Raw genomic sequence first — 54047 nt, 5'->3', positions numbered from 1 at the left:
GACGGCGATTGGGAAAGCCCCGACGTGACCAGCTTCCTGGAGCTGTTCGTGGTCAATTCGGTCATCGGCGAGCGTATCGCGGGCGGCACCAGTTGGCTGATCAACACCGTCCAGCGCATCCGCCACTGGTTCAACCAGAACACGCGCACCGGTTCGAAACGCAATATCTCGGCGCATTACGACCTCGGCAACGCCTTCTACAAGGAATGGCTCGATCCGAGCATGACCTATTCTTCGGCGCTCTACACGACCGGTGCCAACGACCTGGAAGGCGCCCAGGCCGCCAAATATCGCGCTCTGGCGAAGGATACAGGGATCGGTCCGAAGGACCATGTGCTGGAAATCGGCTGCGGCTGGGGTGGCTTCGCCGAATTCGCGGCGCGCGAGATCGGCTGCCGCGTGACCGGGCTGACGATCAGCCGCGAGCAGCACGATTTTGCCACGGCTCGCATCGCCAAGGCTGGCCTTGCCGACAAGGTCGACATCAAGCTGCAGGATTATCGCGACGAAACCGGCACCTATGACCGCATCGCCTCGATCGAGATGTTCGAGGCGGTCGGCGAAAAATACTGGCCGGTGTTTTTCGGCAAGATGAAGGCCTGTCTGAGGCCTGGCGGCACTGCCGGCCTGCAGATCATCACCATCAACGAAGCCGCCTACGACACCTATCGCGCAAGGCCGGATTTCATCCAGCGCTACGTCTTCCCGGGCGGCATGCTGCCGACACCGTCGATCCTGAAGGCACTGGGCAAGGATCATGGCCTCGCCCACCTGCGCGAGCGCGTCTTTCCCGACGACTACGCGCGCACGCTCGCCGAATGGCGCCACCGGTTCCGGGCGTCATGGGAGAAGATCGTTCCGCTCGGCTTCGACGACCGCTTCAAAAAGCTCTGGGAGTTCTACCTGCACTATTGCGAAGCCGGCTTCCGCGCCAGCTACATCGACGTGCGCCAGGTGGTCTACAAGGCGTAAATCGACACGCTCTTCGATTTTCATTGCCGCTGACCAAGCGATGTCGAGCACGATCTCGACATGGCCGCGCGGTCGCCGTCACCCTTCAAAGCAGGATGCGGTATTTCGCGAATCCTGCCTCGCCCTCGCCCGCCGGCTCGATCTTCAGCGATTTCACCTGCGCAATAAAATCCTTGGCCTTGGGGCCGGTTTCGAACACGGCGCTGGCTCCAGGCAGCGGTGCGAACGACCAGTTGTCGTCCGCCGACGGATTGATCGTGCCCTCGCTGACGATATAGCGGACGATGACGTCGCGATTGGTGTCCGGTGCTTCGTAGATGATCTTCGAGGCATTGATGTCGGGGAAATTGCCGCCGCCACCAGCCCGGTAATTGTTGGTCGCGATGACGAATTTCTGTTTGGGATCAATTGGTTTTCCATCGAAACTCAGGTCGACGATGCGATTGGCGCCAGCGTTGACCAGCCCGCCCTTGGCATCGTATTTCGACGGCTGCGACAGATCGATCTTGTAGGTGACGCCGTCGATGACGTCGAAATTGTAGGACGGAAAATCGGTGTTGATGAGGGCCTGGTCGGCCTTCCCAGGCTCGATCCGGTTGAAGATGCCAGCCGACATTTCAAGCCATTCCTTGACCTGCGCACCGGTGATTTCGACCGCACGCACGGTGTTGGGATAGAGGTAGAGGTCGGCAACATTCTTGATGGCGATGTCGCCTGCCGGCACGTCGGTATAGTAGTCGGCGCCGTTGCGCCCGCCGGCCTTGAAGGGAGCGGCGGCCGACAGCAGCGGCACGTCCTTCCATTGCGTGTTCTTGAGAATTTCCTTGAGGTACCAGGTCTGCGCCTGGCTGACGACCTGCACCGACGGATCGTCGGCGACCAGCGCGAAATAGGAATAGAGCGGCGCGGAGGTCTTGCCGACAGGGCGGCGCACATAGGCCAGTGTCGCCTGGTGGTCCTGTTCGAGGGCCGCGATGATGCGCTTGTCGTCCGGGACAGTCGGCTTGTTCTTGTTGTCGACGCGTTCGAAGATCGGCCGCGCCTCGGAAGTGGCTGAAACGATCTTCCATTTCGATCCGTCGCGTTCCAGCATCAAGTCGATCAACCCCATATGCGAGCCCCAGAAGCCGCCCATGACGGCGGGCTTGCCCTGCAGCGTGCCTTTCTGCGTGTCGACACCATCGAGCGACTGGAAATCCTTCTTGCCGGGGAACACCAGATGCTGGTGACCGGTGAACACCGCATCGATGCCGTCGACACCGGCGACGAAGAACGAGGCGTTCTCCATCATCTCGCCCTGCTTCACGTCGATACCGGAATGCGACAGCGCAATGACGATGTCGGCGCCCTCCTCCTTCATCTGCGGCACCCAGGCCTTGGCCGCCTCGACGATGTCGCGCGTCTTGACGTTGCCCTCGAGGTTCTTGAGATCCCAGACCATGATCTGCGGCGGCACGAAGCCGATGATGCCGATCCTGATCGGCTGCTCGGCGCCCGAACCGTCCTTGATCTTCTTGTCGAGGATGACATAGGGCTTGAGATAGAGCTTGTCGTCGCGCGGGTTAGCGGCAAGCTCGGTGCCGCGGATCAAATTGGCGCAGACGAAGGGAAAATTGGCGCCGGCCAGCACCTTGTCCAGGAACGACAGGCCGTAGTTGAATTCGTGGTTGCCGAGCGTCGAGCACTCGTAGCCGAGCAGGTTCATGCCTTTCATGATCGGATGCAGGTCGCCGTCCTTCAGCCCCTTCTCATAGGCGATGTAGTCGCCCATCGGATTGCCCTGCAGCAGGTCGCCATTGTCGATCAGCATCGAATTCACGGCTTCCTTGCGCACAGCATCGATGAGAGACGCCGTGCGCGACAGGCCCAGCGTGTCGTTCGCTTTGTCGGCGTAGTAGTCGTAAGGCAGCACGTTCACATGGATGTCGGTGGTCTCCATGATCCGGAGATGCGCCTGGTTGGCTTGTGCACGGGCGGAGAACGGATGCAGCATGATCAGTGCCCCTGCGGCGGCGCCCGCAAGGAGATCGCGGCGGGATACGGGATGGAGCAGTTGCGACATGTTTTCTCCTTCGACGACCTGACAAGCCCTGCCCCGAAGCGAACTTCGCTCTGAAACCTGCTTAAGTCCATTCAACAAGTCGCGCGCATGAAGCCGCCACTCGATCAGCAACAGATGACGTGCGGATAAACGATCGGGCGAAGAAATCAGCCCTTGTCGTCGTCGCCCTGGGTGATCAGCCGCGCGCTGCGTTGCCCCGTCGCGTAGATCCATAGCCAGCTCAGCGAAACCGCAAGCCGGTTGCGAAAGCCGATCAGGAAATAGATGTGGGCCACTCCCCACAGCCACCAGGCGAGCCAGCCGGTGAGTTTGATCCAGCCGAAATCGATGGCGGCGGCGCGTTTGCCGATCGTCGCCAGATCGCCGGCATGCCTGTAGCGAAAAGGACGCGCGGTCGTGTCGCCGCCGAGCCTGGCCTTGATGGTGGCCGCAACATGTCGGCCCTCCTGTTTGGCGGAAGGCGCCACGCCGGGAACCGGCCGCCCGTCCGGCCGCAGCACATGAGCGGCGTCGCCGATGACAAATATCTCCGGGCTGCCGGGCACGCTGAGGTCAGGCTCGACCAGCACCCTGCCCGCGCGGTCCGCCGGCGCGCCGAGCCATTCAGCGGCTGGCGAAGCGGCAACGCCGGCTGCCCACAGGATCGTTCGGGCGGCCAGTTGCTTATCGCCAAACACAACACCTTCGGCGTCGCAGCGCGTGACGGCCCGGCCGAGCTCGACCGTCACGCCGAGCCGCTCGAGCGCTTTGCTGGCATAGTCGGAAAGTTTCGGTGCGAAATTGGCCAGAATGCGGTCGCCGGCCTCGATCAGCACCACGCGCGTCTGCCGCGTGTCGATGTTGCGGAATTCGCCGCGCAGCGTGTCATGCGCCAACTCGACGATGGTGCCGGCAAGCTCGACGCCGGTCGGCCCGCCGCCGACGATCGCAATGGTCAGCAACGCCTGGCGTTTGGCGGGATCGGTCTCCCGCTCGGCCTGTTCGAAGGCCAGGAGAATGCGGCGCCGAATGGTGGTGGCGTCCTCCAGCGTCTTCAGGCCGGGCGCGAAAGGCTCCCATTCGTCATGGCCGAAATAGGCGTGGCGGGCACCGGTGGCGAGCACCAGCGTGTCGTAGGCGACCGCGCTGCCGTCATCGAGCAGCACGCGCTTGCCGGCGCGGTCGACACCGGTGACATTGGCGAGCAGCGTCGTCACATCCTTGCGCTTGCGCAGGAGGTGGCGGATCGGCCAGGCAATTTCGGAGGTGGCCAGCGCCGTCGTCGCCACCTGGTAGAGCAGCGGCTGGAAGAGGTGATGGTTGCGCTTGTCGATCATGGTGATACGGACCGGCGCGCCAGCAAGTGCACGGGTGAACTCGAGGCCGCCGAAACCCGCGCCGACAACGACGACATGATGCCTAGCTTCGTTCATTTCGTTCACCCCGATAGCAAGATTGCCTGTCCTGGATGTAGGTATTTTTGTGCAATGCAACAACAGATGGACAGTGCCCGAGACTCGTCGTTGCATGTCGTGAATGCACATGTTGTATCGTATCGCGAGGTATAGCGTCATCGAACACGCGATGAGGTGAGGCATGGCCAACGATCGTGACGACGATGCTCCGGCGCAATATTCTTCGCCGCCCTGTTTCATGCACGAACTCGATCCGCAATTCCGTGCGCCTTCGAGCGACTGGACCGATGTGAGACGCTGGCGCAAAGCCGAGCGCGAACGCCTGATCGCCGCGCGTCTTGCTGTTTCGGCCGACGCCCGAACGGTAATGTCGCAAAGCATTGCGGAAAGCCTCGACGCGATGATCGGCGAGATCGCCGGGCGCATGGTCAGTCTCTATTGGCCGTTTCGTGGCGAGCCGGATTTGCGGCCTTGGATGGCGTCCATAAACGAACGCGGCGGCCGCACCGCCCTGCCCATCGTCATCGAGAAGGGGCAGCCGCTGATCTTCCGCGTCTACAAAGCGGGCGACCGGCTGGAGAAAGGTGTCTGGAACATCCCGATCCCGGCCGAGGGCGATCCGGTGCTGCCGGACATCGTCATCTCGCCGATCGTCGGCATCGATCCCCAGAACTACCGCCTGGGGTATGGCGGCGGTTTCTTCGACCGTACGCTGGCAGCGATGCCGTTCAAGCCGCTGGTCATCGGCGTCGGCTACGAATTGCAGCGCATCGCGACCATCTACCCGCAGCCGCACGATATCCCGATGGATCGGGTGGTAACGGCGGTCAGCTAGCCCAGGCCCCACAGGGTGGTTAGCGGCCTGTCAGCAGCCAGGTTGTCATGGTTCGTCTCGATGGATCGCAGAGGCATTCGGGATTGACCCAAGGCACCCACCTTCGTCATCCACGGGCGAAGCAGGAGCGAAGCTCCGTCGCGGAGACCCGAGGATCCATGCCGTGACCTTGACCAAGGAATGCAGCCGAGCAGAACTCTGCACCGTAGTGACGCTTTGAAGTCGCGGCATGGATCCTCGGGTCTGCGCTGCGTCGCTACACTCCTTGCTCCGCCCGTGGATGACGAAGTGACGCCCGTTTCCGCAAATCGAAGGCAGGTGGTTTGTCTATGCAGCGACCCGTCAGAACTTCTGTGTCGAGGAACTAGGCCATCTCCGGCTTCATGCCCATGGCCGTACGGTCGACGATCTCACGCAAGGCGAACGACGAATTGATCTTGGTCACATGCGGCATCGCCGACAGCCATTCCTTGTGGATTCGCTCATAGTCGACGAGATCCTTGGCCGCGATCCTCAGGATGTAGTCATATTCGCCCGACATCAGATGGCAGGACAGCACGTTCGGGCAGCGTTTGATCGCCGCCTCGAAATCCGACAGAGTCTTCTCGAACTGTCCCGACAGCGATATGTGCACGATCGCCGTCATCTGGTGGCCAAGTGCTGTATTGGAAAGCCGGGCATGATAGCCACGGATGGTTCCGGATTTCTCCAGATTGTCGAGCCGGCGCGAACAGGCCGACTGCGATAGGCCGACCTTTTCGGCAAGTGCCGCGTTGGGTATCCTGCCATCCTTCTGCAATGCCTCAAGAATGGCGATATCAATCCTGTCGAGCGTCATTATTCGTGAATCCTGCGAATATCTTGTTATTTCGCGCAACGATTATCGAAACCGGCCGGTTGGCGCAAGCGCATTCGCAAACACCTGCGCAACGATTCGTGGTTCACTCCATCCATACAGGGAACGAGCCCAAAGGGCCGGATCAGGAGAAGAAAATGCGCGTCGGCTGCCCCAAGGAAATCAAGAACCACGAATACCGCGTCGGCCTCACTCCCGGCTCGGTCCGCGAATATGTCGCCCATGGCCACGAAGTGCTGGTCGAGACCGGCGCCGGGGCCGGCATCGGCGCCGATGACAACGCCTATCGCGCCGCCGGCGCCACGATTGCCAAGACGGCCGCCGAGGTGTTCGCCAGGTCGGACATGATCGTCAAGGTCAAGGAACCGCAGCCCAGCGAATGGGCGCAGCTTCGCGAAGGCCAGATCCTGTACACCTACCTCCACCTGGCGCCGGATCCGGAGCAGACCAAGGGCCTGCTTGCGTCCGGCGTGACGGCAATCGCCTACGAGACTGTGACCGACGACCGTGGCGGCCTGCCGCTGCTGGCGCCGATGTCGGAAGTTGCCGGACGTCTGTCGATCCAGGCCGGTGCCACGGCGCTGCAGAAGGCCAATGGCGGCCGCGGTGTGCTGCTGGGTGGCGTGCCCGGCGTGCTGCCCGGCAAGGTCACCGTGCTCGGCGGTGGCGTCGTCGGCCTGCACGCGGCCAGGATGGCGGCCGGCCTTGGCGCCGACGTCACCATCATCGACCGCTCGATCCCGCGCCTGCGCCAGCTCGACGACCTCTTCGCCGGCCGCGTCCACACCCGTTACTCGACTGTCGAGGCGCTGGAGGAAGAGTGCTTTTCGGCAGACATCGTCGTCGGCGCGGTGCTGATCCCGGGTGCCGCGGCACCAAAACTGGTTTCGCGCGAAATGCTGTCGGGCATGAAGAAAGGCTCGGTGCTGGTCGACGTCGCCATCGACCAGGGCGGCTGCTTCGAGACTTCGCACGCCACCACTCATGCCGAGCCGACCTATGAGGTCGACGGCGTCATCCACTATTGCGTCGCCAACATGCCGGGTGCCGTGCCGGTCACTTCGGCCCACGCGCTCAACAACGCGACGCTGCACTATGGCCTGCAGCTTGCCGACAAGGGCCTGAAGGCGCTGGTCGACGATCATCACCTGCGCAACGGCCTCAATGTCCATAAAGGCAAGATCACCAACCGGGCAGTCGCCGAGGCGCTCGGCTACGAACTGGTCGAGCCGAAAGCCGTTCTTGCCGCCTGATTTTTCGCGAAAACAGCTCCTTTCAATCCAGCCCGCCGGTTCCAAGCCGGCGGTTTTTTTCTTGCGAGCCTGTTTTTCAGGCAAAGCTTGGTGTCGAAACACGTGACGCAACGGCACTTTGCTCATCATTGTTGCATATTTGTCATTCCCGTACCGGCCGACTCCCTGCTAGAGACATTCTGGGTTTATTCATTGGGGTACGGGCATATGTTCATTCGCACATCCGCGAAATCTTTTCTTCTTGGTGCTGTTTCTGCTGTAGCTTTGATGTCTGCTGCTCATGCAGCTGACGTCGTGCAACCGGTAGAAGAAGCTGCCGGCTTTAACTGGAGCGGCCTCTACGTTGGTTTCGGCGTCGGTGCCGGTGCCAACGTACACAAGCTCGGCAGCGATTTTATTCCAATCTCGCTGAACGGCATTGGTGGCGAAGGCGTCTATGGTGAGCTGACGGTTGGCTATGACTATATGGTCTCGCCCCGGTTCCTCATCGGAGGTCTGCTGGACGCTCACGTCGGCAACATCGGGACCACGCTGGACATTACGGGGTTCGACGCTTCGATCAAGGAAACCTACGGTTTCGACGCTGGCCTGCGTCTCGGCTACCTCTTGACGCCGAACACTCTGGGTTACGTGCTGGGTGGCTATTCCTGGCAGAAGTACAAGCTCGATACGAACGCCGGCTTCGACTTTGATTGGGATCAGAGCGGGTATTTTGTCGGAGGTGGCATCGAAACGGCCATCAACAGCAATTGGACGATCAAGACTGAGTATCGCTATACGCGCTTCGGGACCAAGGACGATCTTCTTTCCGACGCTGGCCTTGTCGGAGTTCCGGACGGTCTCCTCAATCTTGACACCTCGCGCCATACCTTCCAGATCGCAGCCAATTACCGTTTCGGTGCGCAGAACGGCGGCGGTGCTGCCTTCGAGACGCCAGCCTACAACTGGACCGGCTTCTACATCGGCGGCGCTGGTGGCGCCGGTGCATCCGTGCATCAGATCAACGTTCCGCCGCTCGGCGACCTGGAATTCAATGGTCTCGGTGGCGAAGGTGCCTTTGGTGAACTGAACGTCGGCTACGATCATGACTTCGGCAGCTGGGTCGCAGGCGTCATGGTCGATGCACGCTACTCCGGCATGACTTCCGAACTGGAGCTCGGCGGCGGATCGATCAACGTCGATACCGACTATGGGTTCGATGTGTTGGGCCGCGTCGGCATGAAGATGAACGAATCGACCCTTGCCTATGCGCTTGCCGGCTATAGCTGGCAGCATTTCGATCTGAACGCTTCCGATCCGATCGGCGACATTCTCGACTGGGGTTCCAGCGGTTTCTCGGTTGGTGGCGGCCTTGAAACGGCTCTGTCCAGCAACGTTACCGTCGGTCTCGAATATCGCTATTCGCAGTTCGCCAAGAAGGACTTTTCTTCGGAATTCGGCGCACCTGACGACACCCTTACCGCGACTTCCTCTTTCCACACCGTGCGTCTCGGCGCGAAGTACAAGTTCAACTAAAAGGCCCTCCAGCCAAACAGTTGCAGCCCGTCGGCCATGCCGGCGGGCTTTTTTGTTGCGCGGAATACCCCCGCGCAACAAAAAAGCGGAGCCAAAGCCCCGCTTCCTCGATGTCGAGATTTGCCGCCGGTTCATCCGCGGTCGGCAAATCGATCGACAATGGCTTTCTATCGCGATTATGCGACGGGAGTACGACAACTGTTCCCAGCGGCTAATCTCAGCCTCAAGCGCGCTCGATACGGCACTGGTAGCAATTGTTGCGCGCCGAACGGACATGGACGTAGGCGATCTCGTCGCGTTCGAACAGCGTCTCGGCCCGTGCAGCAATTGCCGTGGTCGGGATGACGCCGCCGCTGCCATAGACGATACGATCATCCCTGCCATAGCCGCGCACGATGTAGTCAGGGCTATCGAGAACCTCGGGCAGCGCCTCGCTCTCAGCGGCACCATCGCATTCCTCGGCATGCAGGAAGATCGGCCCCGTTTCGGCGTAGGGCTGAAGGCTAGGGAATGGCCTGTATGCCAGAACAAGGTAGGCATCGCCGGCTCCTATATTCTTCAAGCAATGCCGGCAAGGCATGCCGTCACCGTCGGAGATCTTTCGCTCGGGCATTTGGCCATAAGCATCGATCCCGCCGCGCTGCAACGTCCTGACATCTTCGGTCGGCAAAGCTTTGAACTGGATGGTCATCGAAAAATCTCCGGTGTCGTGACTGGAAATTATGTCCTTGAACCCTCGCCGCCCACCCGATTCCTGCCAAATGTCGAAGAGCCGGTCGCCCCTCGGCGATCGGCTCTCATCAAGTCCCGTCGGAGCTGCGGCTCAACGGATGAAATCGTCGAAGCGGCGCAGCGTCACCCGGCGATTCTGCCAGTTTTCGGTCTGCGTCCGCACGAGCAAAAACTCCTCGCCGTAACCAACAGTTTCCAGGGCATGGCCGGGCACGCCGAATTCGCGCACCAATGTGCGCTTCAGCGAAGCGGCGCGCTGTTCGGACAGAGCCTGATTCGACTGGAAGGAGCCGACGGCGTCGGTATGACCCTCGATCAGCACGCGGGCGCCGCGATCGCGGCGCAGGATGCGCCGCAGCGCGTCGGCAATGGTCTCGATCTTGTCGTATTGCGAACTGGAAATGGCCGCCGAACCGAAGGCGAAGTTGATCGACTGGATATCGATCGAGCGGGCCATGCGGCGCAAATCCGGGCGCCGCTTGAATTCGCGGATGGTGACGCGCTCGTTCGGCCGCAATTTCACACGCGGCGCCGCCTCGAGCTTCCGCTCGATCGTCGCGGCCGAAGGCGTTGTCGCCTGGGCTGCGGCCAGGCTTGGCATGGCAATTGCCGCGATCAGCGCGGCGGCAAGTGTACGGCGGGTCAGCATATCTTCGTCTCCTTCGGCCTTGGCCGCATTGATGGTGCCGGCAACATGCCAAAAACAGCCTGAAGGGCCGATGAACGACGGGTTCAGATTCGAGCTGGTATTAGCTTCCGGCTAGGGCCGCATGACGCTGGCCGCGCGCTCGGTGAAAGGCAGCGGATGGACGATTTCCCTCTTTTGCGCCACCGGTGCGAAGCCGAGCTTCTGGTAGAGCGGCAGAGCCGCCGGATGATCGAGCGTGCAGGTCTGCACCGTCACCCGCTTCGGCCCATGCGACCATGCGGCGGCGATCGCGGAGCCCAGGAACCAGCGGCCGATGCCTTGCCCGGTCGCATGTTCCATCATGCCGAAATAGGCAAGCTCGACTTCCTCCGGCAGATGCGGCTTGAGGTCGAAGAAGCCGGCGGGGGCGCCATCGAGGTAGAGCACCCTGATGTCGCGGTCCTCGCGATGGATGCCGGCCGAAAGCTCGTCGTCATCCAGCCTCAGCACATTGACCCAGTGCCATTTGCGCCCCACCCGGTCCATCAGATAGCGGTAGAAATGCAGCGGAATATCCTTGGTCTTCAGCAGCGCGACCTGACGGTTATACGGCACAGGCGGCGAATAGGCCGGCGGCACATGCATCTCGAGGAACGTCACCGTGACGTCAATGTCTTCCAACGTGCCGTTTTCCATCGTCTTCATTCCTTGCCGGTCACCACAGGCGTGTCGGAAAGCCCGCCCCACTCCGTCCAGGAGCCGTCGTAAAGCCTGTTGTTCGTATGGCCAAGCGTTTCCAGCGCCAGCGTCACCACCGCCGCGGTAATACCGGAGCCGCATGAAGTGACGACAGGTTTCGACAGATCGATGCCGGCCTCCTCGATCGCCTTGCGCAGGCGGTCCTTCGACAACAGCTCGCCATTTTCCGACAGCGCCGAATAGGGCAGATTGCGCGCGCCAGGCATATGGCCGGAGCGGATACCCGCGCGCGGCTCAGGTTCAGTGCCGGTGAACCGGCCCGGCCCCCGGGCGTCGGCGATCTGGCTTGCCCTGGTGTCGACGATCCGGCGCATGTCGGCGAGGCTGGCGACGCACCCGGGGTCGAAATCGGCATGAAACACGCTTGGCGCGATCTTGGTCGGCTCAGCCGTCATCGGCCTGCCGGCGGCTTTCCAGCCATCGAAGCCGCCATCCAGAATATAGGTCTGGAAGACGCCCATCACCCGGAACATCCACCACGCCCGGGGCGCCGAGAAGAAACCCGGACCATCATAGACGACGATGGTGTCATCGGCCGAAACACCCATGGCGCCGACATACTGGGCAAAATGCTGCGGCGACGGCAAGGTATGCGGCAGGGGCGAATCCGGGTCCGAAACGGCATCCTGATCGAGAAATCGTGCGCCCGGGATGTGGGCCGACTCATACTCGCCGCGCGCATCGCGCTTCTGCGCCGGGAGATACCAGGATGCGTCGATGATCGTCAGGCCCGGCTCGCCGAGACGTTGCTGCAGCCAGTCTGCGTCGACGGTGAAGGGGCTGTCCTCGGCCATTTTGTTCTCCTGCTCGCTTTTTGGCGATCACTGTCCTGTTCAGTTTGCCGGCATCGGCCCAAAGCGGATGCGGAAGCGCCGGTTCTCGCGGCCCTTCTTCTCGATCTTGCCGATGTGGATTTCGCCGACTTCGCCGGTGCTCTTCACATGGGTGCCGCCGCAGGGCTGGCTGTCCACCGAGGCGTTGTCGCCGATACAGACCAGGCGGATCTTGCCGGTGCCGACCGGCGGCCGGACGTTCTTGGATTTCACCAGGCCGGGATTGGCGGCCAGATCCTCGTCACTGATCAGCCTGACAAAGATCGGATGATCGGCCCGCACCAGGTCCATCAGCCCGGCAGTGACGTCCTCCTTGGTGAAGCCGGCATCCGGAGCGTCGAAATCGACACGGCTGTCGTCCTCGGAAACCGAGGCACCGGTGATCGGGAACGGGCAGACGACGGTAAGCAGGTGGCAAGCCGCATGCATGCGCATCAGGAGATGCCGCCGCTCCCAGTCGATCGCCAGCCTCAGCGCCTCGCCGGGCTGCGGAACCGCCTGCTCCGGCGCTGGCACGTGGATGATCTCGTCCTTGGTCTCACCGGTGAGGGTGGCGGCAATGGCGATGCGGCTACCATCGCCGCGTTCGAGATATCCGGTGTCACCCGGCTGGCCACCCGAAGTGGCGTAGAAGATCGTCCGGTCGAGGATGATACCGCCGCGATCGTTCACAGCAACGACTGTCGCGTCCGCCGTCCGCAGATAGGCATCGTCGCGAAACAGGGCGTCCGTCCTGTTTGCCATCACGCGACCTTTTCGAACGGCACCGGAATTGTGCTCTTCAGCTCCATCCAGCCTGGCACCGGCAGCTGCTTCTCGCGCAGGAATTCCGGGTTGAACAGTTTTGATTGATAGCGCGTGCCGTAATCGCAAAGGATGGTCACGATGGTGTGGCCGGGGCCTAATTCCCTGGCCAGACGGATCGCGCCGGCAATGTTGATGCCGGTCGAGCCGCCGACGCAAAGGCCTTCTTCCTGGATCAGGTCGAAGACGATCGGCAGCGCATCCTCATCGGGGATCTGGAATGAAAAATCCGGCGTGAACCCTTCGAGATTGGCGGTGATTCGCCCCTGCCCGATGCCTTCGGTGATCGAGCTGCCTTCGGACTTCAGCTCGCCGCTGGTGTAGAAAGAATAGAGCGCGGCCCCCAGCGGATCGGCGAGCGCGATCTTCACATCCCGGCTTTTGGCTTTCAGTCCGGAGGCGACGCCGGCCAGCGTGCCGCCCGAACCGACCGCCGAGACAAAGCCGTCGACCTTGCCGCCGGTCTGGTTCCAGATTTCCTCCGCCGTGGTGCGGATATGGCCGTCACGGTTGGCGACATTGTCGAACTGGTTGGCCCAGATGGCGCCGTTCGGTTCTGTCTTTGCCAGTTGCTCGGCCAACCGCCCCGACAGTTTCACGTAATTGTTGGGATTCCTGTAGGGCACGGCCGGCACTTCGATCAGTTCGGCGCCGAGCAGTTTGATCGTGTCCTTCTTCTCCTGGCTCTGTGTGTCCGGGATGACGATGACGGTGCGATAGCCGAGCGCCTTGGCGACCAACGTCAGCCCGATGCCGGTATTGCCCGCCGTTCCCTCGACGATCACACCGCCGGGCTTCAGCAGCCCGCGCTTCTCGGCGTCGCGGATGATGAACAGGCCCGCGCGATCCTTGACCGACTGGCCCGGATTCATGAATTCGGCCTTGCCCAGGATCTCGCAACCGGTTTGTTCCGAAGCTTTGTTGAGGCGGATCAGAGGCGTGTTGCCGATCGCGTCGATCACAGAACGGGGCATTCAGGATTCCTTGTGTAGGTGCGCCGAAACCCTAGAAACCCGAAGCTGCGGTTTCAAGGCAAGAATTTGTCTGGTCCAGTCGCATTTGCAGTGCTGTTGTTGCGTCGGCGCTTCCCGAGGCTGGCCTCTTGCGCCACTGTTCATTTCCGGCTGACGTTGAAAAGCGGCTTTTCATTCGATTTCTTCACCGCTAGAGCAAAGCACCAACAAGTCGACAGGGCGCAGCATGACACTCTACCGGGCTAACCCGAAGCACGGCGTCGCCTGGATCACGGGCGGCTCAAGCGGCATCGGCCGTGCGCTGGCCAGGGATCTTGCTTCCCAGGGCTATGCCGTCGCGGTGACGGCGCTTGACGACGATCCGATCGACACGCTTGTCGTCGAGACCGCGCAGATGCCGGGCAGTGTCACGGCCTTTCCTTGCGATGTCACCGACGAGCCGCGCATGGCAAGAACCGTCGCCGCGATCGAGAAGGAACTCGGTCCCATCGTGCTCGCCATCTTCAATGCAGGGAACTACATTTCGACGCCGGGGGAGAATCTTGTCGTCAACGACTTTCGGCGGTCCTTCGAGGTCAATTATTTCGGCATCATCAACGGCCTCGTGCCCGCGGTCGAACGCATGCGTGTGCGGGCGCGCGGCCATGTCGTGCTGGTCGGCTCGGTGACATCCTATTTCGGCTGGCCGACAACGGCCGCCTATGGCGGCACCAAGGCGGCCATCAACATTCTGGCCGAGTCGCTGAAGTATGATTTCGACAAGATGAACGTGCGTATCCAGGTGTTCAATCCCGGCTTCATCGACACCCCGCTGACCGAGAAGAACATGCTGCCCATGCCGGGACTGATGCCGGTCAGCCGCGCATCGCGCCGCATGGCGCGGGGCATCAAGTCGGGCGGCTTCGAAGTCCATTTCCCGCGCCGGACCAGCTGGCCCCTGAAACTGCTCGGCCTGCTGCCGAGGCCGCTGTGCAGAGGGTTTATCAGCCTGATGACCAGTTGGAAGGCGCGGCCGCTGCATTACGACCGCAAGCCCCCGATCGAATAGGACGCCGGCGAAATTGGCAGGCTCACCGTTTCGGGCCGCCGTCGCCATGGTTGAGGCAAGTGCTGCGTGGAGTCTGCGATGGGGCGACGGATCGTGCTTGCTGTGCTGGGCCTTATCGCCATTCTCGCACTGGCCTTCGTGCTCGGCCCGCGCGTTCGCGTCGACACCACTATCCGTTTCGATCCCTCGCTCATCGCTGACGATCCGCAGGCCTATGTGGCAAAGGCGGAAGCCGTCATCCCCGGAATCCGTGACGGGCTGGAAAAAGAGATCGTCTGGGCCGATCCGTTGGTGCATGCCAGGACCCCGCTGTCGATCGTCTACATCCACGGCTTTTCCGCATCGAAGGGCGAAATCCGCCCGCTGCCCGACGAAGTGGCGGAACAGCTCGACGCCAATCTCTTCTACACACGCCTTACCGGTCACGGGCAGGATGGCGCGGCGATGACGCAAGGCAGCATCAATGCCTGGATCAACGACTATGAGGAGGCGCTCGCCATCGGCCGGGCGATCGGCGACAAGGTGATCGTCATCTCGACGTCGACCGGCGGCTCGCTGGCGGTCTGGGCGGCAACGCAGCCCGGTACGTCGGACGGGGTGGCGGCGATTGCGTTCATCTCCCCGAACTTCGGCGTCAAGGCTTCGGGCGCCGAGATCCTGACCATGCCGTGGGGCAAACAGATCGCCAGGCTGGTCGCCGGCAAGGAGCACAGCTTCGTGCCGCGCAACGCGCTGAATGAAAAATTCTGGACCACCCGCTACCCGATCGAAGCAACCTTGCCGGTGCAGGCGCTGACCGAGCTTGCCTATGGCGCGCCGGTGGAGAAGGCGACCACCCCTGCACTGTTCATCTTTTCTGATTCGGACAAAGTGGTGCGGGCCGATCGCACCCGCGAGATTGCCGGGCGCTGGGGGGCGCCGCATGAACTGGTTCCGGTCGACGACACCGGCGACCCGGACAATCACGTCATTGCCGGCGACGCGCTGTCGCCATCGACCACGGCGTTTCTGGCGCAAAGGATCGCCGTCTGGATCGAAGCGGTGGTGAAGTAGGCAGACGAAAAAGGCGACCGAAGCATCGCTTCAGCCGCCCTTTCCTTGTCTGTCCCGGCAATCAGCCAGCCTGAGCTTGACTGACTACAACGCTGGCTACTTACGCAGCCCGCGCCGCCGGACGCTTGCCGCCGAAGCGGCGCTTGTTGTTGCCCTTGAAGGCCGGCTTGGCGCCATCAGGCTTGCGCTCGCCTGCGAAGGCCGGCTTGTCGCCGAAGCGCTTCTTGCCAAAGCCGTTGCCCTTGTTCTCGCCACCGGGCCGCCTGCCGTCGCGACGGCCATTGCGGTCGTTGCGATCATTGGCCGGCTCGAATCGCTCGTTCTTTTCAGCCGGATTGCGCAGCGGATCGGGGCTGCCGAGATGGTCGGCAACGATCGGCAGCTTGGTGCGGATGATGCGCTCGACCTGGCGCAGCTTGCTGTTCTCGGAAGGATCGCAAAGCGTTATCGCGATGCCGTCCATGCCGTTGCGGCCGGTACGGCCGATGCGGTGGACGTAGCTCTCGGCTTCATCAGGCAGGTCGAAATTCACGACATGGCTGATGCCGGGCACGTCGATGCCGCGCGCCGCGATGTCGGTCGCCACCAGAATGCGCACCGAGCCGTCGCGGAAATCGTTCAGCGCTTTCTGGCGGGCGTTCTGCGACTTGTTGCCGTGGATGACGGCGGCCTTGAAGCCATCGCGCTCGAGGTCCTTGGTCACCCTGTCGGCACCATGCTTGGTGCGCGAAAAGATGATGACGGACTTCATCGCCTCGTCGGCGAGCATCGTCGACAACACCTGGCGCTTCTGCTTGGTGCGGGCAAAGACGACGCCCTGCACGATCTCGGCCGCCGCCGTGCTTTGCGGCGCGACTTCGACACGAATCGGGTTCTTCAGCAGGCCCTTGGCCAGTTCGGCGATTTCATTGGGCATGGTCGCCGAGAACAGCACCGTCTGACGGTCGGGCGCGGTCGCCTTGGCGATGCGCTTGACGTCGTTGATGAAGCCCATGTCGAGCATGCGGTCGCCTTCGTCCAGCACCAGCCATTTGGTGTCGGCAAGCACAAGGTCTCCCTCACGCACCAGGTCGGTCAACCGGCCGGGCGTGGCGATCAGGATGTCGACGCCGGGAGCAACCTTCTTCACCTGGCTGAAGCGGGACACGCCGCCGAGCACGAGCGCGGTCGAGACATGCGCGCCCTTGGCGAGGATCTTGATCGTGTCTTCGATCTGCACGGCGAGTTCGCGCGTCGGCGCCAGGATAAGCGCACGTGCCGTCTTCGGCCGGCGCTTGGTGCCAAGCGCAATGATCTTCGACAGAATCGGCAGCGCGAAGGCCGCAGTCTTGCCGGAGCCGGTCTGGGCGATGCCGAAAATGTCACGGCCTTCCATCTGCGGCGGGATCCCCTGTGCCTGGATCGGCTTCGGCTCGGCGAAGCCGGCGTTGTGGGTGGCCTTGAGCAGCGCGCCCGTAATACCCAGTGCCGCGAAACCGGTGAGTTCCGCAGTGCTACCGGGCAAAGTGTTTTCGTTGGTCAAAATAATCTTCTTTCACGCGGCTTCTGGCCGCAAACATCGATGGCGGCAGGGCGCAACCTGCCGTCGAAAAATCTGTGATGAACGACAAGGCGGGCGGACGTATTCGTCCACTCGGCTGCGCTGTCGTGCCCGCAGGCATCATGCCACGGGGCTTTTTCGCCGCTTTGTGATTTACCGGAAAAAGGGCCGATATACCGGAAAGAGGGAAAACAGACGCAACCAGTCTCATTCGTCGAGAAGGCCGGATTCGTTCCCGGCCCAAGCGCCTATGGGCTGCATATGGCTGAGTTCGCCCTCAATTGCAAGGGGCTTCATGTTGCAGCGCAGCAAAACCGTGCCGGCAAGCGGCGCTTGCGCGCGCTTGCCGGCACGATTACGACGAAATGCCGCTGGCTTGGGAGGTAATCGATGAAAGACGTTCTCAAGGAACTCGAGCGCCGCCGCGAGATCGCCCGCATGGGCGGCGGCCAGGTCCGCATCGATGCCCAGCACAAGAAGGGCAAGCTCACCGCGCGGGAACGCATCGAGGTGTTTCTCGACGAGGGCTCGTTCGAGGAATTCGACATGTACGTCGAGCACCGCTCGACCGACTTCGGCATGGAGAACACCAAGATCGCCGGCGACGGCGTCGTCACCGGCTGGGGCACCGTCAACGGCCGCCCGGTCTACCTCTTCGCCAAGGACTTTACCGTATTCGGCGGCTCGCTGTCGGAAGCGCATGCCGAGAAGGTCATCAAGGTGCAGGAGATGGCGCTCCGCAACCGGGCGCCGATCATCGGCCTCTACGATGCCGGGGGCGCGCGCATCCAGGAAGGCGTGGCAGCACTCGGCGGCTATGCCGAGATTTTTCAGCGCAACGTGCTGGCCTCAGGCGTCATTCCGCAGATTTCCGTCATCATGGGACCGTGCGCCGGCGGCGACGTCTATTCGCCTGCCATGACCGACTTCATCTTCATGGTGCGCGACACTTCCTACATGTTCGTTACTGGGCCGGATGTGGTGAAGACTGTGACCAACGAGACGGTGACCGCCGAGAGCCTCGGCGGCGCCTCCGTCCACACGACGAAATCCTCGATCGCCGACGGCGCCTATGACAATGACGTCGAGGCGCTGTTGCAGATGCGCCGGCTGGTCGACCTGTTGCCGGCCTCCAACACGTCGGAGCTTCCCGAGATCGAATGCTACCAGTCGGTCACCGACCATGATTTGTCGCTCGACCGGCTGATTCCCGACAACGCCAACAAGCCCTACGACATCAAGGAACTGATCCTGAAGGTCGCCGATGAAGGCGACTTCTTCGAAATCCAGCAGAATTTTGCCAAGAACATCGTCACCGGCTTCGGACGCGTCGAGGGCCGCACCGTCGGCTTCGTCGCCAACCAGCCGATGGTGCTGGCCGGCGTGCTCGATTCCGACGCCAGCCGCAAGGCGGCGCGCTTTGTGCGCTTCTGCGACTGTTTTTCGATCCCGATCGTCACCTTCGTCGATGTCCCCGGCTTCCTGCCGGGTACGGCGCAGGAATATGGCGGGCTGATCAAGCATGGCGCGAAGCTCCTGTTCGCCTATGCCGAGGCGACCGTGCCGAAGATCACCGTCATCACCCGCAAAGCCTATGGCGGCGCCTATGACGTGATGGCCTCAAAACATCTGCGCGGCGACATGAACTATGCCTGGCCGACGGCGCAGATCGCGGTCATGGGCGCCAGGGGCGCGGTCGAGATCATCTACCGCAAGGACATCGGTGACGCCGAAAAGATCGCAGCCCATACAAAGGCTTACGAGGATCGCTTCCTGTCGCCCTTCGTCGCCGCCGAACGCGGTTATGTCGACGAGGTGATCATGCCGCACTCGACGCGCCGCCGCATCGCGCGCGCGCTCCGCATGCTGCGCAACAAGGATATGCAGAACCCCTGGAAGAAGCACGACAATATTCCGCTGTGAGGCGTTGGCAACTCACTCCTCTTCCGCCGCACTAAACCCCGCTCCCATCGTGGCGCGGACAGGGCTGCCCCATGGCGTTGCGTGGTTGTCGATGCGCATCTGGAAGATGAAGTAGGTCGGCGAGCAGAAACCGATGCCCTTCACTTTTGAAATGCCCGGCGTATCGGACGGCAGCGACTGGCACATATAGTCCTCGCGGCAGAAATGATCGGCCGAACAGGCCGGCCGATTGCCGCGATTGACGGCGCCGCCAAGGCATTGATCGAAATTGTTGGTGGCCACGCAGATGTCGAACTTCTTGCCGCCGACCAGCCCGCAGATCTCGTTCGGCATGGGCTTGCCGGCTTTGAAGGCGGCAAATGTACGGTCCTTGTCGTCGCAGCCGCGATAGGCAATCCCACCTGGCACGCCGATCTTCGGCGGACGGCAGGTGTAAGCGGTGCGCGAGACGTCAGGCGCGAAGGCCGCGAACTGGCCCGATTTGCTGTAGCGGTCGTTGAAAGGCTGCGCCGCGTTGCTGGCGATCGAGCCGGTCAAACAAGGGTGCCCGGAAAACATCTCCGGGCTGTCCTTGGGCAGCAGGCACTGCGCCAGTTTCGTGCGCACGCCCGAAGCGGTGGCCAGCGCCGTGCAGACGGTGCCGCCGCCGCATTGCCAGGACGTGCCAAAGTGAGCCGCATCTTCCTGCATCAGGCACGGCATGGCCATCTCCGCCGGCGCATAGTCGACCGCGGTCTCCGTCCAGGCTGCCGGCGGCGCAAAGGAGAGCGGACGGAAGCGGTTCGGCTGCTTGCCCGCGGCTGTAGCGGCGAGCCAGCCCTGGCGGCGCGGAATCTCGGCATGAAGATGCGGCGAGATGCCGACCTCGATGCGGTTGAGCGGCGATGTCGTCTTGTCGTCGAGGCCGATGAAATGGAAACCGGCGGTGGAACCGGCCTGGTGGCAACCCTGGCAGGCGCCATTGTCCAGCCGCTCGACCAACGCTTCCGGCGTGCGCAGCAGTTTCAGCTTGGAATAGTCGAGCGATGCGAATTCCTCGGGTCGGTATAATTGCGTAAACGGATGATTGGCCTGCCGCGCGCTGCCGAAGGTCGACCACGAGATGATTTTCCTGGCCAGGAACTCGTCGGGGATTTCATAAACACCTTCATCGACCGCCGGCAGGTTGGCGCCGACATAGGCGGCAAGCCGTGCTTTCAGCGCCGCATCCTGAGAGAGCCGTGCAGTGTCGGGTGTGTTCTCCAACGGCTTCTCGCTGATGTCAGCACCATCGATGCCGAATATCCGCATGAGATAGGCGGCCTGGCCGCCAAACTCGGTTTCCTGGCCGGAGGGAAAGCGCACCACCTGTGCGTTGAGCTCCAGTTGCTTGAAGGTCAGCCCGGCCTTCTCCAGAGGTCCACCGGTCAGCCAGCCGGCATCGACGCTCTCGTCAAGCTGTGGCGTCCAGCGCCCGGCAACGCCGACGCAGCCGCCGTCGGCATCGGGTGCCGCGCTATAGATGGCATTGAAATTGAACGGCAGGCGCGACGCCAGCAGCTTGCCGTTCTTGCGAAAACTGTAGGCCAGGCGGTAGATAAAGCGCACCTCGCCGCAGTTCCTGTCGCCTTGCAGCAGCGTGAAATCGCGACGGTCGAGCCGGTTGACGATGCCGACCAACCGGAGGCGCGCGGCATCGGTCTTCAGCCAGCGCATGTCCATGATGCGGCCGACATTGCCGTCGGTTATCTCGTAGAGCGGCCGCCCACCGGCTTTCATCTCGGCGCGCAATGCCGCAACATCAGAGGCAACGATGTCGACGATGGCGTGATAGGCGGGTGCCTCGTCGTAAAGCGCCTTTAGACCGTCCTCGCCGTCGACGCCGAAAACGTCGACGAAGCCGAAACCCTTGGCATCGAGTGCGGCGAGCACCGCCGGATCGTCGACGATGATCAAAGGGCCCTCGGCGCGCGCCGTCGACGCCACGAAGACGGCTAAGACTGTGGCAAGCAGCAGAGCCAGGGCGCGGTTCATGGAACAGCCATGCGCGCGTCGAAGAGTTCACGCAACACCGGCAGCAGCGCCAGCGGCAGATCCTCGGCGATCAAGCCGGGTCCGAACCGGCTGCCGGCTTCGGCATGCAGCCACACCGCCGCGCAGGTGCCCTCCAAGGGCGGCATGCCTTGTGCGAGCAAACCGGCAATGATGCCCGACAGCACGTCGCCTGACCCGGCTGTGGCCAGCCACGGTGCACCGTTGGAGTTGATCGCCGCTTTGCCATCGGGCGCTGCTATGACCGTGTCGGCGCCCTTGTAGACGATGACGGCATTGGCCCGCGCTGCGGCCGCCCGCGCCTTGTCCAATTTCGACATGGTTTTGTCCCCGGCGATATCTGGGAACAAGCGGCCGAATTCACCCTCATGCGGCGTGATCACCAACGCTGGCGCGTTCAGGTGACGGGCGGCTTCGAACAGCGACTGCGGCTGATGGGCCATAGATGTAATGGCGTCAGCATCAAGCACGATCGCTCCTCCGTGGTTTGCGGTTTGCGATGCGCGTGCACCCTCCGCCAAGGTCTTGATCAGTTGCAGGGCGAAATCGCCGACCTTGGGCTTTGGCCCGAGCCCCGGTCCAAACACCAGCGCCTCGGGATGGCGCGCCGTCAGAAATTCCTGCACCTCCTCGAGTGACCCCGCCTCTCGCAGCATGATCGAGGTCAGGTGTGTCGCGTTCACCTGCATGGCATTGCCAGGCGACAGCACGGTGACCGCCCCTGCCCCGCATCTAGCGGCGGCCATCGCCGACAGCCGCGCCGCGCCGGTAGCACTCGGGCCGCCGGAAAAGACGCCGACATGGCCGCGCTTGTATTTATGCGCGTCCACCGCCGGCACCGGAAATTCCCGCAACCACAGGTCCGGCACATTTTCGAAGGTCGAGACAGCGAGCTGGGCGATGATGCCGTCATCGATGCCGATATCGGCGAGCACGATTTCACCGCATTGCCCGCGCCCCGGCAGCAGCAGGTGGCCGGGCTTTTTCCGGGCGAAGGTAACGGTGAGTTCGGCGCGAAACGCCCTGCTCAATATTTCGCCGCTGGCACCTGAGACGCCCGACGGCAGGTCGATCGCGACCACAGGCAGGCGCAGGGCTGTCACGGTATCGACGGCCTTCGCGGCATCGCCGGAAAGCGGCTTGGACAGCCCTGCCCCATAGAGCGCGTCGATCACGATCGAGCCGAACTCGGCGTCGAAATCAGACAGCGGCCGGGACTTGATCAGTGATTCCGCGGCGGCGAGCGCCGCATCGCTTTCCGGCCTCGGCGCTCCGGATGACCAGATCGTTGTGCCGACGCCGCTGCCGGCCAGGAGGCGTGCGACGACATAGCCATCGCCGCCATTGTTGCCGGGCCCGCACAGCACATGGATGTGCTTTGCCGAGGGATAGCGCTTGAGAACCTCGGCCGCGACCGCTGCGCCCGCGCGCCGCATCAGGCTGATTCCATCGGCCGGACCGGCCGCGATCGTCAGCCGATCGGCCGCGGTCATTTCGGCGGGGACAAGAAGTTCGTTGCTCATGGATTGCCGATCCGCATGCTATCAAGCATTGTCCAATTTCGATCCTAAGCAAACAAGGGGGAGTTGCCGAGATCTGCGGCCATAACGTCGGCACGAAGGCATCGCGGGCAGAAAATTGCCTGCGGGATAGGCGATGTGCCTGATTTTTGTGCGGACGCGGGTGTTGGCGCTGTGTAGGCTCTGGCAGCCCATGCCGCTTCCGGTGCAGTGAATGACGCGAATTTGCATCCCGGTGCGGCGCGGCTTTGAAATCTTATGAGACCGCTTAGAATCCGCTGAATTGGCACAGTTCGTGCTTGATGGAGGCGCAAGCGGGGGGTCACAACCCGTTTTTTTGGCAGTGGAGGCCACTTTTTACATGAAAAAGATCGAAGCGATCATCAAGCCATTCAAGCTGGACGAAGTGAAGGAAGCGCTTCAGGAAGCCGGACTGCAAGGCATCACTGTCACCGAGGCAAAAGGCTTCGGTCGTCAGAAGGGCCACACCGAACTCTATCGCGGCGCCGAATATGTCGTCGATTTCCTGCCCAAGGTGAAGATCGAGGTCGTGCTTGGCGACGACGCGGTCGAAGGCGCCATTGAGGCCATCCGCAAGGCGGCCCAGACGGGCCGCATCGGTGACGGCAAGATCTTCGTTTCCAATATCGAGGAAGTTGTGCGAATCCGCACCGGCGAAACGGGCATGGACGCGGTCTGACCTGACCCGGCCATCCTCCTGAAAACGTCATCAACAAAAAACGTCATCAAACAGGGATACATGACATGACGACAGCCAAAGACATCATGAAGCAGATCAAGGACAACGACGTGAAATTCGTCGACCTGCGCTTCACAGACCCGAAGGGCAAGCTGCAACACGTGACGATGGATGTCATCGAGGTCGAGGAAGACATGTTCGCCGATGGCGTGATGTTCGACGGCTCGTCGATTGCCGGCTGGAAGGCCATCAACGAGTCCGACATGGTGCTGATGCCCGATCCGGACACTGTCCACATGGACCCGTTCTTCGCGCAGTCGACCATGGTCATCCTGTGCGACATCCTCGATCCGGTTTCGGGTGAATCCTACAACCGCGATCCGCGCGGTACGGCCAAGAAGGCCGAGGCCTACATGAAGGCCGAAGGCATCGGCGACACCATCTATGTCGGCCCGGAAGCCGAGTTCTTCGTGTTCGACGACGTGAAGTACAAGGCCGATCCCTACAACACCGGATTCAAGCTCGACTCCACGGAACTGCCGTCGAACGACGACACCGACTACGAGACCGGCAATCTCGGCCACCGTCCGCGCGTCAAGGGCGGCTACTTCCCGGTGCCGCCGATCGACAGCGCGCAGGACATGCGCTCGGAAATGCTGACCGTGCTCGCCGAGATGGGCGTGCGCGTCGAAAAGCATCACCATGAGGTGGCGGCGGCCCAGCACGAACTCGGCATCAAGTTCGACGCACTGGTGCGCAACGCCGACAAGATGCTGATCTACAAATATGTCGTCCACCAGGTCGCCAACGCCTATGGCAAGACGGCCACCTTCATGCCGAAGCCGATCTTCGGCGACAACGGCTCGGGCATGCACGTCCACATGTCGATCTGGAAGAACGGCAAGCCGACCTTCGCCGGCAATGAATATGCAGGTCTGTCGGAAAACTGCCTCTTCTTCATTGGCGGCGTCATCAAGCATGCCAAGGCGATCAACGCCTTTACCAACCCGCTGACCAATTCCTACAAGCGCCTGGTGCCGGGTTACGAAGCGCCGGTTCTGCTCGCCTATTCGGCGCGCAACCGCTCGGCGTCCTGCCGCATCCCGTTCGGCTCGTCGCCGAAGGCCAAGCGCGTTGAGGTCCGCTTTCCCGATCCGGGCGCGAATCCCTACCTCGCCTTCTCCGCCCTGCTGATGGCCGGCCTCGACGGCATCAAGAACAAGATCCATCCCGGCCAGCCGATGGACAAGGATCTCTACGACCTGCCGCCGAAGGAGTTGAAAAAGATCCCGACCGTCTGCGGTTCGCTGCGAGAAGCCCTGCAGAGCCTCGACAAGGACCGTGGCTTCCTGAAGGCTGGCGGCGTCTTCGACGACGACCAGATCGACAGCTACATCGAGCTGAAGATGGCCGAAGTGATGCGCTTCGAAATGACCCCGCATCCGGTCGAATACGACATGTACTACTCCGTCTGAGGCTTCAATCTCAGCCTAAGATTCGCCATAACCAAGCCCTTGAAAGACTTCCCTCTTTCAAGGGCTTTTTGCTGCGCTCCAATAGGAATTGCCAGCCGACCGGCATGTCTCGCCTGCGCGGCAGCCGCATGCGCGCCCGTATCCGCCTTTCGTCTTCGGCGATCGCACGATGCCCGGATTCTTGGACCTACGGTCCATCGGAGCGGCCGGCTTGAGCGTCGGTCCGGTGACTTCAATCACTACTCGGCGATGTCCAGTGAAGATCAAGGCGGCCGCTCGGTCGCCAACGTTGGAGCCAGGAGCGAGCGGAGCACTGTCTCAGGCTACAGTGACCGCTCGTCCGGCGCCCACGCCAATGCCGCCGTTCAGAAAACCCCGCCCGTCCGAACAGCATTGCGTGACGTAACCCCAAGGCCTGCGAATACGCATGCCGTAGCGTGATCTGTCAACGTCGCAAGCCGGGCCGCGAATGGCCGATTCTGCTGTATGAACAGATGCTTATGGAAGGCCCTTTGCCCCGGATAAGGGCTGGAAAAGGCGCTTTTCCGGGCTTTATAGCGAGTGATCGCCGGAGGCTCACATGGCTGCGGCAAGAACTCCCGGGCGATTTGCGGCCGCGTGAATTTCCTGACTTTTTCTGGGTATGTTTTCCCAGGAATGCCGTCAGCCGGGTAACGGCCAAAAAAGAACCCCGGCGCGAAACGCCGGGGGTCTTCTTGTCATGCAGTCCGAAACGCTTACGCGGCGGCCGAAACCTGGGCGCTTGCCGGAACCGAGGCGATCGTCTTCAGGATCTGCGAGGCGATCTGGTAGGGGTCGCCCTGCGAGTTCGGACGGCGGTCTTCCAGATAACCCTTGTAGTCGCTTTTGATGAAGGAATGCGGCACGCGGATCGAGGCGCCACGGTCGGCAATGCCATAGCTGAACCGGTTCCACGGCGCGGTCTCGTGCTTGCCGGTCAAACGCTTGTCGTTGTCCGGGCCGTAGACGGCGATGTGATCCATCAGGTTCTTGTCGAAGGCCGCCATCAGCGCTTCGAAATAGGCCTTGCCGCCGACTTCGCGCATATAGGCGGTCGAGAAGTTGGCGTGCATGCCAGAGCCGTTCCAGTCGGTGTCGCCAAGCGGCTTGCAGTGGTATTCGATGTCGATGCCGTACTTCTCGGTCAGGCGCTGCATGAGGTAGCGGGCCATCCACATCTGGTCGGCGGCTTTCTTGGAGCCCTTGCCGAAAATCTGGAATTCCCACTGGCCCTTGGCAACTTCGGCGTTGATGCCTTCGTGGTTGATGCCGGCGGCGAGGCAGAGGTCGAGATGCTCCTCGACGATCTGGCGCGCAATGGAGCCGACATTGGAATAGCCGACGCCGGTGTAGTACGGGCCCTGGGGTGCGGGATAGCCGCTCTCGGGGAAGCCGAGCGGCCGGCCGTCCTTGTAGAAGAAATATTCCTGCTCGAAGCCGAACCAGGCGCCCTCGTCATCGAGGATGGTGGCGCGCTTGTTGGATGCGTGCGGCGTCACGCCATCGGGCATCATGACTTCGCACATGACCAGCACGCCGTTGGTGCGGGCGGGATCCGGATAGACCGCAACCGGCTTCAGCACGCAATCGGAGCTGTGCCCTTCGGCCTGCTGGGTCGAGGAACCATCGAAGCCCCATAGCGGCAGCTGCTCGAGATCAGGGAATTCGGCGAATTCCTTGATCTGCGTCTTGCCGCGAAGGTTGGGGACCGGGGTATATCCATCGAGCCAGATATACTCGAGCTTGTATTTCGTCATTCTAGCCTCTCGTTGCTTGATCACCGAACACTGAACGGCGTCGACATGCGTCTGCCGTCAGCAGCCGGCCTGCCGCACACCTAAAATGCAATTCGTGTGCCATTCTTGGTCCGGAGGGTGCGGCAAAATTGACCCGGTATCACTCGAAGTCGGTGAGCCGCCTAAGCGATGCGCTCGGATCCATCACAATCGTTCTTTGCACAAATAGTGTGCAAATACTGATCTTTTCATAGGCATATTGCCTAACTTGATTGCAGACCTTATCTTCGGACCAAGTTGAATCGAAAAGGTTCGGCGGAAGAAAGGAACCCGGCAATGGAAATCATTTCCACACGACCGTCGGCCAAAATTCTGATGTTCCCGGCGGCAGCGCGTCTCTCTGCCTCAAATTTGAGCGGAAGGGCTAAGTTTGCGGCAGAGCTTGCCTCGCTGCGTGGTGCCCGCGCAGACTTCGGCGACGGCTGGTACCATGAGGCAGCCATCGAGGATGAGGCCCGGGGCCGCAAGATCTGACACAGAGGGGCAGCAGCCCTCGTCAACGGATAGCATGAAAGCAAAAGCCCGGCGCGATCGCTCGCGCCGGGCTTTATCTTTGTATGCTGGAGCTGTCAGCTACTGCTTGTCGTGCAGGTTGGTTCCCAGCGTATCCCTGACGAAGATCATGCCGATGATCAGCGACATCGCCGCGATCACCACCGGATACCAGAGGCCGTAGTAGATATCGCCCTTGGAGGCGCTGAGCGCGAACACGATCGCCGGCAGCAGGCCGCCGAACCAGCCATTGCCGATGTGATAGGGCAGCGACATGCCGGTATAGCGGATGCGGGTCGGGAACATCTCGACCAGGATCGCCGCGATCGGCCCGTAGACCATGGTCACGTAGAGGACCAGGATGAACAGGATGCCGATGACCTTTGCCCAGTTGACCGCCGCCGGGTCGGCAAACATCGCGAACGCACCGGCCGCCGGAACACTGTAGACGGTCACGTCCGTGGCGCCGGCAGCCTCATCGGCCGTCAGCAGCTTGTCCTTGACCGCCTGGGCGAGCGGGACAGTGGCCTTTTCACCGGCGCGAATGGCTGCCGCGTCGAGCTTCAGTTCGGGATTGGCCGCGACAAAGGCGTCGAGCTTTTGGTCAGCAACCTTGGCGGCAGCACGCTTCAGTGGGTAACCGCCGTCCTGAAGCGCCAGGTTGATCGCCTTCTTGAAAGCCGCATCGCTTGGAGCAGCCTTATCAGCGGCCGCCACGGCGTCGTAAGACGTCACGGTCTCGGCGCCGATCTTGACGCTGGCCGCTGTTCCCGCTGCCGCTGTCGTGACGATATCATAGGGCACCGAGCTTTTGGCCAGGAAGTCCGTCGCAATATCGCACGAGGTGAGAGGCTTGCGTGTTCCGGTTGGATTGAACTGGAACTTGCAGTCCCCCGGAGCAGCGGTCACCGTCGCACGCGTGTTCTGCTGGGCGGTGGCGAGCGCCGGGTTGGCGGCCCATGTCAGCGCCTTGAACAGCGGGAAAGTGGTGACGATCGCCAGCGCGAGACCGGCCATGATGATCGGCTTGCGGCCGATCTTGTCGGATAGCCAGCCGAACACGACGAAGAAGACCGCGCCGAGCGCCAGCGCAATCGCGATCATGATGTTGACCGACTGTGGGTCGACCTTGAGCACATTCGCCAGGAAGAACAGCGCGTAGAACTGGCCGTTGTACCAGACCACAGCCTGGCCGGCGGTGAGGCCGAACAACGCGAGCAACGCGATCTTGGCATTCTTCCACTGGCCGAAGGCTTCCGTCAGCGGCGCCTTGGAGCCCTTGCCCTCGTCCTTCATGCGCTGGAAAGTCGGCGATTCGGCAAGCGACAGGCGGATCCAGACCGATATGCCGAGCAGTATGGCCGAGAGCAGGAACGGAATACGCCAGCCCCAAGCCGCGAAATCCTCCTTGCTCAGCGAATTCTGCACGACCAGGATGACGATCAGCGACAGGAACAGGCCGAGCGTCGCCGTCGTCTGAATCCACGACGTATAGAAGCCGCGGCGATCGTCGGGAGCATGCTCGGCGACATAGGTCGCCGCACCACCATACTCACCGCCGAGCGCCAGGCCCTGCAGCATGCGCAGCCCGACCAGGATGATGGGCGCCGCAATGCCCCAGTTCGCCGAGCCGGGAAGCAGGCCGACCAGGAAGGTCGACAGGCCCATGATCAGGATGGTGACAAGAAATGTGTATTTGCGGCCGACGAGATCGCCAATGCGACCGAACACCAGCGCGCCGAACGGGCGCACCAGGAAGCCGGCGGCGAAAACCAGCAGCGTGAAGATGTTGCGAGTCGCCTCTGGATAGGAGGCGAAGAATGCCGCGCCGATCGCTCCGGCCAATGCGCCGTAGAGATAGAAATCATACCATTCGAAAACGGTGCCGAGCGAGGAAGCGAAGATGACTTTCTTCTCCTCCCGCGTCATGCCGCGGCTTGCTCCGCCGGCGGTCGATGCGATTGCCATTGCGTTATCCTCCCGTGAGACCCGTTCTCGATGCTGCGCGACACCGTCCGCGTTCTCCTCCGAGCACGGACTCAACGACAGCCATTCGGAAAAATGACAGAAAGCGCCTGCCAAAGGCAGCGCGTCTTTGGGATTATGACTTTGGTATTAGGTGCACTGCGGGATGAATCCGGGCGAGCTGGGAAAACTCCTTAGCGCTTGAGCGCTTCCAGCAGGCCGACAGCAGCCATCATGTCGCGCTTGCGAGCCGCGCGGCGGGCAACGGCCTCCGCGTCCTGCCCCCAATGCTCGATCTGCCAGTCCTCGTCGACATGGGCAGCGGCCCAGGCAGAATCGGCATCGAGTTCGCCGAAATCGACAGCCAGCGCCAGCAGAGCCGAACCGGTCAGCGAGGTCATCACATGGATGGCGGCGAGCCGCAGCGGCTCTGTTCGCTGAGCAAGATGGCTGCCCAGCACGGCGATGGTCTCGCGCGGCTGCTCGACATGAATGATGCCCTCGGCGAGATTGAAGCGGACCCCGAGTGTTCCCCTCGCCCAGTCGATCACCGGATCCCAATGCTGGTTCTGCCGCTCCACCAGCCCCTGCGGTACGTCGGCGCGGTAGCAGAGCAGATCGGATGAGGCGAAGCGCAGGATATCCTCCAGCACCGCCTGCGGGTCGCTGGCAACACCGTCGATGGCGGTGTTGACGAGACGCATCACCGGCATGGTCACCGGATTGATGGTCTCGCTTTGGGCGGCGAATTCGTCGGCGGCAAGCACTGCTGCTGCCTCGGTAGGCAGCGCCAGCAGCGCCTTGCCCGGGGTGCGCACCGGCTTGCCGTCGAGATGCACGGCAAAGCCATTGTCGACAGGTGCGACAGAGGCGGCCTTGTAGAAGCGCTTCGGCAGATGCGTCTTCATCTGGATCTGGGCGCGACGCACCGGATCGGGATGGGAAAGATATTTGCCCGCTTCGAGGTCGTTGAGGATATCACGCATGAAGGTCTCTCTTACACCGGCGTCAGCTTGCGCGCCGGCCGGTTGACGATAATCAGGCCGGCGGCAATCAGGCCAAGTGCCAGGAAAATGCGCATGGTCAGCGGCTCATTCAAGAACATGGCGCCGCACAGCACGCCGAAAACCGGCGACAGGAAGGTGAAACTGGACAGGCCCGATGCCGGATAGCGCCGCAGCAGCCAGAACCACAGCACATAGGTGAAGGCGACGATGTAGACAGCCTGGAAAAGCAGCGCCAAAGTCGGCAGCACGGTCGGATCGCGAACGGGCGGGCCGGCGAGAGGCAGCACCAAGACGCCGACGATCGCTGCCCCGGCGAGCTGGTAAAGCAGAAGCTTCTCGGCGCTCGCCTCGACCAGCTTCGAGCGCTTGATGAGGATATTGGTCAAAGCCCAGAAGAATCCGGAGCCGAGGCTCAGAAGATCGCCGAACAGCATGTCTCCGCCGCCGCCGAGCTTGTCGGAAAACACCGCGGCAAGGCCGGCAAAGGCCAGCAGCAGGCCGAGGAATTTTCTCAACGTGATCTGCTCGCCGAGCAGGAAATGGCCGCCGAGCAGCATCCAGAACGGCATCGTGTTGACCAACAGCGTGTTGCGGGCAACGGTCGTATGCTCCAGGCCGACATAAAGGCAAAGGAACTCGATGCCGAAAAGCGCGCCAACCGCGATGCCGGCGAGCAAGGTCCCGTCGCGCGTGAAAAGCGCGATGCCGCGCCACCGGCACCAGGCAAAGACACACAGGCCGCCGATGATCGAGCGCGCGATCGATAGGAAAACCGGATCATAGCCAGCGTAGGAGATCTTGGCGGCGACGTAATTCAGCCCCCAGGAAAAGGTCAGCCCGACCATGATGGCGGCGGCGGCCATGTCGACCGTGTCGCGGCGATCAAGCGTATCGGCGGCGAGCCCGTCGGTGGCGCCGCTCACGATCAGTCCTCCGCGCTGGCGTCGTCGAAGCCGATCAGGTTCCAGCTCTGTCGCATGTGCGGCGGCATTGGCGCGGTGACATCGATGACGCCCTTGTCGGGATGCGGAATGATGATGCGGCGCGCATGCAGATGCAGGCGGTTTTGAATGCCGCCGGGAAAGTCCCAGTTGGTGTCGGCCTCGAAATATTTCGGATCGCCCAGGATCGGACAGCCGATGTGGGCGGCATGAACGCGAAGCTGGTGGGTGCGGCCGGTATAAGGCTCCATCTCCAGCCAGGTCATCGTCTGCGCCGCCTGCTCGATGATCCGGTAGTAGGACACGGCGTGATCGGCGCCCTTTTCGCCGTGCGCGGCGACACGCACGCGGTCACCGTCCGGCGTCGGCTCCTTGATCAGCCAGGTCGAGATCTTGTCCTCGCGCTTGGGCGGCACGCCCTTGACCAGCGCCCAATAGGTCTTCTTGGTCTCGCGGGCGCGAAACGCTTCCGAGAGCTTCATGGCGGCCAGCCGGCTGCGGGCGACGACCAGCACGCCCGAGGTGTCGCGGTCGAGCCTGTGAACCAGCCTGGGCTTCTCGCCCTTCTGGTTGCGCCAGGCCTCCAGCATGTCGTCGACATTGCGGGTGACGCCCGAGCCACCCTGCACCGCAAGGCCCGCCGGCTTGTTGAAGACGAAAACCTTGGGATCCTCGTGGATCAGCATCTTGGCGAGAACATCGGCATCGCCCTGGTTGCGGATCGAGTGGCCGGTCAGCGCACTCTCGCCCTTCTTGTCGACCTCGAGCGGTGGGACGCGAACCATCTGGCCGGGCTCGACACGGGTGTCCGCCTTGACCCGACCGCCGTCGACACGGATCTGGCCGGAGCGCAGAAGCTTCTGCAAATGGCCGAAACCAAGGCCCGGGAAATGGGTCTTGAACCAGCGGTCGAGCCGCATGCCCGCCTCGCCGGCCTCCACCGTGATCTGTTCAACGCCTGCCATATTTTTTGTCGCTTATCCGTTTCCCGAGCGAAGCCCGGCCTGTTCTTGGCGCGGCAATAGCACTAAGGCAGGCTTCTTGCGAGCCAAAGTCCCAGAAACAGGGCGATAATGGCGCCAATGACGCTGGCAAGGGCATAAGCCAGCGCAGGCAGCGTGGCTCCCCGCTCCCACAGCGTCGCGAAATCGAGCGAAAAGGCGGAGAAGGTGGTGAAGCCGCCAAGAATGCCGGTAGCAACGAACAGCCTGACCTCGTTCGATCCGCCACGGCGCATCATGGAGGCGATGAACAGCCCCATGGCGAAGGAGCCGATGACGTTGATGGCCATCGTGCCCCAGGGATAGCTGGGGCCGACAAGGCGCAGCGCGCCGATGTTGGTAAGGTGACGAATTCCGGCACCGATGCCGCCACCGACGACGACGAGAAACAGATTGAACATGACCGTTTACTGCCCCCGCACGGCTGCCCGGTCAATCCCTCGTTGCGGGCGCAACCGCACGGATTGGCCGAGTTCGTCACCACTCAGGCGTTGCCCATCCCGGATATTTTTTCCTGAACTCGTTGTAGAGGTCATCGATCTCCGTTTTGCCGACAGGGCGCACCTGTTCGTAGAGGTAGCCCTTGACGTCGCCGGACAGCTGGTACGCCGCGATGCGCCTGTATGCTGCGCCGATGCCTTTGCCCTCGACAATGTATTGGTCCGGTATCGAGACACAGAGCTGCGCACCCGGCTGCAGATGGGTAACGGGCGGATCGGTCACGACAACGTATTTGGACTTCAACGCCGCCGGTCTGAATCGATCGCGACTATCGACCTGACAAGCCCACTCGATGCGAGGGTAAAGGTCCTTGTCCATTTCATACAGCAATGAATCGCTCATCATCCCGCTGGATGCAAATACCGACAACCGGTCCTCAGGTCCCATCTTTCCAAGAAGGTCATCGATAAGGCGCCTGTATTCTGGAAGATTGTCGAGGTGCAGCGGGAGCGTGGCTTCGCTGGCAAAGACGTAGCTGATCGGTGACAGCACCTGGCGGCCAGTCGGGAAAAAAGTACCGAAAAACGCCAGCCCGGCGGCAACGGCTATCGCGGCGTTCGACCATAGCGATCTCAGTGCCGGCATCGAACCGATCGCAACGATTGCCTGGGCGTAGGCAGGAAAGAGCCAAAGAAATACTGGCACCGAATGATGGCGATCCGGGTCCTGCATGCGGGTGAAGAGGACGAAGGTGAGTGCCGAAGCAACGGCACAGAACAGGGAAAATCTGTTTCGGCGTATGATGGAGATGTAAAGGCCAAATACGATCAACAGCCAGTTCACATAGCTGAGCCGCGATCCTACCTGGCCAAGCTGTGAACCGAAGTTTGTCTTGTATCCGCTGTAAAGGTCGCCATAGCTGGTTCCCAGTATCTTGAGGATCAGGGGTTGCTGGAAGGTCAGCGCGGCTCCGATAACCACGAGGATCGCACACAGGCCCCCGACGGCGGCATTGCGGAGTGCCGGAAAGTCCCGGTCTTTCGCCTGCAGAAAACAGAAGAAGGCTGCGGAAAATTCCGACCCCGATGACGGGATAGGCGTACCAGCGGCGCAGCACGAATGCCAACCACAGGCATACGCCGACACGTATTCCGCTGATCACCGGTTCATGGGTCAGGAACCTCGATTTCCAGAGAAAATAGGTTGCCGCGCAAAGCGCGAAACAGCCGGCAATGTCAGGCAACCCGCGAAGCGTCGCCGCCCAGAAGGGCGTGTAGAGAAAGGCCGCAATCCATACGGTGAGCCAGCTTCGGTATGAAGACGTCCCGGTCGCCGCCTCCAGATAGCTTATTCTGCCGATGAGAAGAGCGGTCGGGACCAGATAAACAGCGACTGTTCCGGCGATGTAGGAAAACCTCGAATCGCCAAAAATGATGTGAAACGGCATCAGCGGCACCAGGATCGCCGCACTGTAGTCATCCGTGGCTATCGAGGTTCTCAGGTGGCTGAGCCATTCGAGAGGGCTCTGAACCAAGAGCGTGCCTTGCCGGCTGAACGTGTCGAAATAGGCAGCGAAGTCCCAGTAATAGACAGGCTGTTCAAGCCCTACATAGGTGAGAGCAAGAGCAACTCCCAGCAGAGCGGTGCACACATAGGTCGTTGCCCAAAATCCGAGAGATCTGTTCTTCGTCACTTGAAGCCGCCAGGAGGGGAGAGGCAGAACTGTCAAAGTCAGCCCGGGCCGCCGTTCATGCAGCCAGGAGCCGTTCCGGCGCATGAGCGGCCACAAGGATGGGCCAAATCTCACATGCGGAGCACCCAAATGCCGCCGGCAGCGCCGGTTCTCTAAAGCTCAGGTCGTCCCGGCATTTTTCGGCTTGGTCGAGCCGATCATCTTCCAGTTCTTGTAGAACATGGAATTGATGCGCTCGACGCTGACCGAGACGATGGCGAGCATGCCCGCGATGAGACGGGGAACCGGAGACGGCCTGATAATGTCCATGAACACGCAGTAGCGGCGGCCGTCATACTCGTTGACCGAGCGATGCAGCAGCGTGTCGTCGAAGATGAACAGCGGATTGTCGTACCAGTAATTCTTGACGTTGCCGCACTCGACGAAAATCTCCGACTTCACCGGGATCAGATTGTAGAGGATGCGCAGGCTGAGCCGCAGCGGGCCGAAATGCCAGGACGTCGATTCGCGCTTGCTGAAGACGGAAACGGCTATGGTCTTGATGTATTTGAAATCCTTGTTGAACTCGGCGACATTATCGATCCTGTGCTTGCCGTACCACTGGTAGACATACATGCCGCGCCGGCCGGCGCCGAAATTGGCGTCGATGTCGGCAATGATCTCATCCTTGCGCGCTTTGAAGATGTCCAGGACCTCGTTGACCTCGCGCTGGTAGTCGGCGGGAAACTGCTCCAGCTTCCAGACGCCCGGATTTCTGTAGCACAAGAGGTCGACCAGCAGATTGAACGGCGAAAGCAGCCAGGTGAACAGGCCGTTGCCGAGAAAATAGCCTGAGAACAGCGACAGATCCTTGCGGTCGTTGCGCAGCACGTCGATCAGGCCGCAGATGATGAAGATCGTCGTCAGGATGGGAATGAAATAGAAGCCAAGGGCGAGAAGCGGGATGGCAATGGCGAACTTGCGAAGGGATTTGCGAAGGGTTTTTGTCATTTTTCCACGCGCGAAGCGCGATCCTGTTGCGAATGAGGTGCCCAAATCAAGGCAACGGCCACCGCCCGGCCGTGCGCCTTGATAAGGTTTTTTGGGTTACCACACAACGGCCCTGCTATCGTGGCCGGCTGGCTGCCTGGCGGATCTGGTCAACGGCCTCACGCAAACCCGCTATTCCCGCTCCTTGCGCAGCTTCGCCCAATAGTCGAGCCGCTTCCTGATATCGCGCTCGAAGCCGCGCTCGGGCGGATCATAGAAGGTCTGGCGGCCCATCTTCTCCGGAAAATAATCCTGCCCCGAAAAGGCGTCCGGCTCGTCATGGTCGTAACGATAGCCGGCGCCGTAATCCTCCGCTTTCATCAGCTTTGTCGGCGCGTTGAGGATGTGCTTGGGCGGCAGCAGCGAACCATGTTCCTTGGCGGCCCGCGTGGCAGCCTTGAAAGCGTTATAGACGGCGTTGGATTTGGGCGCGGTGGCGAGATAGACGGTGGCCTCGGCAAAGGCGAGTTCGCCTTCGGGCGAGCCGAGATAGTCGTAGGCATCCTTGGCGGCATTGGCGACGACAAGCGCCTGCGGGTCGGCAAGGCCGATGTCTTCCATGGCCATGCGGACCAGCCGGCGGCCTAGATAGAGCGGATCCTCGCCGGCATCGAACATGCGTGCGAGATAGTAGAGAGCCGCGTCAGGGTCTGAACCGCGCACCGACTTGTGCAGCGCCGAGATCAGATTGTAATGGCCGTCCTGGCCCTTGTCGTAGATCGGCGCGCGGCGCTGGACGATGCGCTGCAGTCCCTCGGGATCGAAGACCTCGCCGGGTTTGGCTGCCCGCCAGACTTCCTCCGCGAGCGTCAGCGAGGCCCGGCCGTCGCCATCGCTCATGCGGATGAGCATGGCCCGCGCCTCGTCGTCGAGCGGCAGCGCCCTGCCCTCGGTCTCCTCCGCCCGCGTCATCAGCTTGGAGATGCTCTCCTCGCCAAGCGAATGGAAGACCAGAACGCGCGCGCGTGACAACAAAGCGGCATTCAGTTCGAAGGACGGGTTTTCGGTCGTGGCGCCAACCAGCACGACTGTCCCGTCCTCCATGACCGGGAGAAAGCTGTCTTGCTGGGCACGGTTGAAGCGATGGATCTCGTCGACGAACAGCAAGGTCTGGCGGCCATTGGTGCGGCGCAATTTGGCCGCTTCGAACACCTTTTTCAGGTCGGCGACGCCGGAAAAGACAGCCGATATCTGCTCGAAGGCCAGGCTGGTTTCGCCGGCAAGCAGGCGCGCCACGGTGGTCTTGCCGGTGCCGGGCGGCCCCCAGAAGATCATCGAGCCGAGCGAGCCGGAACCGATCAACCGGGTCAGCGCGCCGTCAGGGCCGGTCAGATGCTCCTGGCCGACGACCTCGCCAAGGTTTCTCGGCCGCAGCCTGTCGGCCAGCGGCCGCCCAGGCGAGGTCTTTTCCGGTTCATCGACGCTGAACAGATCGGCCATGCACTTCTTTTTCGTTGGAGCATGAGCCCGAATGCACGGAACCAGCCCTAATAACGCAACACCTGACGCATTATCTGCCCGCCACGCTCGACGGTAAAGCGCCACCAGCGCGTATCCGTCTTGGCCGCCAGCTCCAGGGTCGCCGCGGTATCGATGGTGGTGCCGTTCACCTCACGCACGATGTCGCCCGGCTGGAAGCCGAAATCGGCGGCCGGAGAATCGCGGTTGATGTCGACCACGGTGACGCCCTTGATGTCCGTGCGCAGGCCAAGCCGCTGCGCGAGCCGGGGCGACAGCTCCGCGACCTTGGCGCCCGAAAACGGGCTGCGGCCATGCAGCGTCACCTCGGCAGCCTTCATGCCTTCCGGAGCACGCTCCAGCGCTATATCCATCGCCGCTTGCTGGCCCTTGGTCAAAACCGCGAAATTGGCGGTGGTGCCGATCGACAGCGTCGCCATCCGGTAGTCCAGCGCTTCGATGCTCTCGACCGGCTTGCCGTTGAGCTGCAGCACCACGTCGCCGGGCTTGAGCCCTGCCTTGGCGGCCGGACCGGTCGCTTCGACCGACGAGACCAGCGCACCGGTCGGCTTCTCCATGCCAAGCGATTCGGCGATCTGCGGCGTCACCGATTCGAACTCGGCGCCGACATAGGGCCGCTCGAAGAAGTCGAGCCCGGCCTTGGCCGCGTCGGCAAAAGCGCGAACCATATTCGAGGGAATGGCAAAGCCAATGCCGATCGAACCACCGCTGCGGCTGTAGATGGCGGTGTTGATGCCGACCAGCTGGCCGCCCATGTTGATCAGCGCACCGCCGGAATTGCCCGGATTGATGGCGGCGTCGGTCTGGATGAAGAAGCTGGAATCGGAGACGCCGATATGGCTGCGGGCCAATGCCGAGACGATGCCGCTGGTGGTGGTTTGGCCGACGCCGAAGGGGTTGCCGATGGCCAGCAGCAGGTCGCCGACCTCAAGCGCGTCGGAATCGCCGATGGCGATAACCGGAAACGGCTTGTCCGAGGTGATCTTGAGCACGGCGAGGTCGAGTGTCTCGTCCTTGAGCAGCACCTTGCTGTCGAACTCGCGTCCGTCCGCCGTCGCCACCTTGACCCGGTCGGCATCCTTGATGACGTGGTAATTGGTGACCACGACGCCGGTCGGATCGACCAGCACGCCGGAGCCGAGCGAAGACTGCGCACGCGGCTGCGAGCGGCCGAAGAATTCCTCGAAGAACGGATCGCCGTCGAAAGGCGACGTCACCTTGGCGGTCTGCGAGGCATAGACGTTGACCACCGCCGGGGCTGTCTGCTTGACCAGCGGCGCAAAGGACAATTGCACCTCCTCGCGGCCGAACGGCACACGCTTGTCGGGACCAGCCGTGGCGTTTTCGCCTTCGACGCCATGCAGCAGGTCGGTCAGCACATCGGACAGGCCGGGATCGGTCTTGGTCTCCTCGGCCAATGCCTGCCTGACCACCGGTGCGGCCGCAAACGCCATGACGGCGAAAAGCAGAACAAAGGGCAGTCTTCTGGCGCGCATTCGCGAATCCTCCAAGGCAAGTTCGGGGGCATTGTCCCGACGATTGTGCAAAATGAAAGGCTAAGCCGCTGAAATCCGATTATTTTGGGCAGCAAAACAGCTACAGCTGACCTTGAAACCGAAAACCTCGTGGCCCTGATGAAAAAACAACTCCTGTCTTTCCGTGACTTTTTGAAGACCGGCAGCTTGGGGCCGATCTCCCCCGACATGACAATGGCCGAGATTGTCGAAGTGCTCGGCACGCCTGAGCATGTCGATCCAGATTACTGGACGTTCGGAAAGCTCGAAATTTCCTTTGATATCACGCCGCCTCGCCAGATGAACTGGTTTCAAATTGAGCAGGCCAGTTGCCTCAAAGGCGATTTGGAGGCTCTCACCACTCGCTTTGCAGTCTCCCTGGACGGGTTCAGCGGAAAGACAAAGCCATCAGAGTTCCTGGGTGCCGGCCTTTGGACTCCAGATCAGGCCAAGGTTTTCTACGCGACGTCCGGCCATGACATCGGAATGAACATCTGCGCCGGACCGATTCAGATACATTTTCATGTGGCTGCCGACTTCATCGGCAACCAAGACGCCGAAACCTATTTGAACGTCTCCTCCCCATCGCAATCGATGGCGAAAATCGATTCTCAAGCCGTCCTCGACAGTATCTATTCATACCCCTACCCGAAGACTGAAGAGGTACCGGGTGCATTCAATTGGAAGCTGTTGAGCGGAAGCCAGTACCTGGCGCTGGCCGATGGACAGCAAACATCGGCAAACAAAAAAGGGGCCCGCAGGCCCCTTTGAACTCATTGGGAAAACCGAGCCTTATGCGGCTGCGGCATCCGCGTCGGCACCTTCGGCTTCGATGCGAGCGCGGTCGCCGGCGCCCTTGGCCGAGACGTCACGATCGACGAACTCGATGACAGCCATGGCGGCGTTGTCACCGTGACGGAAGCCCGCCTTCATGATACGCAGATAGCCGCCATTGCGGTTGGCGTAACGCGGCGCGATGGTGTCGAACAGACGCTTGACGACGCCTTCATTGCCGATCTGGGCAATGACCTGGCGGCGGGCGTGCAGGTCGCCGCGCTTGCCGAGCGTCACCAGCTTCTCGACGATCGGACGCAGGTCCTTCGCCTTCGGCAAGGTCGTGACGATCTGCTCGTGCTCGAGCAGCGACACGGCGAGGTTGGCGAACATCGACTTGCGATGGCTAATGCTTCGGGCGAAGCGACGGCCTTTGAAACCGTGGCGCATGGCTCTTTTCCTTCTTCAGTTGTTCAAGAGGCCGTGGCCTCTGATGGTTTTCCGCATGACCGTCGGATCGAGCGGCCCACGCCGCCGATCCTTGGAATTCATGCTCAATATTGGTCTTCGTAACGCTTAGCGAGGTCTTCGATATTTTCCGGCGGCCAGTCCGGCACTTCCATGCCGAGGTGCAGGCCCATCGCCGCCAGGACTTCCTTGATCTCGTTCAGCGACTTGCGGCCGAAGTTCGGGGTGCGGAGCATCTCGGCTTCGGTCTTCTGGATCAGGTCGCCGATATAGACGATGTTGTCGTTCTTCAGGCAGTTGGCCGAACGCACCGAAAGCTCGAGTTCGTCGACCTTCTTGAGCAGCGCCGGGTTGAAGGCGAGCTCGGTGACGGCCTCGGCGGCGACTTCCTTCTGCGGCTCGTCGAAGTTGACGAACAGGCCGAGCTGGTCCTGCAGGATGCGGGCGGCGAAAGCCACCGCGTCCTCGCCGGTGATCGAACCGTCGGTGTCGATCGTCATGGTCAGCTTGTCATAGTCGAGAACCTGACCCTCGCGGGTGTTCTCGACCTTGTAGGAGACCTTCTTGACCGGCGAATAAAGGCTGTCGACCGGGATCAAGCCGATCGGCGCGTCTTCGGCGCGGTTGCGGTCGGCCGGCACGTAACCCTTGCCGGTGTCGACGGTGAATTCCATGCGGATTTCAGCGCCTTCGTCCAGCGTGCAGATGACGTGGTCGGGGTTGAGGATCTCGACGTCGCCAACCGTCTGGATGTCACCGGCAAGAACAGCACCCGGTCCCTGCTTGCGAACGACCATGCGCTTGGGACCATCGCCTTCCATGCGGATGGCGATTTCCTTGATATTCAAGACGATGTCGGTCACGTCCTCGCGCACACCGGCGATGGACGAGAATTCATGCAGAACGCCGTCGATCTGCACGGCGGTAACAGCCGCACCGCGCAGCGAAGACAGAAGCACGCGGCGCAGCGCGTTGCCCAGCGTCAGGCCAAAGCCACGCTCGAGAGGCTCGGCGACCAGCGTGGTCAGCGTCTTCTTCTTCGACGAGAACTCGATCTTGTTCGGCTTGATCAGTTCCTGCCAATTTTTCTGGATCATGATGCTTTCCTTCCGTTGACCCGCCACCATCCAATCGTGGCGGGCGACCTGGAATGCCGCGGAGGAGCGCCCAAGGGCGCTCGCGCGGCGTTCGATAAATGCTTAGACGCGACGCTTCTTGCGCGGGCGGCAGCCATTGTGCGGGATCGGCGTCACATCACGGATCGACGTGATGGTGAAGCCGGCGGCCTGCAGGGCGCGCAATGCCGATTCACGACCGGAGCCGGGCCCGCAGACCTCGACTTCGAGCATGCGCATGCCGTGTTCCTGGGCCTTCTTGGCAACATCCTCGGCAGCCATCTGGGCAGCGAACGGGGTCGACTTGCGCGAACCCTTGAAGCCCTGGGCACCGGCCGACGACCAGGCAATCGAATTGCCCTGCGCGTCGGTGATGGTGATCATCGTGTTGTTGAAGGTCGAATTGACGTGGGCAACGCCCGACGAGATATTCTTGCGTTCGCGACGGCGAACACGAGCGGCTTCCTTGGCCATGATAGTCCTTTCAGTTGATCTCTACACCGCCGTAATGCCAGCGGCTCCACCTTCGTAAGGGAGTAGGGGAATAGGGCAGTAAGGGAGTAGGGAAAAGTGCGGCCCGATTGATGGGCATTCCCTACTGCCTTACTCCCCTACTCCCTTATTCCCCTAACAAATTACTTCTTCTTGCCGGCGATCGACTTGGCCGGGCCCTTGCGGGTGCGCGCATTGGTATGCGTGCGCTGGCCGCGGACCGGCAGCGAGCGGCGGTGACGCAGGCCGCGGTAGCAGCCGAGGTCCATGAGCCGCTTGATGTTCATAGAGACTTCGCGGCGCAGGTCGCCTTCAACCTGGTAATCGCGGTCGATGGTTTCGCGGATCTGCAGCACTTCCGCGTCGGTCAGCTGGTTGACGCGGCGCTCGGCCGGGATGCCGACCTTGTCGACGATCTCCTGGGCGAACCGCTTGCCAATGCCGTGAATGTACTGAAGCGCAATGACAACGCGCTTGTTGGTCGGAATGTTGACGCCGGCTATACGAGCCATGTTCTTCCCTTCTCCATGTGGGCCGGCCAATCCTCAAAAACGAGGCGGGCACGGCGCTGTCTTAAGTTGCCCCGCGTCCGGTGGAGGCCGGCCCATGCGGAAGTTTCCAGTTCAATGCGGCTGCCTTGCCCTTGCGGACAAGCAAAGCTCATGCCTGATAGGAAGACGGGCCGCCATACCGCAGCGAACCGCTTCCGTCAAGTGCAATCGTTAATTTCCCCGCACTGCGTCCTTGAGCACCGCTTCGATCTGTTCCGTCACGGCGTCGATATCGGCCATGCCGTCGACACTGCGGAGCTTGCCCTTGGCATAGTAGTAGCCAATCAGCGGCGACGTCTTCTTGTAGTATTCCCTCAGGCGCTCTTCGAACACCGTCGGGTTGTCGTCCTTGCGAACGGGAAGGCCGGCTGCCTGCGCCTCGTCGGCGCGCTTGACGATCCGGCCGACCAGGGCCTTGTCGTCGACCACGAGCTCAATGACGGCGTCGAGGGCCTGGGAGCGATCCAACAGCATCTGCTCGACCGCATCCGCCTGCACCAGGGTCCGCGGATAGCCGTCGAGGATGAACCCCTTGGCGCAGTCGGGCTGATCGATACGCTCGGCGACGATCGCGTTGACGATCGCATCGGACACCAGTTCACCGGCATCCATCACCGCCTTGGCGCGCTTGCCGACTTCGGTGCCTGCCTGGACGGCAGCACGCAGCATGTCGCCCGTCGAGAGCTGGGGTATGCCGTGTTTTTCTACCAGTCTTTGTGCTTGCGTCCCCTTGCCCGCTCCTGGCGGCCCAAGCAATATCAACCTCATCTGGCTTTCTTCCCCCCGCGCAGCTTCGACTTCTTGATCAGGCCTTCATACTGGTGCGCGATCAGGTGGCCCTGAATCTGCGCAACCGTATCGAGCGTGACACTGACCACGATCAGAAGCGATGTGCCACCAAGGTAGAATGGTACGCCAGTCGCCGAGATCAGGAACTCCGGCAGCAGGCACACCAGCACCAGATAGATGGCGCCGACGACGGTGATGCGGGTGAGAACGTAATCGATGTAATCGGCGGTGCGCTCGCCCGGACGATAACCCGGGATGAAGCCTGAATGCTTCTTGAGCTGGTCGGCGGTGTCCTTCGGGTTGAAGACAATCGCAGTGTAGAAGAAAGCGAAGAACGCGATCATCGCCGCATAGAATGCCATGTAGAGCGGCTGGCCATGTCCGAGTGCAGCCAGAATGGTGCTTGCCCAGGCCGGCATGTTGGTCGTCTGCGAGAAACCCGCGACGGTGGCCGGCAGCAACAGCAGCGACGAGGCGAAGATCGGCGGAATGACACCCGACGTGTTGAGCTTCAGCGGCAGATGCGAGGTATCGCCCTGGAACATGCGGTTGCCGACCTGGCGCTTCGGATACTGGATCAGCAAGCGGCGCTGGGCGCGCTCGAAGAACACGATGAGTGCGATGACGACGACGGCCAGCACGATGATCGCCAGGATCAGGCCGGTCGACAGCGCGCCGGTGCGGCCAAGCTCCAGCGTGCCGGAGATGGCGTGCGGCAGGCCGGCGACGATGCCGGAGAAGATGATCAGCGAAATGCCGTTGCCGATGCCGCGCGCGGTTATCTGCTCGCCCAGCCACATCAGGAACATGGTGCCGCCGACCAGCGTGACAACGGTCGAGATGCGGAAGAACATGCCGGGATCGCTGACGATGCCGTTGCCGCCTTCCAGACCGACAGAAATGCCATAGGCCTGAACCAGCGCAAGCAGCACGGTGCCGTAGCGCGTGTATTGGTTGATGACCTTGCGGCCCTGTTCGCCTTCCTTCTTCAGCGCTTCCAGTGACGGGATGACCGAGGTCATCAGCTGCATGATGATGGACGCGGAGATGTAAGGCATGATGCCGAGCGCAAAGATCGCCATGCGCTGCACGGCGCCGCCGGCGAACATGTTGAACATGCCAAGCACGCCCTTGCTCTGCGAAGAGAATGCCTGGGCGAAGGCGTCGGGATTGATACCAGGAAGCGGGATGTAGGTGCCGAGGCGATAGACGAGCAGCGCGCCGATCGTGAACCAGATGCGCTTCTTCAAATCCTCCGCCTTGGCGAAGGCCGAGAAATTCAGATTCGAGGCTAATTGTTCAGCAGCCGAAGCCATGCCTGATTCTCCGCTTGGTAACGCTTGATGGCCCTGAGGTCAGGCGGCGCGTTTCACCGAAGCTCACGAGATAAGCTCCGGGCTCTAAACATGCAAGCGGCCGCGTTTCCGCGGCCGCCTCGTTGAGCAGATCAAAGCGCAATCGTGAGCAAAAACGGATCCAACTCTTGCCGATCGCGCTTCAAATTGCCGTTACTCGGCGGCTGCCTTTTCCTGCGGCAGCTTGACCGAACCGCCGGCCTTTTCGATCTTTTCGATCGCGGCCTTGGAGGCGCCGGCGACGTCAAAGGCGAGCTTCGCCTTGATCTCGCCGTCCGAGAGGATGCGCACGCCGTCCTTGACGCGGCGGATGACGCCGGCGGCAACCAGCGATTCAGCCGTCACGGTCGCCTTGGCATCGAGCTTCTTGGCGTCGATGGCCACCTGAATGCGGGCCAGCGACACGACGGTGAAGCTCTTGGCGAAGATGTTGTTGAAGCCACGCTTCGGCAGGCGCCGGTAGAGCGGCATCTGGCCGCCTTCGAAGCCGTTGATGGCGACGCCGGAGCGCGCCTTTTGGCCCTTGACGCCGCGACCGCCGGTCTTGCCGGAGCCGGAGCCGATACCACGGCCGAGACGCTTCTTGGAGTGCGTCGCGCCGTCCTTGTCACGCAGATCGTTGAGTTTCATCTGAGTTCTCCTGCGCTCTGGCTCAGCCCTCGTCCACGACGCGGACGAGATGCTGGACGGCAGCGATCATGCCGCGCACGGAGGGCGTATCTTCCAGCGTGCGCTGCTTGTGCATCTTGTTGAGGCCGAGGCCGACCAGCGTTGCGCGCTGTTCCTTCGGGCGGCGGATCGGCGAACCGATCTGCTCAACGGTGATGGTCTTGGTTGCTTTCTTGGCCATGGTCAAAATCCCTGGTCAGATCGACTATTCTTCAGCCGCAACGGCGGTGCCGCGGCGGGCCTGAAGGGTCGAATACTTGATGCCGCGAGCAGCAGCCACATCCTTGGGATGCATCTGGCTCTTCAGCGCGTCGAATGTGGCGCGAACCATGTTGTAGGGGTTCGACGAACCCATCGACTTGGCGACCACGTCATGCATGCCGAGCGTCTCGAAGACAGCGCGCATCGGGCCACCGGCGATGATGCCGGTACCTTGCTTGGCAGCGCGCAGCAGCACGCGTCCGGCGCCCCAGCGTCCTTCGACGTCATGGTGCAGCGTACGGCCCGAGCGCAGCGGCACGAAGATCATGTCGCGCTTGGCCGATTCAGTTGCCTTGCGGATAGCTTCCGGCACTTCGCGCGCCTTGCCGTGACCAAAGCCGACGCGGCCCTTCTGGTCGCCGACGACGACGAGTGCTGCAAAACCGAAGCGACGGCCGCCCTTGACGACCTTGGCGACGCGGTTGATGTGGACGAGCTTGTCCACCATGCCGTCATCGCGTTCTTCACGATCGCGGCCGCGGCCGCCATCCCTACGTTCCTGTGCCATATCCTGTTCCTTGTTTTTTTCCGGAAGCACGGTTGCTGATAAGATCCGGTGCCTCGCCCCGAATAAATCGGGAACGGTCACCGGGGGCGAAATCAATTCCTTCGCATAATCCCTATCCGAAAAGTCTGCAACTTTTCGGGACTATGCTTAGAAGCTCAAGCCACCTTCGCGGGCAGCCTCGGCGAGCGCCTTGACGCGGCCGTGATAGATGTAGGCGCCGCGGTCGAAGACGACTTCCTTGACGCCGGCCTTGGTGGCGCGCTCGGCGATCAGCTTGCCGATCGCGGTCGCGGCGGCGGTGTCGGCGCCGGTCTTGAGCGAACCCTTGAGGTCCTTCTCGAGCGTCGAAGCGGCAGCGATGGTGTGGCCCTTGGCGTCGTCGATGACCTGCACGTAGATGTTCTTCGACGTGCGGTGGACCGACAGACGCGGGCGCTCGCCGGCGACCTTCTTGATCTGACGACGGACGCGCTGCGCGCGGCGCTGCGTGGATTCCTTGGTACCCATGATGGTCTTCCTTGCCTTCAAAAAACGGGGGCCGCCATATGCGGTAGGCGAAAGCGCCTCCCGCGACCGCTCCCCGCGGCGTTACACTTCCTGGCTTGGCCTTTTCCGAAAAGTCTTCAACCTCTCGAGGCCAGGCCCACTACTTCTTCTTGCCTTCCTTGCGGACGATCTTCTCGCCAGCATAGCGGACGCCCTTGCCCTTGTAGGGCTCCGGACCACGATACTCGCGGATCTCGGCCGCAACCTGGCCGACCTGCTGCTTGTCGATGCCGGCCACGGTGATTTCAGTCGGCTTCGGCACCGTGATGGTGATGCCCTGCGGCGTCTCATAGACGACGTCATGGCTGAAGCCAAGCGCCAGCTGCAGGTTCTTGCCCTGAAGTGCCGCGCGATAGCCGACGCCGGTGATCTCGAGCTTCTTCTCGAAACCGTCCTTGACGCCCTGCAGGATGTTGACGATCTGCGTGCGCGACATGCCCCACTTGGAGCGGGCGGTCTTGGTCTGGTCGCGCGGCTGGACAGCGATCTCGCTGCCTTCCATCTTGACCAGCACTTCGTCGTTTACCACGAACTTCAGCTCACCCTTGGGGCCCTTCGCCGTCACGGTCTGGCCGTTGACGGTCGCGGTCACGCCCTGCGGCAGCGAAACGGGTTTCTTTCCAATACGAGACATTTTGTTGTCCTCGTCACTTCTCTTGTTTCAGGTCTCTGTCTTCGGGAACGATCCGAAGACCGGATTCCACTTTGCGGTCAACTGCCAGATCAGAAGATCTGGCAGAGGATCTCACCGCCGACGTTCTGTTCACGTGCTTCATGGTCGGCCATCACGCCCTTCGGTGTCGAAAGGATGGCGATGCCGAGGCCGTTGGCGACCTGCGGGATCGACTTGGCCGAAACATAGACGCGGCGGCCTGGCTTCGAGACGCGGGCGATTTCGCGCACGACCGGCGCGCCGTCGAAATACTTCAGCTCGATCTCGATTTCGGACTTGCCGTTGTCGAAGTCGGTCTGGCTGTAATCGCGGATATAGCCTTCAGCCTTCAGCACGTCGAGGACGCGGGTGCGCAGACGCGAAGCCGGCGTCGAAACGCTCGACTTCTTGCGGCCATACGCGTTGCGGATGCGGGTCAGCATATCGCCGAGAGGATCGCTCAATGACATGTTATGTCCTCCTTACCAGCTCGACTTGACCAGGCCCGGGATCTGGCCGTTATTGCCGAGATCACGAAGCGCGATGCGCGATACTTTGAGCTTGCGATAGTAGGCGCGCGGACGGCCGGTGACTTCGCAGCGGTTGCGGATGCGGATCTTGGCCGAGTTGCGCGGCATGGCGGCAAGCTTGAGCTGAGCGCGGAAGCGCTCTTCCATCGGCTTGGACTGATCCATGATGATCGCCTTGAGCGCAGCCCGCTTGGGACCGTACTGGTCAGCAAGCTTGCGGCGCCTGTTGTTCTTCTCGACTGAGCTGGTCTTTGCCATTTCAGATTTTTCCTTTTCTCGCTGCCGTTACTGGCGGAAGGGGAAGTTGAAGGCCTTGAGCAACGCCCTGGCTTCGTCGTCCGTCTTCGCAGTCGTACAAACGATGACGTCCATGCCCCAGATCTGATCAACCTTGTCGTAGTTGATCTCCGGGAACACGATGTGTTCCTTGATGCCCATGGCGTAGTTGCCACGGCCATCGAAGCTCTTCGGATTCAGTCCGCGAAAGTCGCGGACGCGCGGCAGTGCGATGTTCACGAGGCGGTCGAGGAACTCGTACATGCGTTCCTTGCGCAACGTGACCTTGGCACCGATCGGCATCTTCTCGCGGACCTTGAAGCCGGCGATCGAATTGCGGGCGCGGGTGACGACGGCCTTCTGGCCGGCGATCATCGCCAGGTCTTCGGCCGCGATCGAAGGCTTCTTCGAATCGGCGGTCGCTTCGCCAACGCCCATGTTCAGCACGATCTTGTCGATGCGCGGAACCTGCATCTCGTTGTCGTAGCCGAACTGTTCCTGCAGCGCCTTGCGGATGGTCTCGTTGTAGACCTGCTTGAGGCGCGGCGTGTTCTGAGCCTTGGACTGTTTGCTTTCAGCCTTGGGCTTCGTGGTTTGAGCCTTAGCCATTGATGACTTCTCCCGAGCGCTTGGCGACGCGCACCTTCTTGCCGTCCTTCTGGAAGATGAAGCCGACGCGGGTCGGCTTGCCATCCTTGGGGTCGGCCAGCGCGATGTTCGACAGCTGGATCGGCGCTTCCTTGGTGATGATCCCGCCCTCTTGGGACTGGGACTGCTTCTGGTGACGGCGGATCATGTTGACGCCGCGCACCAGCGCGGTGTCTTCCTTCGGCTGCACCGAGAGGACTTCGCCCGAACGGCCCTTGTCCTTGCCGGCCAGCACGACGACCTTGTCGCCTTTTCTAATCTTTTGCATTGGTCCGGCTCCTTACAGCACTTCAGGCGCGAGCGAGATGATCTTCATGTGGTTCTTGGCGCGGAGTTCGCGCGGAACCGGTCCGAAGATACGCGTGCCGATCGGCTCTTTCTTGTTGTCGACGAGAACGGCCGCGTTCTTGTCGAAACGGATCACGCTGCCGTCCGGGCGGCGGATGTCCTTGGCCGTGCGAACCACGACCGCCTTCATCACATCGCCCTTCTTCACGCGGCCGCGCGGAATGGCTTCCTTGATCGACACCACGATGATGTCGCCCACGGAAGCGTATTTCCGCTTCGAGCCGCCCAGCACCTTGATGCACATGACACGACGGGCGCCGGAATTATCCGCGACGTCGAGGTTTGTTTGCATCTGAATCATGACTGGCCGCCTTCTTCTCTTCTAACGGGATGGGCTCAAAGCCCCTCCCCGGTCTGTCCAAAATTCGTTGTTTACGCCCGAGGTCAGGCTTGGTCCGAAGACACGACGATCCAGCGCTTGTCCTTGGAAATCGGCTTCGATTCCTGGATGAACACCTGATCGCCTACCTTGTGGGCGTTGTTCTCGTCGTGCGCCTTGTACTTCTTGGTCATGCGCACGGTCTTCTTCATCACGGGATGCGTGAAGCGCCGTTCGACCTTGACGACAACCGTCTTCTCGTTCTTGTCGCTGACGACGGTGCCCTGCAGAATGCGCTTTGGCATGGTTTTCGTCCTTAAGCCTTCTTAGCCGCGGACTTTTCCGCAGCGATGGTCTTGATACGCGCAATATCCTTACGGACCTGTCTCACGCGCGCGGTCTTCTCGAGCTGGCCGGTGGCCTTCTGGAAGCGCAGGTTGAACTGCTCCTTCTTCAGGCTGGCCAGGTCGTCGGTCAGCTGGTCCTGGGTCTTGGTCCGGATGTCTTCGGCTTTCATGATCAGCCCGTCCTTATTCTGCGATGCGCTGCACAAAGCGCGTCTTGACCGAGAGCTTGGCCGCGCCGAGACGCAGTGCCTCACGGGCGGTTTCTTCATTGACGCCGTCGATCTCGAACATGATACGGCCCGGCTTGACGCGCGCCGCCCAGTAGTCGACCGCACCCTTGCCCTTACCCATGCGGACTTCGGTCGGCTTCGAAGTGACCGGCACGTCCGGGAAAATACGGATCCAGACGCGACCAGCGCGCTTCATTTCACGCGTGATCGCGCGGCGGGCCGCCTCGATCTCACGTGCGGTGACGCGGTTCGGCTCAAGCGCCTTCAGCCCGAAACCACCGAAATCCAGGTTGGTGCCGCCCTTTGCGGTACCATGGATACGGCCCTTGAACTGCTTGCGGAACTTTGTGCGCTTTGGCTGCAGCATCGTTCTAACTCCAAATTCCTAAATGTCTCAGGCGTTTTCGCGACGACGACCGCGTTCGCGATCACCACCACCGCCATGCGCTGCATCGCTTTCGCTGGCCCGACGCTCCGAAGCCATCGGGTCATGCTCAAGGATTTCGCCCTTGAACACCCAGACCTTGACGCCGCAGATGCCATAAGCCGTGTGCGCTTCGGCCGTACCGTAGTCGACGTCCGCACGCAGCGTATGCAGCGGCACGCGGCCTTCGCGATACCATTCCATGCGCGCGATCTCGGCGCCGCCGAGGCGGCCGGCGCAGTTGATGCGGATGCCTTCGGCACCGAGGCGCATCGCCGACTGAACGGCGCGCTTCATGGCGCGGCGGAACGCGATACGACGCTCGAGCTGCTGGGCGATCGACTGGGCGACCAGGGTCGCGTCGATCTCCGGCTTGCGCACTTCAACGATGTTAAGGTGCGTCTCGGACTTCGTCATCTCCATCAGCTTCTTGCGAAGCTTCTCGATGTCGGCGCCCTTCTTGCCGATGATCAGGCCCGGGCGCGCAGCGTGGATGGTGACACGGCACTTCTTGTGCGGACGCTCGATCACGACCTTCGAGATGGCAGCCTGCTTGAGCTCCTTCTCGAGATACTTGCGGATCTTGATGTCCTCATGCAGCAGCTTGCCGTACTCGCCGGTGTTCGCGAACCAGCGCGAATCCCAGGTGCGGTTGATGCCGAGGCGAAGACCGATCGGATTGACTTTCTGGCCCATTATGCGGCCTCCCCTTTTTCTTCGACTTCACGAACGACGATCGTGAGGTGCGAGAACGGCTTCTCGATACGGCTGGCGCGACCGCGGCCACGGGCATGGAACCGCTTCATGACGATCGACTTGCCGACATAGGCTTCCGCCACGATCAGTGCATCGACATCCAGGTCGTGGTTGTTTTCCGCGTTGGCGATTGCCGATTCCAGCGTCTTCTTGACCGTGCCGGAAATCCGCTTGGCCGAGAATTCGAGATCGGAAAGCGCTGTCGCGACCTTCTTGCCGCGGATCAGCGCGGCAACGAGGTTGAGCTTCTGCGGGCTGATACGGATCGTGCGCAATACGGCGCGCGCTTCGTTATCAGCAAGCCTGCGCGGAGCTTTGGCCTTGCCCATGATTATTTCCTCTTCGCCTTCTTATCCGCGCCGTGACCGTAATAGGTCCGGGTCGGAGCGAATTCACCGAACTTGTGACCGACCATGTCCTCGTTCACCGAGACGGGAACATGCTTCTGGCCGTTGTAGACACCGAAGGTGAAGCCGACGAACTGCGGCAGGATGGTGGAGCGACGGCTCCACATCTTGATCACCTCATTGCGACCACCTTCACGAACCTTGTCCACCTTCTTGAGAAGGTAGCCGTCAATGAAGGGGCCTTTCCAAATCGAACGAGTCACTTGGCGTTACCTCTTCTTAGCTCTTGCGCTGATGGCGCGAGCGCAGGATGAACTTGTCGGTCGCCTTGTTGGACCGCGTCTTCTTGCCCTTGGTCGGCTTGCCCCAGGGCGAAACCGGATGGCGGCCACCCGAGGTGCGGCCTTCGCCGCCGCCGTGCGGATGGTCGACCGGGTTCATGGTCACGCCGCGATTGTGCGGGCGCTTGCCACGCCAAACCGTGCGACCGGCCTTGCCGTCATTGATGTTGCCGTGGTCCGGATTGGACACGGCGCCAACAGTGGCCATGCAGGAGCCGTGAACGACACGCTGCTCGCCCGAATTGAGGCGCAGGATCGCCATGCCCTGGTCACGACCGACCAGCTGACCGTAACCACCTGCCGAACGGGCGACCTGAGCGCCCTTGCCCGGCTTCAGCTCGATGTTGTGGACGATGGTGCCGACCGGCATCGAAGCCAGCGGCATCGCATTGCCCGGCTTCACGTCGACCGATTCACCGGACACGATCTTGTCGCCGGGAGCCAGACGCTGCGGAGCGATGATGTAGGACAGCTCGCCATCATCATACTTGATCAGCGCGATGAAAGCGGTGCGGTTCGGATCGTATTCAATGCGCTCGACCGTGCCGACGACGTCGAACTTGCGGCGCTTGAAGTCGATGATGCGGTACGAACGCTTGTGACCACCGCCGATGAAGCGGGCGGTGATGCGACCATGATTGTTGCGGCCGCCCGACTTGGTCAGGCCTTCGGTCAGACCCTTGACGGGCTTGCCCTTGTAGAGGCCCGAGCGGTCGACGATGACCAGCTGACGGGTGCTGGGCGTTACCGGGTTGAATTTTTTCAGTGCCATTGTTCTGTCCTCGCGGCCTTGCTCAGAGACCCGTCGCGACGTCGATCGACTGGCCATCGGCCAGCGTCACAACCGCCTTCTTGACGTCGCTCTGGCGGCCAACCGTGCCACGGAAGCGCTTGATCTTGCCCTTGCGGACAAGCGTGTTCACGGCCATCACCTTGACGCCGAACAGCGCTTCGACGGCGGCCTTGATTTCCGGCTTCGACGCCTTCTTGGCGACGTTGAAGACGACCTTGTTCTGCTCGGAGGCCATGGTCGACTTTTCGGTGATCGCCGGCGAGACGATCACGTCGTAATGACGAAGGTCGGTCATTTAAAACGCTCCTCGAGAGCCTCGACGGCGGCCTTCGAAAGGACCAGCGTGCCGCGGCGCAGAATGTCGTAGACGTTGATGCCCTGGATGGGCAGCACGTCGATGTTGGGGATGTTCGTCGCCGCCAGCTTGAAGTTCTTGTCAAGCTCGGCGCCGCCGATCAGCAAAGCGTTGGTCAGGCCCAGCGTCGCGAAATTCGCGATCAGCGCCTTCGTCTTGGCCTCGGTCAGCTTCAGCTCGTCGATGATGATGATCGACGCGCTCTTGGCCTTGGCCGAGAGAGCATGCTTGAGGCCGAGAGCACGAACCTTCTTCGGCAGTTCGTGCTCGTGGCTGCGAACGACCGGGCCGTGGGCCTTGCCGCCGCCGCGGAACTGCGGAGCGCGTGCCGAATGGTGACGGGCGCGGCCCGTACCCTTCTGCTTGTACATCTTGGCGCCGGTGCGCGCGATCTCGGCGCGACCCTTGGTCTTGTGCGTGCCCTGCTGCTTCTTGGCAAGCTGCCAGCGCACGACGCGCTGCAGGATGTCTTCGCGCGGATCAAGGCCGAAAATCTCGTCGGAGAGTTCCACCTTGCCGGCGTCCTTGCCGCCCAGCGTTGTGATCTTGAGATCCATTATTCCGCTCCCTCTGTGGCCGGAGCCTCGTTCTTGGCGCCACTTTCGGCAGCAACGGCGCGGATCGCGGCAGGCTTCGGCGCATTGGCCGGCAGTGCCACCTTGGCCGCATCGCGGACCAGGATCCAGGCGCCCTTCGATCCGGGAACCGCACCGCGGATCAGGATCAGGCCGCGGTCGGCGTCGGTCGATACGATCTCGACATTCTGCGTGGTGACGCGGGTGTCGCCCATGTGGCCAGCCATATGCTTGCCCTTGAACACCTTGCCCGGGTCCTGGCGCTGGCCGGTCGAACCGTGCGTACGGTGCGAAACCGAGTTACCGTGCGTCGCACGGCCACCGCCCATGTGGTGGCGCTTAATGACGCCCTGAAAACCCTTGCCGATCGTCGTGCCCGTCACATCGACCTTCTGGCCGGCGACGAAGTGCTCGACGGTGATCTCCGCGCCGACATCGATCATGTTGTCGGCGGAGACGCGGAACTCGGCGACCTTCGCCTTCGGCTCGACGGAAGCGGTCGCGAAATGGCCGCGCATCGCCTTCGACGTGTTCTTCACCTTGGCAAGGCCAACGCCGAGCTGAACGGCGGTGTAGCCATTCTTCTCTTGCGTGCGCTGGGCCACGACCTGGCAGTTCTCCATCAGGAGAACGGTGACGGGAACATGTTCCCCGGCATCGTTATAGATGCGGGTCATTCCCACCTTTTTTGCAATCACACCTGAACGCATCGGTTCAATTCCTTTAGAGTTCCGGGCCAGGGGCACCGCCCCTTACCGCGCTCTCATTCCCTTAGAGCTTGATCTCGACGTCGACGCCGGCGGCCAGATCGAGCTTCATCAAAGCATCGACCGTCTGCGGGGTCGGATCGACGATGTCGAGCAGACGCTTGTGCGTGCGCATCTCGAACTGCTCGCGGCTCTTCTTGTCGACGTGAGGCGACCGGTTGACCGTGAACTTTTCGATCCGCGTCGGCAGCGGAATGGGGCCGCGGACGTTTGCACCGGTACGCTTGGCCGTCGACACGATTTCCTTCGTCGAGGCGTCGAGCACGCGGTGGTCAAACGCCTTAAGGCGGATGCGGATATTCTGTCCGTTCATGCGTCACTTCCTTGTTCTGGCGCGGCGCGGGCAACTCCCGCGCCCGCGACAGATCGGTTTAAGTCCAAATTACTCTTTGATGGTGACGACGATGCCGGCACCGACGGTGCGGCCGCCTTCACGGATGGCGAAGCGCAGCTTCTCTTCCATGGCGATCGGCACGATCAGCTCGACATCGACCGTGATGTTGTCGCCCGGCATCACCATCTCGG

Annotated in this window: 61 protein-coding genes (1 of these 61 running past the window's edge); 11 read left to right on the top strand and 50 right to left on the bottom strand. The window is 61.8% G+C overall.

Annotated elements, in window-relative coordinates:
- Positions 1-972, top strand: the 3' portion of a protein-coding gene (locus tag NKI99_RS19675; RefSeq protein ID WP_128304513.1) for an SAM-dependent methyltransferase. It extends 285 nt beyond the left edge of the window; the window shows 972 of its 1257 coding nt (coding positions 286-1257); the start codon falls outside the window, past its left edge; the stop codon is at positions 970-972.
- 85 nt (positions 973-1057) lie between these two features.
- Here NKI99_RS19675 and NKI99_RS19670 read toward each other — a convergent pair whose 3' ends face one another.
- Together NKI99_RS19670 and NKI99_RS19665 are read right to left on the bottom strand one after the other, a co-directional pair.
- On the bottom strand, positions 1058-3034 hold the full coding sequence (locus NKI99_RS19670; RefSeq protein WP_352611732.1) for a bifunctional 2',3'-cyclic-nucleotide 2'-phosphodiesterase/3'-nucleotidase: 1977 nt from the start codon (positions 3032-3034) through the stop codon (positions 1058-1060).
- Between the two features lie 146 nt (positions 3035-3180).
- Entirely contained in the window at positions 3181-4446 is a 1266-nt protein-coding gene (locus tag NKI99_RS19665; RefSeq protein WP_352611731.1) for an NAD(P)/FAD-dependent oxidoreductase, read from the bottom strand.
- A gap of 163 nt (positions 4447-4609) precedes the next feature.
- Between NKI99_RS19665 and NKI99_RS19660 the strand changes: the two genes are divergently transcribed.
- The gene (locus tag NKI99_RS19660; RefSeq protein ID WP_128304443.1) at positions 4610-5263 is read left to right on the top strand and encodes a 5-formyltetrahydrofolate cyclo-ligase; all 654 of its coding nucleotides are present in this window, start codon (positions 4610-4612) and stop codon (positions 5261-5263) included.
- Between the two features lie 364 nt (positions 5264-5627).
- Here the strand turns inward: NKI99_RS19660 and NKI99_RS19655 are convergent, their stop codons facing one another.
- Complete coding sequence (locus NKI99_RS19655) at positions 5628-6101, bottom strand: Lrp/AsnC family transcriptional regulator (RefSeq protein ID WP_023812056.1); 474 nt, start codon at positions 6099-6101, stop codon at positions 5628-5630.
- A gap of 155 nt (positions 6102-6256) precedes the next feature.
- Between NKI99_RS19655 and ald the strand changes: the two genes are divergently transcribed.
- Positions 6257-7372 carry an alanine dehydrogenase gene (gene ald, locus NKI99_RS19650; protein WP_023812057.1) on the top strand — a complete coding sequence of 372 codons (1116 nt, stop codon included), beginning with the start codon at positions 6257-6259 and terminating at the stop codon, positions 7370-7372.
- A 207-nt stretch (positions 7373-7579) separates the two neighbouring features.
- On the top strand, positions 7580-8887 hold the full coding sequence (locus NKI99_RS19645) for an outer membrane protein (protein WP_127295827.1): 1308 nt from the start codon (positions 7580-7582) through the stop codon (positions 8885-8887).
- A gap of 223 nt (positions 8888-9110) precedes the next feature.
- On the opposite strand, the gene NKI99_RS19640 is transcribed toward NKI99_RS19645, so the two are convergent.
- The 6 genes from NKI99_RS19640 to NKI99_RS19615 form a co-directional block, all read right to left on the bottom strand.
- Positions 9111-9578, bottom strand: coding sequence for a DUF1203 domain-containing protein (locus NKI99_RS19640; protein WP_128305997.1), 468 nt, complete (start codon positions 9576-9578; stop codon positions 9111-9113).
- 132 nt (positions 9579-9710) lie between these two features.
- Entirely contained in the window at positions 9711-10268 is a 558-nt protein-coding gene (locus NKI99_RS19635) for an OmpA family protein (RefSeq protein ID WP_128305998.1), read from the bottom strand.
- A 111-nt stretch (positions 10269-10379) separates the two neighbouring features.
- Positions 10380-10943: a GNAT family N-acetyltransferase gene (locus NKI99_RS19630; protein ID WP_023812061.1), complete on the bottom strand. Its 564-nt coding sequence runs from the start codon at positions 10941-10943 to the stop codon at positions 10380-10382.
- A gap of 5 nt (positions 10944-10948) precedes the next feature.
- On the bottom strand, positions 10949-11800 hold the full coding sequence (gene sseA / locus NKI99_RS19625) for a 3-mercaptopyruvate sulfurtransferase (RefSeq protein WP_352611730.1): 852 nt from the start codon (positions 11798-11800) through the stop codon (positions 10949-10951).
- A gap of 39 nt (positions 11801-11839) precedes the next feature.
- A complete protein-coding gene (locus tag NKI99_RS19620) occupies positions 11840-12583 on the bottom strand; it encodes an alanyl-tRNA editing protein (protein ID WP_352611729.1) in 744 nt (247 codons plus the stop codon).
- On the bottom strand, positions 12583-13617 hold the full coding sequence (locus NKI99_RS19615; protein ID WP_023812064.1) for a cysteine synthase A: 1035 nt from the start codon (positions 13615-13617) through the stop codon (positions 12583-12585). The genes NKI99_RS19620 and NKI99_RS19615 overlap by 1 nt, the downstream gene beginning before the upstream one ends.
- A 226-nt stretch (positions 13618-13843) precedes the next feature.
- Here NKI99_RS19615 and NKI99_RS19610 point away from each other — a divergent pair, with 226 nt between their 5' ends.
- Together NKI99_RS19610 and NKI99_RS19605 are read left to right on the top strand one after the other, a co-directional pair.
- Positions 13844-14665: an SDR family oxidoreductase gene (locus tag NKI99_RS19610; protein WP_023812065.1), complete on the top strand. Its 822-nt coding sequence runs from the start codon at positions 13844-13846 to the stop codon at positions 14663-14665.
- A 78-nt stretch (positions 14666-14743) separates the two neighbouring features.
- Complete coding sequence (locus NKI99_RS19605) at positions 14744-15718, top strand: alpha/beta hydrolase (protein WP_352611728.1); 975 nt, start codon at positions 14744-14746, stop codon at positions 15716-15718.
- Between the two features lie 100 nt (positions 15719-15818).
- Here the strand turns inward: NKI99_RS19605 and NKI99_RS19600 are convergent, their stop codons facing one another.
- Positions 15819-17240, bottom strand: a complete 1422-nt coding sequence (locus tag NKI99_RS19600) for a DEAD/DEAH box helicase (RefSeq protein WP_352611727.1) — start codon at positions 17238-17240, stop codon at positions 15819-15821.
- Between the two features lie 408 nt (positions 17241-17648).
- On the opposite strand from NKI99_RS19600, the gene NKI99_RS19595 reads away from it, so the two are divergent.
- On the top strand, positions 17649-19181 hold the full coding sequence (locus NKI99_RS19595; RefSeq protein ID WP_023812067.1) for an acyl-CoA carboxylase subunit beta: 1533 nt from the start codon (positions 17649-17651) through the stop codon (positions 19179-19181).
- 12 nt (positions 19182-19193) lie between these two features.
- On the opposite strand, the gene NKI99_RS19590 is transcribed toward NKI99_RS19595, so the two are convergent.
- Together NKI99_RS19590 and NKI99_RS19585 are read right to left on the bottom strand one after the other, a co-directional pair.
- Positions 19194-21194: a hypothetical protein gene (locus NKI99_RS19590; RefSeq protein ID WP_352611726.1), complete on the bottom strand. Its 2001-nt coding sequence runs from the start codon at positions 21192-21194 to the stop codon at positions 19194-19196.
- Positions 21191-22735 (bottom strand): NAD(P)H-hydrate dehydratase, encoded by a 1545-nt coding sequence (locus NKI99_RS19585; protein WP_352611725.1) that lies wholly within the window; start codon positions 22733-22735, stop codon positions 21191-21193. Before NKI99_RS19585 ends, NKI99_RS19590 begins: the two co-directional genes overlap by 4 nt.
- Positions 22736-23093: 358 nt before the next feature.
- On the opposite strand from NKI99_RS19585, the gene NKI99_RS19580 reads away from it, so the two are divergent.
- Together NKI99_RS19580 and glnA are read left to right on the top strand one after the other, a co-directional pair.
- Positions 23094-23432 carry a P-II family nitrogen regulator gene (locus NKI99_RS19580; RefSeq protein ID WP_006205430.1) on the top strand — a complete coding sequence of 113 codons (339 nt, stop codon included), beginning with the start codon at positions 23094-23096 and terminating at the stop codon, positions 23430-23432.
- Positions 23433-23497: 65 nt separating this feature from the next.
- The gene (glnA, locus tag NKI99_RS19575; protein ID WP_128306005.1) at positions 23498-24907 is read left to right on the top strand and encodes a type I glutamate--ammonia ligase; all 1410 of its coding nucleotides are present in this window, start codon (positions 23498-23500) and stop codon (positions 24905-24907) included.
- A 737-nt stretch (positions 24908-25644) separates the two neighbouring features.
- Here glnA and NKI99_RS19570 read toward each other — a convergent pair.
- Positions 25645-26685, bottom strand: a complete 1041-nt coding sequence (locus NKI99_RS19570; RefSeq protein ID WP_023812071.1) for a glutamine synthetase beta-grasp domain-containing protein — start codon at positions 26683-26685, stop codon at positions 25645-25647.
- 315 nt (positions 26686-27000) lie between these two features.
- Here NKI99_RS19570 and NKI99_RS19565 point away from each other — a divergent pair, with 315 nt between their 5' ends.
- The gene (locus tag NKI99_RS19565) at positions 27001-27198 is read left to right on the top strand and encodes a DUF2735 domain-containing protein (protein WP_352611724.1); all 198 of its coding nucleotides are present in this window, start codon (positions 27001-27003) and stop codon (positions 27196-27198) included.
- Positions 27199-27297: 99 nt separating this feature from the next.
- On the opposite strand, the gene NKI99_RS19560 is transcribed toward NKI99_RS19565, so the two are convergent.
- The 9 genes from NKI99_RS19560 to NKI99_RS19520 all read right to left on the bottom strand — a co-directional run bounded on the left by NKI99_RS19560 (position 27298) and on the right by NKI99_RS19520 (position 38268).
- A complete protein-coding gene (locus tag NKI99_RS19560; protein ID WP_023812073.1) occupies positions 27298-29184 on the bottom strand; it encodes an MFS transporter in 1887 nt (628 codons plus the stop codon).
- 191 nt (positions 29185-29375) lie between these two features.
- Positions 29376-30167, bottom strand: coding sequence for an ATP12 family chaperone protein (locus NKI99_RS19555; RefSeq protein WP_352551992.1), 792 nt, complete (start codon positions 30165-30167; stop codon positions 29376-29378).
- A gap of 11 nt (positions 30168-30178) precedes the next feature.
- Complete coding sequence (locus NKI99_RS19550) at positions 30179-31051, bottom strand: DMT family transporter (RefSeq protein WP_050592714.1); 873 nt, start codon at positions 31049-31051, stop codon at positions 30179-30181.
- A gap of 62 nt (positions 31052-31113) precedes the next feature.
- Complete coding sequence (locus tag NKI99_RS19545; protein ID WP_023812076.1) at positions 31114-32094, bottom strand: RluA family pseudouridine synthase; 981 nt, start codon at positions 32092-32094, stop codon at positions 31114-31116.
- Between the two features lie 62 nt (positions 32095-32156).
- Positions 32157-32531, bottom strand: a complete 375-nt coding sequence (gene crcB / locus NKI99_RS19540) for a fluoride efflux transporter CrcB (RefSeq protein WP_352611723.1) — start codon at positions 32529-32531, stop codon at positions 32157-32159.
- A gap of 76 nt (positions 32532-32607) precedes the next feature.
- Positions 32608-33717, bottom strand: coding sequence for a hypothetical protein (locus NKI99_RS19535; protein ID WP_352611722.1), 1110 nt, complete (start codon positions 33715-33717; stop codon positions 32608-32610).
- 706 nt (positions 33718-34423) lie between these two features.
- Positions 34424-35254 carry an aspartyl/asparaginyl beta-hydroxylase domain-containing protein gene (locus NKI99_RS19530; protein WP_127295791.1) on the bottom strand — a complete coding sequence of 277 codons (831 nt, stop codon included), beginning with the start codon at positions 35252-35254 and terminating at the stop codon, positions 34424-34426.
- 171 nt (positions 35255-35425) lie between these two features.
- A complete protein-coding gene (locus NKI99_RS19525) occupies positions 35426-36733 on the bottom strand; it encodes a replication-associated recombination protein A (RefSeq protein ID WP_352611721.1) in 1308 nt (435 codons plus the stop codon).
- A 47-nt stretch (positions 36734-36780) separates the two neighbouring features.
- A complete protein-coding gene (locus tag NKI99_RS19520; RefSeq protein WP_352611720.1) occupies positions 36781-38268 on the bottom strand; it encodes a DegQ family serine endoprotease in 1488 nt (495 codons plus the stop codon).
- Positions 38269-38352: 84 nt separating this feature from the next.
- Here NKI99_RS19520 and NKI99_RS19515 point away from each other — a divergent pair, with 84 nt between their 5' ends.
- On the top strand, positions 38353-39057 hold the full coding sequence (locus NKI99_RS19515) for a hypothetical protein (RefSeq protein ID WP_352611719.1): 705 nt from the start codon (positions 38353-38355) through the stop codon (positions 39055-39057).
- Between the two features lie 21 nt (positions 39058-39078).
- Here the strand turns inward: NKI99_RS19515 and rplQ are convergent, their stop codons facing one another.
- The 28 genes from rplQ to NKI99_RS19375 all read right to left on the bottom strand — a co-directional run.
- On the bottom strand, positions 39079-39510 hold the full coding sequence (gene rplQ / locus NKI99_RS19510) for a 50S ribosomal protein L17 (RefSeq protein ID WP_027038732.1): 432 nt from the start codon (positions 39508-39510) through the stop codon (positions 39079-39081).
- 104 nt (positions 39511-39614) lie between these two features.
- Positions 39615-40625 carry a DNA-directed RNA polymerase subunit alpha gene (locus NKI99_RS19505; RefSeq protein WP_023812081.1) on the bottom strand — a complete coding sequence of 337 codons (1011 nt, stop codon included), beginning with the start codon at positions 40623-40625 and terminating at the stop codon, positions 39615-39617.
- A gap of 102 nt (positions 40626-40727) precedes the next feature.
- Complete coding sequence (gene rpsK, locus NKI99_RS19500) at positions 40728-41117, bottom strand: 30S ribosomal protein S11 (protein WP_006205444.1); 390 nt, start codon at positions 41115-41117, stop codon at positions 40728-40730.
- 161 nt (positions 41118-41278) lie between these two features.
- Entirely contained in the window at positions 41279-41647 is a 369-nt protein-coding gene (rpsM, locus tag NKI99_RS19495) for a 30S ribosomal protein S13 (RefSeq protein WP_013531437.1), read from the bottom strand.
- Between the two features lie 210 nt (positions 41648-41857).
- On the bottom strand, positions 41858-42454 hold the full coding sequence (locus tag NKI99_RS19490) for an adenylate kinase (RefSeq protein ID WP_023812082.1): 597 nt from the start codon (positions 42452-42454) through the stop codon (positions 41858-41860).
- Positions 42451-43791, bottom strand: a complete 1341-nt coding sequence (secY, locus tag NKI99_RS19485; protein ID WP_023812083.1) for a preprotein translocase subunit SecY — start codon at positions 43789-43791, stop codon at positions 42451-42453. Before secY ends, NKI99_RS19490 begins: the two co-directional genes overlap by 4 nt.
- Before the next feature lie 192 nt (positions 43792-43983).
- Positions 43984-44460 (bottom strand): 50S ribosomal protein L15, encoded by a 477-nt coding sequence (gene rplO, locus NKI99_RS19480; protein ID WP_013531434.1) that lies wholly within the window; start codon positions 44458-44460, stop codon positions 43984-43986.
- A 22-nt stretch (positions 44461-44482) separates the two neighbouring features.
- Positions 44483-44680 carry a 50S ribosomal protein L30 gene (rpmD, locus tag NKI99_RS19475; protein WP_006205449.1) on the bottom strand — a complete coding sequence of 66 codons (198 nt, stop codon included), beginning with the start codon at positions 44678-44680 and terminating at the stop codon, positions 44483-44485.
- A gap of 24 nt (positions 44681-44704) precedes the next feature.
- The gene (gene rpsE / locus NKI99_RS19470; RefSeq protein WP_006333394.1) at positions 44705-45268 is read right to left on the bottom strand and encodes a 30S ribosomal protein S5; all 564 of its coding nucleotides are present in this window, start codon (positions 45266-45268) and stop codon (positions 44705-44707) included.
- A 147-nt stretch (positions 45269-45415) separates the two neighbouring features.
- Positions 45416-45775: a 50S ribosomal protein L18 gene (rplR, locus tag NKI99_RS19465; protein WP_023812084.1), complete on the bottom strand. Its 360-nt coding sequence runs from the start codon at positions 45773-45775 to the stop codon at positions 45416-45418.
- 139 nt (positions 45776-45914) lie between these two features.
- Complete coding sequence (rplF, locus tag NKI99_RS19460) at positions 45915-46448, bottom strand: 50S ribosomal protein L6 (RefSeq protein WP_013531432.1); 534 nt, start codon at positions 46446-46448, stop codon at positions 45915-45917.
- 89 nt (positions 46449-46537) lie between these two features.
- Positions 46538-46936, bottom strand: coding sequence for a 30S ribosomal protein S8 (gene rpsH, locus NKI99_RS19455; RefSeq protein WP_013531431.1), 399 nt, complete (start codon positions 46934-46936; stop codon positions 46538-46540).
- A gap of 12 nt (positions 46937-46948) precedes the next feature.
- Positions 46949-47254, bottom strand: a complete 306-nt coding sequence (rpsN, locus tag NKI99_RS19450) for a 30S ribosomal protein S14 (protein ID WP_013895695.1) — start codon at positions 47252-47254, stop codon at positions 46949-46951.
- Positions 47255-47281: 27 nt separating this feature from the next.
- Positions 47282-47881, bottom strand: coding sequence for a 50S ribosomal protein L5 (gene rplE / locus NKI99_RS19445; RefSeq protein ID WP_013531429.1), 600 nt, complete (start codon positions 47879-47881; stop codon positions 47282-47284).
- Positions 47874-48188, bottom strand: a complete 315-nt coding sequence (gene rplX, locus NKI99_RS19440; protein ID WP_013531428.1) for a 50S ribosomal protein L24 — start codon at positions 48186-48188, stop codon at positions 47874-47876. Before rplX ends, rplE begins: the two co-directional genes overlap by 8 nt.
- A 12-nt stretch (positions 48189-48200) precedes the next feature.
- The gene (gene rplN, locus NKI99_RS19435) at positions 48201-48569 is read right to left on the bottom strand and encodes a 50S ribosomal protein L14 (protein ID WP_006205457.1); all 369 of its coding nucleotides are present in this window, start codon (positions 48567-48569) and stop codon (positions 48201-48203) included.
- 83 nt (positions 48570-48652) lie between these two features.
- Positions 48653-48892, bottom strand: a complete 240-nt coding sequence (gene rpsQ, locus NKI99_RS19430; protein WP_010909280.1) for a 30S ribosomal protein S17 — start codon at positions 48890-48892, stop codon at positions 48653-48655.
- Between the two features lie 11 nt (positions 48893-48903).
- On the bottom strand, positions 48904-49104 hold the full coding sequence (gene rpmC / locus NKI99_RS19425) for a 50S ribosomal protein L29 (protein WP_006205459.1): 201 nt from the start codon (positions 49102-49104) through the stop codon (positions 48904-48906).
- Positions 49105-49117: 13 nt separating this feature from the next.
- On the bottom strand, positions 49118-49531 hold the full coding sequence (gene rplP, locus NKI99_RS19420) for a 50S ribosomal protein L16 (RefSeq protein WP_013531427.1): 414 nt from the start codon (positions 49529-49531) through the stop codon (positions 49118-49120).
- Between the two features lie 27 nt (positions 49532-49558).
- On the bottom strand, positions 49559-50284 hold the full coding sequence (rpsC, locus tag NKI99_RS19415; RefSeq protein WP_013531426.1) for a 30S ribosomal protein S3: 726 nt from the start codon (positions 50282-50284) through the stop codon (positions 49559-49561).
- Complete coding sequence (gene rplV / locus NKI99_RS19410) at positions 50284-50673, bottom strand: 50S ribosomal protein L22 (protein ID WP_006205462.1); 390 nt, start codon at positions 50671-50673, stop codon at positions 50284-50286. Before rplV ends, rpsC begins: the two co-directional genes overlap by 1 nt.
- Before the next feature lie 2 nt (positions 50674-50675).
- The gene (rpsS, locus tag NKI99_RS19405; protein ID WP_006205463.1) at positions 50676-50954 is read right to left on the bottom strand and encodes a 30S ribosomal protein S19; all 279 of its coding nucleotides are present in this window, start codon (positions 50952-50954) and stop codon (positions 50676-50678) included.
- Positions 50955-50970: 16 nt separating this feature from the next.
- Entirely contained in the window at positions 50971-51804 is an 834-nt protein-coding gene (gene rplB / locus NKI99_RS19400) for a 50S ribosomal protein L2 (protein WP_024505067.1), read from the bottom strand.
- Between the two features lie 22 nt (positions 51805-51826).
- Positions 51827-52120 carry a 50S ribosomal protein L23 gene (locus NKI99_RS19395; RefSeq protein WP_013531424.1) on the bottom strand — a complete coding sequence of 98 codons (294 nt, stop codon included), beginning with the start codon at positions 52118-52120 and terminating at the stop codon, positions 51827-51829.
- Positions 52117-52737 (bottom strand): 50S ribosomal protein L4, encoded by a 621-nt coding sequence (gene rplD / locus NKI99_RS19390; protein ID WP_013531423.1) that lies wholly within the window; start codon positions 52735-52737, stop codon positions 52117-52119. The genes NKI99_RS19395 and rplD overlap by 4 nt, the downstream gene beginning before the upstream one ends.
- Positions 52737-53465, bottom strand: a complete 729-nt coding sequence (gene rplC, locus NKI99_RS19385) for a 50S ribosomal protein L3 (RefSeq protein ID WP_013531422.1) — start codon at positions 53463-53465, stop codon at positions 52737-52739. Before rplC ends, rplD begins: the two co-directional genes overlap by 1 nt.
- Before the next feature lie 61 nt (positions 53466-53526).
- Positions 53527-53835 (bottom strand): 30S ribosomal protein S10, encoded by a 309-nt coding sequence (rpsJ, locus tag NKI99_RS19380; protein WP_010909272.1) that lies wholly within the window; start codon positions 53833-53835, stop codon positions 53527-53529.
- Between the two features lie 69 nt (positions 53836-53904).
- A partial coding sequence (locus NKI99_RS19375; RefSeq protein WP_023796561.1) for an EF-Tu C-terminal domain-related protein occupies positions 53905-54047 on the bottom strand: 143 nt, incomplete at its 5' end.

It is taken from the genome of Mesorhizobium sp. M0239, assembly GCF_040321815.1.
Taxonomy (GTDB): Bacteria; Pseudomonadota; Alphaproteobacteria; order Rhizobiales; family Rhizobiaceae; genus Mesorhizobium.
Note: the sequence above shows the minus strand (reverse complement) of the source record. Positions and strands in the feature narration are given on the sequence as shown.

What these genes read in the sequence shown, in the direction of transcription:
- NKI99_RS19520 (WP_352611720.1), bottom strand. Translation starts at nt 38,268, where the DNA reads ATGCGCGCCAGAAGACTGCCCTTTGTTCTGCTTTTCGCCGTCATGGCG.
- NKI99_RS19570 (WP_023812071.1), bottom strand. Translation starts at nt 26,685, where the DNA reads ATGACGAAATACAAGCTCGAGTATATCTGGCTCGATGGATATACCCCG.
- rpmD (WP_006205449.1), bottom strand. Translation starts at nt 44,680, where the DNA reads ATGGCCAAGAAAGCAACCAAGACCATCACCGTTGAGCAGATCGGTTCG.
- rplP (WP_013531427.1), bottom strand. Translation starts at nt 49,531, where the DNA reads ATGCTGCAGCCAAAGCGCACAAAGTTCCGCAAGCAGTTCAAGGGCCGT.
- rplB (WP_024505067.1), bottom strand. Translation starts at nt 51,804, where the DNA reads ATGGCACTGAAAAAATTCAACCCGGTAACGCCCAGCACCCGTCAGCTG.
- rpsE (WP_006333394.1), bottom strand. Translation starts at nt 45,268, where the DNA reads ATGGCACAGGAACGTAGGGATGGCGGCCGCGGCCGCGATCGTGAAGAA.
- NKI99_RS19590 (WP_352611726.1), bottom strand. Translation starts at nt 21,194, where the DNA reads ATGAACCGCGCCCTGGCTCTGCTGCTTGCCACAGTCTTAGCCGTCTTC.
- NKI99_RS19655 (WP_023812056.1), bottom strand. Translation starts at nt 6,101, where the DNA reads ATGACGCTCGACAGGATTGATATCGCCATTCTTGAGGCATTGCAGAAG.
- NKI99_RS19595 (WP_023812067.1), top strand. Translation starts at nt 17,649, where the DNA reads ATGAAAGACGTTCTCAAGGAACTCGAGCGCCGCCGCGAGATCGCCCGC.
- NKI99_RS19585 (WP_352611725.1), bottom strand. Translation starts at nt 22,735, where the DNA reads ATGAGCAACGAACTTCTTGTCCCCGCCGAAATGACCGCGGCCGATCGG.
- NKI99_RS19560 (WP_023812073.1), bottom strand. Translation starts at nt 29,184, where the DNA reads ATGGCAATCGCATCGACCGCCGGCGGAGCAAGCCGCGGCATGACGCGG.
- rplF (WP_013531432.1), bottom strand. Translation starts at nt 46,448, where the DNA reads ATGTCTCGTATTGGAAAGAAACCCGTTTCGCTGCCGCAGGGCGTGACC.
- rplO (WP_013531434.1), bottom strand. Translation starts at nt 44,460, where the DNA reads ATGAAACTCAACGATCTGCGTGACAAGGACGGCGCGACGCACTCCAAG.
- rplE (WP_013531429.1), bottom strand. Translation starts at nt 47,881, where the DNA reads ATGGCTAAGGCTCAAACCACGAAGCCCAAGGCTGAAAGCAAACAGTCC.
- sseA (WP_352611730.1), bottom strand. Translation starts at nt 11,800, where the DNA reads ATGGCCGAGGACAGCCCCTTCACCGTCGACGCAGACTGGCTGCAGCAA.
- rplV (WP_006205462.1), bottom strand. Translation starts at nt 50,673, where the DNA reads ATGGGCAAGGCCAAAGCTCCGCGCAGGCTTGCTGATAACGAAGCGCGC.
- NKI99_RS19660 (WP_128304443.1), top strand. Translation starts at nt 4,610, where the DNA reads ATGGCCAACGATCGTGACGACGATGCTCCGGCGCAATATTCTTCGCCG.
- rpsQ (WP_010909280.1), bottom strand. Translation starts at nt 48,892, where the DNA reads ATGCCAAAGCGCATTCTGCAGGGCACCGTCGTCAGCGACAAGAACGAG.
- NKI99_RS19395 (WP_013531424.1), bottom strand. Translation starts at nt 52,120, where the DNA reads ATGACCGACCTTCGTCATTACGACGTGATCGTCTCGCCGGCGATCACC.
- rpsN (WP_013895695.1), bottom strand. Translation starts at nt 47,254, where the DNA reads ATGGCAAAGACCAGCTCAGTCGAGAAGAACAACAGGCGCCGCAAGCTT.
- NKI99_RS19565 (WP_352611724.1), top strand. Translation starts at nt 27,001, where the DNA reads ATGGAAATCATTTCCACACGACCGTCGGCCAAAATTCTGATGTTCCCG.
- NKI99_RS19505 (WP_023812081.1), bottom strand. Translation starts at nt 40,625, where the DNA reads ATGATCCAGAAAAATTGGCAGGAACTGATCAAGCCGAACAAGATCGAG.
- secY (WP_023812083.1), bottom strand. Translation starts at nt 43,791, where the DNA reads ATGGCTTCGGCTGCTGAACAATTAGCCTCGAATCTGAATTTCTCGGCC.
- rplN (WP_006205457.1), bottom strand. Translation starts at nt 48,569, where the DNA reads ATGATTCAGATGCAAACAAACCTCGACGTCGCGGATAATTCCGGCGCC.
- NKI99_RS19635 (WP_128305998.1), bottom strand. Translation starts at nt 10,268, where the DNA reads ATGCTGACCCGCCGTACACTTGCCGCCGCGCTGATCGCGGCAATTGCC.
- rpsJ (WP_010909272.1), bottom strand. Translation starts at nt 53,835, where the DNA reads ATGAACGGACAGAATATCCGCATCCGCCTTAAGGCGTTTGACCACCGC.
- NKI99_RS19550 (WP_050592714.1), bottom strand. Translation starts at nt 31,051, where the DNA reads ATGGCCGCCGCCGCCATCATGGTCGGGCTGACCTTTTCCTGGGGGCTG.
- NKI99_RS19555 (WP_352551992.1), bottom strand. Translation starts at nt 30,167, where the DNA reads ATGCGTGATATCCTCAACGACCTCGAAGCGGGCAAATATCTTTCCCAT.
- rplR (WP_023812084.1), bottom strand. Translation starts at nt 45,775, where the DNA reads ATGGGTACCAAGGAATCCACGCAGCGCCGCGCGCAGCGCGTCCGTCGT.
- NKI99_RS19645 (WP_127295827.1), top strand. Translation starts at nt 7,580, where the DNA reads ATGTTCATTCGCACATCCGCGAAATCTTTTCTTCTTGGTGCTGTTTCT.
- NKI99_RS19525 (WP_352611721.1), bottom strand. Translation starts at nt 36,733, where the DNA reads ATGGCCGATCTGTTCAGCGTCGATGAACCGGAAAAGACCTCGCCTGGG.
- rplD (WP_013531423.1), bottom strand. Translation starts at nt 52,737, where the DNA reads ATGGATCTCAAGATCACAACGCTGGGCGGCAAGGACGCCGGCAAGGTG.
- ald (WP_023812057.1), top strand. Translation starts at nt 6,257, where the DNA reads ATGCGCGTCGGCTGCCCCAAGGAAATCAAGAACCACGAATACCGCGTC.
- NKI99_RS19545 (WP_023812076.1), bottom strand. Translation starts at nt 32,094, where the DNA reads ATGGCAGGCGTTGAACAGATCACGGTGGAGGCCGGCGAGGCGGGCATG.
- NKI99_RS19530 (WP_127295791.1), bottom strand. Translation starts at nt 35,254, where the DNA reads ATGACAAAAACCCTTCGCAAATCCCTTCGCAAGTTCGCCATTGCCATC.
- NKI99_RS19670 (WP_352611732.1), bottom strand. Translation starts at nt 3,034, where the DNA reads ATGTCGCAACTGCTCCATCCCGTATCCCGCCGCGATCTCCTTGCGGGC.
- rplX (WP_013531428.1), bottom strand. Translation starts at nt 48,188, where the DNA reads ATGCAAAAGATTAGAAAAGGCGACAAGGTCGTCGTGCTGGCCGGCAAG.
- NKI99_RS19580 (WP_006205430.1), top strand. Translation starts at nt 23,094, where the DNA reads ATGAAAAAGATCGAAGCGATCATCAAGCCATTCAAGCTGGACGAAGTG.
- NKI99_RS19610 (WP_023812065.1), top strand. Translation starts at nt 13,844, where the DNA reads ATGACACTCTACCGGGCTAACCCGAAGCACGGCGTCGCCTGGATCACG.
- rpsK (WP_006205444.1), bottom strand. Translation starts at nt 41,117, where the DNA reads ATGGCCAAGGAAGCCGCTCGTGTTCGCCGTCGCGAACGCAAGAATATC.
- rpsC (WP_013531426.1), bottom strand. Translation starts at nt 50,284, where the DNA reads ATGGGCCAGAAAGTCAATCCGATCGGTCTTCGCCTCGGCATCAACCGC.
- rpsM (WP_013531437.1), bottom strand. Translation starts at nt 41,647, where the DNA reads ATGGCTCGTATAGCCGGCGTCAACATTCCGACCAACAAGCGCGTTGTC.
- rpmC (WP_006205459.1), bottom strand. Translation starts at nt 49,104, where the DNA reads ATGAAAGCCGAAGACATCCGGACCAAGACCCAGGACCAGCTGACCGAC.
- NKI99_RS19665 (WP_352611731.1), bottom strand. Translation starts at nt 4,446, where the DNA reads ATGAACGAAGCTAGGCATCATGTCGTCGTTGTCGGCGCGGGTTTCGGC.
- rplQ (WP_027038732.1), bottom strand. Translation starts at nt 39,510, where the DNA reads ATGCGCCACGGTTTCAAAGGCCGTCGCTTCGCCCGAAGCATTAGCCAT.
- rplC (WP_013531422.1), bottom strand. Translation starts at nt 53,465, where the DNA reads ATGCGTTCAGGTGTGATTGCAAAAAAGGTGGGAATGACCCGCATCTAT.
- NKI99_RS19620 (WP_352611729.1), bottom strand. Translation starts at nt 12,583, where the DNA reads ATGGCAAACAGGACGGACGCCCTGTTTCGCGACGATGCCTATCTGCGG.
- NKI99_RS19640 (WP_128305997.1), bottom strand. Translation starts at nt 9,578, where the DNA reads ATGACCATCCAGTTCAAAGCTTTGCCGACCGAAGATGTCAGGACGTTG.
- crcB (WP_352611723.1), bottom strand. Translation starts at nt 32,531, where the DNA reads ATGTTCAATCTGTTTCTCGTCGTCGTCGGTGGCGGCATCGGTGCCGGA.
- NKI99_RS19630 (WP_023812061.1), bottom strand. Translation starts at nt 10,943, where the DNA reads ATGGAAAACGGCACGTTGGAAGACATTGACGTCACGGTGACGTTCCTC.
- NKI99_RS19615 (WP_023812064.1), bottom strand. Translation starts at nt 13,617, where the DNA reads ATGCCCCGTTCTGTGATCGACGCGATCGGCAACACGCCTCTGATCCGC.
- rpsH (WP_013531431.1), bottom strand. Translation starts at nt 46,936, where the DNA reads ATGTCATTGAGCGATCCTCTCGGCGATATGCTGACCCGCATCCGCAAC.
- NKI99_RS19605 (WP_352611728.1), top strand. Translation starts at nt 14,744, where the DNA reads ATGGGGCGACGGATCGTGCTTGCTGTGCTGGGCCTTATCGCCATTCTC.
- NKI99_RS19490 (WP_023812082.1), bottom strand. Translation starts at nt 42,454, where the DNA reads ATGAGGTTGATATTGCTTGGGCCGCCAGGAGCGGGCAAGGGGACGCAA.
- glnA (WP_128306005.1), top strand. Translation starts at nt 23,498, where the DNA reads ATGACGACAGCCAAAGACATCATGAAGCAGATCAAGGACAACGACGTG.